42 protein-coding genes are annotated in these 49,472 nt (G+C 65.5%); 32 read left to right on the top strand and 10 right to left on the bottom strand.

Translation table 11 applies throughout. The annotated features are described in order from the left end of the window. Positions 1-153 precede the first annotated feature (153 nt). The 3 genes from gap to DESFRDRAFT_RS16650 all read right to left on the bottom strand — a co-directional run bounded on the left by gap (position 154) and on the right by DESFRDRAFT_RS16650 (position 2,383). A complete protein-coding gene (gene gap / locus DESFRDRAFT_RS16660; protein ID WP_005995873.1) occupies positions 154-1,137 on the bottom strand; it encodes a type I glyceraldehyde-3-phosphate dehydrogenase in 984 nt (327 codons plus the stop codon). Between the two features lie 85 nt (positions 1,138-1,222). Further along, a complete protein-coding gene (locus DESFRDRAFT_RS16655; RefSeq protein WP_005995872.1) occupies positions 1,223-1,756 on the bottom strand; it encodes a metal-dependent hydrolase in 534 nt (177 codons plus the stop codon). A gap of 12 nt (positions 1,757-1,768) precedes the next feature. After that, on the bottom strand, positions 1,769-2,383 hold the full coding sequence (locus DESFRDRAFT_RS16650; RefSeq protein WP_005995870.1) for a hypothetical protein: 615 nt from the start codon (positions 2,381-2,383) through the stop codon (positions 1,769-1,771). 163 nt (positions 2,384-2,546) lie between these two features. On the opposite strand from DESFRDRAFT_RS16650, the gene DESFRDRAFT_RS16645 reads away from it, so the two are divergent. Continuing rightward, a complete protein-coding gene (locus DESFRDRAFT_RS16645) occupies positions 2,547-3,017 on the top strand; it encodes a hypothetical protein (RefSeq protein ID WP_005995869.1) in 471 nt (156 codons plus the stop codon). 139 nt (positions 3,018-3,156) lie between these two features. Here DESFRDRAFT_RS16645 and DESFRDRAFT_RS16640 read toward each other — a convergent pair whose 3' ends face one another. Both DESFRDRAFT_RS16640 and DESFRDRAFT_RS16635 read right to left on the bottom strand, forming a co-directional pair. Beyond that, positions 3,157-7,620, bottom strand: a complete 4,464-nt coding sequence (locus tag DESFRDRAFT_RS16640) for a translocation/assembly module TamB domain-containing protein (RefSeq protein WP_005995868.1) — start codon at positions 7,618-7,620, stop codon at positions 3,157-3,159. Beyond that, positions 7,583-9,406, bottom strand: a complete 1,824-nt coding sequence (locus DESFRDRAFT_RS16635; protein WP_005995867.1) for an autotransporter assembly complex protein TamA — start codon at positions 9,404-9,406, stop codon at positions 7,583-7,585. Before DESFRDRAFT_RS16635 ends, DESFRDRAFT_RS16640 begins: the two co-directional genes overlap by 38 nt. Positions 9,407-9,684: 278 nt before the next feature. Here DESFRDRAFT_RS16635 and DESFRDRAFT_RS16630 point away from each other — a divergent pair, with 278 nt between their 5' ends. Further along, positions 9,685-10,764, top strand: coding sequence for an HD domain-containing phosphohydrolase (locus DESFRDRAFT_RS16630; protein ID WP_005995866.1), 1,080 nt, complete (start codon positions 9,685-9,687; stop codon positions 10,762-10,764). 25 nt (positions 10,765-10,789) lie between these two features. After that, a complete protein-coding gene (locus tag DESFRDRAFT_RS16625; protein ID WP_005995865.1) occupies positions 10,790-11,923 on the top strand; it encodes a hybrid sensor histidine kinase/response regulator in 1,134 nt (377 codons plus the stop codon). 121 nt (positions 11,924-12,044) lie between these two features. On the opposite strand, the gene acs is transcribed toward DESFRDRAFT_RS16625, so the two are convergent. Genes acs through DESFRDRAFT_RS16600 form a run of 5 tightly spaced genes read right to left on the bottom strand, consistent with a single transcriptional unit; the run spans position 12,045 to position 17,783 of the window. Further along, positions 12,045-13,952 carry an acetate--CoA ligase gene (acs, locus tag DESFRDRAFT_RS16620; protein ID WP_005995864.1) on the bottom strand — a complete coding sequence of 636 codons (1,908 nt, stop codon included), beginning with the start codon at positions 13,950-13,952 and terminating at the stop codon, positions 12,045-12,047. Between the two features lie 32 nt (positions 13,953-13,984). Next, positions 13,985-14,863, bottom strand: coding sequence for a LytR/AlgR family response regulator transcription factor (locus DESFRDRAFT_RS16615; protein WP_005995862.1), 879 nt, complete (start codon positions 14,861-14,863; stop codon positions 13,985-13,987). A 9-nt stretch (positions 14,864-14,872) separates the two neighbouring features. Continuing rightward, a complete protein-coding gene (locus DESFRDRAFT_RS16610) occupies positions 14,873-15,520 on the bottom strand; it encodes a hypothetical protein (protein ID WP_005995859.1) in 648 nt (215 codons plus the stop codon). Next, positions 15,517-16,701, bottom strand: a complete 1,185-nt coding sequence (locus DESFRDRAFT_RS16605; protein ID WP_005995857.1) for a type IV pilus twitching motility protein PilT — start codon at positions 16,699-16,701, stop codon at positions 15,517-15,519. The genes DESFRDRAFT_RS16610 and DESFRDRAFT_RS16605 overlap by 4 nt, the downstream gene beginning before the upstream one ends. Positions 16,702-16,706: 5 nt before the next feature. After that, positions 16,707-17,783 carry a type IV pilus twitching motility protein PilT gene (locus tag DESFRDRAFT_RS16600; protein ID WP_005995855.1) on the bottom strand — a complete coding sequence of 359 codons (1,077 nt, stop codon included), beginning with the start codon at positions 17,781-17,783 and terminating at the stop codon, positions 16,707-16,709. Between the two features lie 336 nt (positions 17,784-18,119). Here DESFRDRAFT_RS16600 and DESFRDRAFT_RS16595 point away from each other — a divergent pair, with 336 nt between their 5' ends. The 29 genes from DESFRDRAFT_RS16595 to DESFRDRAFT_RS16460 all read left to right on the top strand — a co-directional run bounded on the left by DESFRDRAFT_RS16595 (position 18,120) and on the right by DESFRDRAFT_RS16460 (position 49,437). After that, positions 18,120-18,305, top strand: coding sequence for a helix-turn-helix domain-containing protein (locus DESFRDRAFT_RS16595; RefSeq protein ID WP_005995853.1), 186 nt, complete (start codon positions 18,120-18,122; stop codon positions 18,303-18,305). A gap of 35 nt (positions 18,306-18,340) precedes the next feature. After that, complete coding sequence (locus DESFRDRAFT_RS16590) at positions 18,341-20,338, top strand: type IV pilus biogenesis protein PilM (RefSeq protein WP_005995851.1); 1,998 nt, start codon at positions 18,341-18,343, stop codon at positions 20,336-20,338. A gap of 3 nt (positions 20,339-20,341) precedes the next feature. Continuing rightward, a complete protein-coding gene (locus DESFRDRAFT_RS16585) occupies positions 20,342-20,875 on the top strand; it encodes a hypothetical protein (protein WP_005995848.1) in 534 nt (177 codons plus the stop codon). 12 nt (positions 20,876-20,887) lie between these two features. Next, complete coding sequence (locus tag DESFRDRAFT_RS16580; protein ID WP_005995846.1) at positions 20,888-21,364, top strand: hypothetical protein; 477 nt, start codon at positions 20,888-20,890, stop codon at positions 21,362-21,364. Positions 21,365-21,403: 39 nt separating this feature from the next. After that, the gene (locus DESFRDRAFT_RS16575; RefSeq protein WP_233489637.1) at positions 21,404-23,308 is read left to right on the top strand and encodes a secretin N-terminal domain-containing protein; all 1,905 of its coding nucleotides are present in this window, start codon (positions 21,404-21,406) and stop codon (positions 23,306-23,308) included. An 11-nt stretch (positions 23,309-23,319) separates the two neighbouring features. Further along, positions 23,320-25,314, top strand: a complete 1,995-nt coding sequence (locus DESFRDRAFT_RS23155; protein WP_005995842.1) for an ExeA family protein — start codon at positions 23,320-23,322, stop codon at positions 25,312-25,314. Between the two features lie 99 nt (positions 25,315-25,413). Beyond that, entirely contained in the window at positions 25,414-27,123 is a 1,710-nt protein-coding gene (locus tag DESFRDRAFT_RS16565) for a GspE/PulE family protein (protein ID WP_005995840.1), read from the top strand. Positions 27,124-27,154: 31 nt separating this feature from the next. Continuing rightward, on the top strand, positions 27,155-28,381 hold the full coding sequence (locus DESFRDRAFT_RS16560) for a type II secretion system F family protein (RefSeq protein WP_005995837.1): 1,227 nt from the start codon (positions 27,155-27,157) through the stop codon (positions 28,379-28,381). A 76-nt stretch (positions 28,382-28,457) separates the two neighbouring features. Then, positions 28,458-29,768: a sigma-54 interaction domain-containing protein gene (locus DESFRDRAFT_RS16555; RefSeq protein ID WP_005995835.1), complete on the top strand. Its 1,311-nt coding sequence runs from the start codon at positions 28,458-28,460 to the stop codon at positions 29,766-29,768. Positions 29,769-29,962: 194 nt separating this feature from the next. Then, positions 29,963-30,358: a type II secretion system protein gene (locus DESFRDRAFT_RS20860; protein ID WP_005995832.1), complete on the top strand. Its 396-nt coding sequence runs from the start codon at positions 29,963-29,965 to the stop codon at positions 30,356-30,358. Between the two features lie 119 nt (positions 30,359-30,477). After that, on the top strand, positions 30,478-30,879 hold the full coding sequence (locus DESFRDRAFT_RS16545; RefSeq protein WP_081458504.1) for a type II secretion system protein: 402 nt from the start codon (positions 30,478-30,480) through the stop codon (positions 30,877-30,879). A 12-nt stretch (positions 30,880-30,891) separates the two neighbouring features. After that, positions 30,892-33,090, top strand: a complete 2,199-nt coding sequence (locus DESFRDRAFT_RS16540) for a tetratricopeptide repeat protein (RefSeq protein ID WP_005995829.1) — start codon at positions 30,892-30,894, stop codon at positions 33,088-33,090. Between the two features lie 79 nt (positions 33,091-33,169). Continuing rightward, positions 33,170-33,700 (top strand): prepilin-type N-terminal cleavage/methylation domain-containing protein, encoded by a 531-nt coding sequence (locus DESFRDRAFT_RS16535; protein WP_043795105.1) that lies wholly within the window; start codon positions 33,170-33,172, stop codon positions 33,698-33,700. Next, complete coding sequence (locus DESFRDRAFT_RS16530) at positions 33,697-34,167, top strand: type II secretion system protein (protein WP_005995825.1); 471 nt, start codon at positions 33,697-33,699, stop codon at positions 34,165-34,167. Before DESFRDRAFT_RS16535 ends, DESFRDRAFT_RS16530 begins: the two co-directional genes overlap by 4 nt. Position 34,168: 1 nt before the next feature. Next, complete coding sequence (locus DESFRDRAFT_RS16525; protein WP_005995823.1) at positions 34,169-34,708, top strand: prepilin-type N-terminal cleavage/methylation domain-containing protein; 540 nt, start codon at positions 34,169-34,171, stop codon at positions 34,706-34,708. Positions 34,709-34,889: 181 nt separating this feature from the next. After that, entirely contained in the window at positions 34,890-36,242 is a 1,353-nt protein-coding gene (locus DESFRDRAFT_RS22310) for a bactofilin family protein (protein WP_144005061.1), read from the top strand. A gap of 154 nt (positions 36,243-36,396) precedes the next feature. Further along, complete coding sequence (locus DESFRDRAFT_RS16520; protein ID WP_005995819.1) at positions 36,397-37,779, top strand: L-type lectin family protein; 1,383 nt, start codon at positions 36,397-36,399, stop codon at positions 37,777-37,779. Positions 37,780-37,958: 179 nt separating this feature from the next. After that, positions 37,959-38,555, top strand: a complete 597-nt coding sequence (locus tag DESFRDRAFT_RS16515) for a lytic transglycosylase domain-containing protein (RefSeq protein ID WP_233489636.1) — start codon at positions 37,959-37,961, stop codon at positions 38,553-38,555. A 119-nt stretch (positions 38,556-38,674) separates the two neighbouring features. Next, positions 38,675-39,019, top strand: a complete 345-nt coding sequence (locus DESFRDRAFT_RS16510; protein ID WP_005995816.1) for a carboxymuconolactone decarboxylase family protein — start codon at positions 38,675-38,677, stop codon at positions 39,017-39,019. Positions 39,020-39,125: 106 nt separating this feature from the next. Further along, positions 39,126-39,608 (top strand): hypothetical protein, encoded by a 483-nt coding sequence (locus DESFRDRAFT_RS16505; RefSeq protein ID WP_005995814.1) that lies wholly within the window; start codon positions 39,126-39,128, stop codon positions 39,606-39,608. Positions 39,609-39,638: 30 nt separating this feature from the next. Then, positions 39,639-40,592: a nucleoside recognition domain-containing protein gene (locus tag DESFRDRAFT_RS16500; RefSeq protein ID WP_005995813.1), complete on the top strand. Its 954-nt coding sequence runs from the start codon at positions 39,639-39,641 to the stop codon at positions 40,590-40,592. A 16-nt stretch (positions 40,593-40,608) separates the two neighbouring features. Beyond that, positions 40,609-41,763, top strand: coding sequence for a lytic murein transglycosylase (locus DESFRDRAFT_RS16495; protein ID WP_005995812.1), 1,155 nt, complete (start codon positions 40,609-40,611; stop codon positions 41,761-41,763). A 71-nt stretch (positions 41,764-41,834) separates the two neighbouring features. Beyond that, complete coding sequence (locus DESFRDRAFT_RS16490; protein ID WP_005995811.1) at positions 41,835-42,662, top strand: polysaccharide deacetylase family protein; 828 nt, start codon at positions 41,835-41,837, stop codon at positions 42,660-42,662. A 263-nt stretch (positions 42,663-42,925) separates the two neighbouring features. After that, complete coding sequence (locus DESFRDRAFT_RS16485; protein WP_005995810.1) at positions 42,926-44,302, top strand: MATE family efflux transporter; 1,377 nt, start codon at positions 42,926-42,928, stop codon at positions 44,300-44,302. Positions 44,303-44,539: 237 nt separating this feature from the next. Beyond that, complete coding sequence (locus tag DESFRDRAFT_RS16480; RefSeq protein ID WP_005995809.1) at positions 44,540-45,229, top strand: ubiquinone/menaquinone biosynthesis methyltransferase; 690 nt, start codon at positions 44,540-44,542, stop codon at positions 45,227-45,229. An 89-nt stretch (positions 45,230-45,318) separates the two neighbouring features. After that, positions 45,319-45,924, top strand: coding sequence for a class I SAM-dependent methyltransferase (locus tag DESFRDRAFT_RS16475; protein WP_005995808.1), 606 nt, complete (start codon positions 45,319-45,321; stop codon positions 45,922-45,924). Between the two features lie 20 nt (positions 45,925-45,944). Next, positions 45,945-47,318, top strand: a complete 1,374-nt coding sequence (locus DESFRDRAFT_RS16470) for a cytochrome ubiquinol oxidase subunit I (RefSeq protein WP_005995807.1) — start codon at positions 45,945-45,947, stop codon at positions 47,316-47,318. A gap of 149 nt (positions 47,319-47,467) precedes the next feature. Further along, positions 47,468-48,484: a cytochrome d ubiquinol oxidase subunit II gene (gene cydB, locus DESFRDRAFT_RS16465; protein WP_005995806.1), complete on the top strand. Its 1,017-nt coding sequence runs from the start codon at positions 47,468-47,470 to the stop codon at positions 48,482-48,484. Positions 48,485-48,486: 2 nt separating this feature from the next. Further along, on the top strand, positions 48,487-49,437 hold the full coding sequence (locus tag DESFRDRAFT_RS16460) for a UbiA family prenyltransferase (RefSeq protein WP_005995803.1): 951 nt from the start codon (positions 48,487-48,489) through the stop codon (positions 49,435-49,437). Positions 49,438-49,472 lie beyond the last annotated feature (35 nt).

Raw genomic sequence — 49,472 nt, 5'->3', positions numbered from 1 at the left:
AGGGGAACCCTTTTTGAAAAAAGGGTTCCCCTCTCGCGCTCTCCCCTCCCAAAAACTTTTTAACGATAACAGACCGTCACCATTAAAATCTTTAGAAAGGGGGTCCGGGGGGAAACCTTTCTACAGAAAGGGTTCCCCCCGGTTCTTCACTTCTTAAAGGCTTGCCACCTTCTTGATCAGGCGCACGAGCTGGTTGGTGAAGCCGGATTCGTTGTCGTACCAGGCCAGGATTTTGGCCATGGTGCCGTCGAGGACCTGGCTGGCCTTGGCGTCGACCACGCCGCCGTGGGTGTCGCCGGTGAAGTCGATGGACACCAGCGGCTCCTCGGTGAATCCCAGGTTCTCGCCGGAGGCGGCCTCGAGCACCTTGAGCAGCCCGGCGGTGTCGGTGGGCTTTTCCAGTTCGCAGGAGAAATCCACCAGGGAGACGTTGGGCGTGGGCACGCGGATGGACATGCCGTCCAGGCGTCCGGCCAGGGCCGGGATGACCTTGGTCACGGCCCGGGCCGCGCCGGTGGTGGTCGGGATCATGGACAGGCCGCAGGCCCGGCCGCGCCGCCAGTCCTTGTGGGAGCCGTCCAGGATGCGCTGGCTCATGGTGTAGGCGTGGATGGTGGTCATCAGGCCGTGCTTGATGCCGAAGGCGTCGTTTACGGCCTTGGCGATGGGGGCCAGGCAGTTGGTGGTGCAGGAGGCGTTGGAGATGATGCGGTGCTCGGGCCGCAGGTCCTGGTCGTTGACGCCCATGACGACGGTGATGTCCTCGTTTTTCCCGGGGGCGCTGATGATGACCTTTTTGGCCCCGGAGGCCATGTGCTTTTCGCAGGATTCCCGGTCCACGAACTTGCCGGTCGTCTCGACGAGGTAGTCGCAGCCGCAATCCCCCCAGCGCCATTCGCCGCCGCCGTGGCGGGTGATGGCGACGGGCTTGTCGTTTATGATCAGGCCTTCCTCGCTCGGGACGACGGTGCCGGCGAAGCGGCCGTGCACGGAGTCGTATTTGAGCAGATGGGCAAGCTGGGCGTTGTCGGCCCGGGCATTGATGGCCTTGATGGTGATGTCGGGATCGCCGGCAACAAGCCGCGTCAGGTATCGTCCGATCCGGCCGAATCCGTTGATGCCGATCGTAACCGCCATATCCGTGTCCTCCTGGGATGGTTCGTGAGGTATCGGTGGGAAGCGCGTGGGCACGGCCCGCAGGCGCGAAAAATTATAGGCCGGGTCACGGTTTTGTGTCAATGAAATGTCGTTCTTTTCCGATGGTTAGGCGGTTTGCCAAAACGGGGCGGACGACGGGCGGCCAGGAGGCGGCAAGGGCCAGCCTGGCCGAGACGGCCAGGGCGGTCAGGGCGATGTCGCACCAGGCCAGGGCGGACAAGGGCGCAACCGTGTAAAAGCGCCAGGCCATCTCGGCCGTGGAGGCGTCGACGGTGGGAAAAGCGCCCAGAAACGGCCAGAAAAGGACCGGAGCCCGCACCACGTCGCAGACGAGGTGCAGGCTCCAGAAGAGGGCCACGACAAGGGGCCACGATGCGGGCAGGCGCGCCCGGCGGCACAGCAGGGCGAAAAGCGTGAGAAAAAGCGCGCCGCCGATCAGGCTGTGGGCGATGCCGTGCCCGGGCAGGCCGAAAAGGAGCTTGAGCGGCTTGTCGATCCAGTCCGGCCCGAAGGCGGCCACGACGCAAAGCGCAAGCGGCGCGCGGCGAAAGACGAACTGGTTGCCGAGCGAACCCAGGGCGGCGTGGCCGAAAACCATGGTTGCGCCTTGCTATTGGGGCAACAGCCAGTTCTGGTCGATGGAAAACAGGGGAAACGCCGGCTGTGGTTCCGGCGCGCCCCGGACCATGGAGTCGTAGCAGGCCTTTTCATTGGCTATGGCCCTGTTGTCCGAGAGCCGGATGACATTGCCCTTGGGGCCGTCATCGACGGCCGCGCCGAAATGCTCGAGCAGCACGTCGACGCCCTTGGTCTTGTTGGAGCCGAACACCCAGCGGTAGCCCTTGTACTTGCCGCTTTTTTTCGAAGGCAGCGGGGTGGGCACGCCGTAGCGGACGGTCATGCCCTTGACCAGCTTGTCGAAGGCGGCCAGGGAGCCGTCGGCGTAGAGCAGGCGCACCCGCATGACGCGGTTGGTGGTGGCGCAGCCGCCGAGGATCACGTAGCCGGCCTCGAATCCCTTGGTCGGCTTGAGGTTGGCCCGGATGAGCCACGGCCGGTTCCAGATGGGGGCCATGCGGGAGATGTCGAGGCGGTCGCGCAGGTTTTCGGCGTCCGCGCCGAGGGTGATGCCGGCAAGCGTGGTGGGGGCCTTCTGGGCGCACACGGGCGCGGCCAGGGACAGGATCACGGTCAGGGCGAGCAGGGCCGGAAGACATCGGGGCATGGGAGGCTCCTTTGGCGTCGTTGTCTGGCTTCTCGGCCCACAATGCCCGGGGTTTCGCGATTGTCAAGGCCACGGGCTTGCCGGACGTCGCGCCATGGCGTAGAAACGCCACAATCCGTCCGGGCGCGTCGCCCGCTTGTCCCATTTCAAGGAGATTATCGACATGACCAGAAAGGCCTTGCTTTTTGTCTTGTTTTTCATGCTGGTGGCGTTTCGCGTTCCGGCCTATTCGGCTTCCTCGGTGTCCGCGGCGGGGGGCAAATCCTTTGCCCAGGCCTGGAACAGCTACAGCAGCGGCGAGAAAAAATCCTTCCTGTTCGGACTGGCCACGGCGGTGCGGATCATGTGCACCGACGCGAGCACCCTCCAGAAGGACGCCAAGCCCCAGGAGATCGAGCAGCACTTCCGCAACTGCTTCAATTCCTACGTCGGCGTGGAGCCCGGCCGCCTCATCGACGCCATGAACTCCCTCTATGCCGACCCCAAAAACGCCATGATCCCCATCGACGGGGCCTACAAGATTTCGCTTATGCGGCTGCGCGGCGACAAGGTGGACGAGGTGATCGTCCAGTCCCGCAAGTACGGCGAGCGGATCCAGCAGGAAATCGACCAGCAGCGCAAGGCCGGCAAATAAAGGCAACGGCGACGCGGGAGGGGACGCTCTTCGAGAGGAGGCGGCCCTCCCGCGCTCTTTCCTCCCTCAATTTCCCGTCTTGCCGGGTGTCGTCCCTTCGCGCCCTTGCCCATGAAAGGGACGGGGCTTTCGTCCCGGGCTAGTAGTCCCACTTCCAGTTGACGCCCACGCCCTGCTTGTTGTCCGCGCCGACCCGGCTGTCCACAGTGATGTTGGGGGTGACCTGCACCTCCACGGACACGGCCCCGGACTGCGCGCCCATGCCCTGTTCCACGCCCACGGTCACGCCCTTGGTGATTTCCTTGCCGGCCTTGAGCACGGTGGAGGCCATGCCGCCGCCCTTGCCGTCCGAGACCAGGGACAGCTGGTCGAGGCCGAGAATGCGTCGGGTGCGGGCCAGGACGCTGGTGGGCGAGCCGCCGGCGTAGAGCGAGGCGGCGGCCTGGGCAAGCTGGGCCGCCTGGACCGGGGACAGCGTCTTGGCGGACTGTCCGAAGAGAATCCGCGAGAGGATCTCGTCATGGGACAGCGTCGGCGTCGAAACCAGCTTGATGGACGGGTTGGTCGCGTCGCCGGTGATGGAGACCCCGGCCGTGACGTCCCCGGAGGTGTTTTCGGCCAGGATGTCGAGGAGGGGGGCCGGGGGCGTGCCGCCGGTGAAGGTGACGTCGCCCTTGCTGATCTCCAGGTTGCTGCCGAAAAGCTCCACCCGGCCCTTGGCCACGTAATACTTGCCGACCACGACCGGCGCGGCGGCCGTGCCCGTGACCTTGACCTTGCCTTCCCAGCGCGATTCCAGTCCCAGTCCCCGCACGTAGACCGCCTGGCCGAGCGAGGCCGTGATGTCCAGGTCGACGCGGCGGGCGGCGGCCGGCGGCTCGTGGCGCTTGGCCTTTTTCTTCGGCGCGTTGGGATCGTTGACGTAGGTGACGGGAATGACCACCACGTCCGGGGGCAGCGAGGTGGGCAGGTTGATGTCGGCCGGGCCGATCTCGACGGCGCCGCTCGCCCGCATCTGTGACAGGGTGCCGGCCACGGCCAGGTCGCCGTTCGCCGTGACCCGGGCCAGATCGAGCCCGGCCACGCGGAGATGGTTGAGTTTCAGCTTCAGGTCCACGGGGCCGTTTTGCGGGTCCTCGATGCCGACCTTGCCGGTGAGCGTGAAGGTGCCGCCGTGGCCGTCCTGGCCCGAAGCCTGCGCGATGGTGACGGTCCCGCCCGAGGCGTTGGCCCGGAAGGTCAGGTTGTGCAGGACGAGGCCGGCATCGGCGTTCTCGAGCTTTTTCGCGGCCAGGGCCATCGATCCCGAAACCGACGGGGCGGCAAGCGTGCCGCCAAGGGCCATGTCGGCGGTCAGGCGGCCGACGATGCGGGTATTGGCCTGGGCGAGAAGTCCCGCCATTTGCGACAGGTCGCTGTCGGCGGTGACCCGGCCGGAAAGCGGGGCGTTTTGCGGCACGTCGAAGGCAAAGGGTTCCAGGCCGAAGCGCACGGGCAGATTGGCCGTGACGGTGACGGCCTCCTTCTTGCCGGTCGGGCCGACGGCGACGCGCGCCTCGGCCTTGCCGCCGGAAACGGACGCCTTGGCGGTCACGGCCAGCGTCGGCAGGCCCGAACCCTTTTCCGAGGCCATGGACAGGTCGTTGACCGCGACCTCGGCCGTGATTTCGGGCCTTGCCGGGGAGCCGGCCAGGGACACTGACGCTTGTCCCGTGCCGCTAAGCCCGGTCACGCCGAAGGAGGCCAGCATGGGCAGGGAAAGATGCGTGACGGAAGCCTTGCCGGAGACGGACCGGGGCGAGAGGTTGGCCGAGGCTTCGATTTTGGCCTTGTCGAAGGTCAGGGCCAAGGCGTCGAGGCGTTTGGTCGCGCCGTCGAGGGTCACCGTGGCCGGAGCGGTGAGGCGGAATTTCTGCTTGTCCAGGCTCCCGTCGAGGCTGGACACGGTGATCCGGCGGCCCTTGCCCGCTGGCGCAAGGCCGATGGTGGTGGCCAGGGTGAGCGGCTTGCCCCCCGGGATGGTCCCCTTGGCGTCGAGCCTGGCGGAAAGCGCGCGGCCGTCGCCATGGGCGGCCAGGGACAGCGTCGCCAGATCGAGGTCGCCGGCGGCCAGCCCCTTGGCGGCGATGTCGGCCTTGCCCCGGGGATTGCCGGTGACGTCGTCGAGATTGGCGGCCACGGTCAGGTTCGCGGCGGCAAGGCCGGGCAGGCGCAGGCCGGCGGCGGTCAGGTCGCACACGACGCCTTGTCCGTTTTTGCCGGCTGTGGCCGTGGCGGAAAGCGTCAGGCTGCCGGCGAGCTTTTGCCCGGCGAAACGGCCGATCCCGGCGAGGCTTCCCGCCTTGCCGGAAAGCTTGCCGCTGACGCGTCCGGTTGCCGTGTCGACGACGGCGTCGCCGGAAAAGGCGGTGTCCGGGGCGGCCAGACGCAGGTTGGAAACGGAAAGCCGCGTGCCGCGCAGGGCGTAGCCGGCTTCGAACCGGGCCGATTCCCCCTCGCGCCGGGCGGAAAGCGACAGTGTGCCGTTTGGCGCGGCGGCCAGATCGTTGCCCGTGGCCGCAAGCTCCAGCCCGGACAGGGCCAGGTCGCCGAAAACGAGGCCTTCGCCCTTGGCCGAAACGGTCAGGCGTGGGGCGGCGGCGGTGCCGGCGACGGCCAGGTCGAGGGACAGCGCGCCGCCGCTTTTTTCGCTAAGGGCCGGTTCGAGCACGGCCAGATTGGCGGCCTTGAGCGCGGCCTTGGCCGAAAGGCCATCGGAGGCGGCGTCATAGTCGCCCGAAGCGGCGAGCGTGACCGCCTTGCCGTGAAGGGTCAGGGATTCGACGCGCGCGCCGGATGCCGCGAACCGGGCCTTGGCGGCGACGTCGGGCGACGCGCCGAGCAGGGCGGCCAGGGCTTTGGCCGCCTCGTCCGCGCCTTCGCGGGCGGCCAGCCCCGTAAGATTTACAGCCAAGTCGGCTTTCCCCTTGCCGGCGGCGTCGGCCGCGATGTCGGCCGTCAGCGCCAGCTTGCCGGTCAGGCGCAATCCGGCCAGGCCGGCCGCGCCGGCGATGTCGGCCACGGAAATGCCGAGCTGTCCGGCGATCTTGTTGCCGGCGTAGCGCAGGTCGCGTGCGGTAACCGCGCCGCCCGCGCCCGTAAGGGCGATCTTTTTCGCGGTGACGGCCCCGTCGGCGGCGACGTCGGCCGCCGCGTTGAGGCGTAAGGCCTCGCCCAACAGCGAGGTCCCCTCGGGCCCGGCCAGTCCGTCCAGATTGCCGGTCACGGTGAGCCCCGCCCCGGGAAAGGGGCCGTCCAGGTCGCCGGCCGGATCGGCCGTGGCGTTGATCGTGGCCGCCCTGAGGGACGTCGGGCCGGCCCTCAAGCCGCCGAGGGTCAGGCGCGCGGTGAGCTTTGGCCGGTTGAGCGGTCCGCTGGCGTCGATGGTGACCGCCGCGTTGCCGGCCAGGGAGGGATCGATGACGGCGGCGTCCGGGAGGTTCACCGTGGCCGTCGCGGTCATCTTCTTGCCGGTTGCGTCCAGGCCGGCCTTGGCCGTGAGGCTGCCGGCGGCCACGTTGGCCGTCAGCTCGTCCAGGAACAGGTCGTCGTTGACGATGCCCACGCGCCCGGCCAGGGAGAGGCCCGGATGGTCGCCGACCAATTTGGCGGCGGCCTCGGGCACAAGCCCAGGCGGCGGCGTGACGGCCAGTCGCACGGAGAAGGCTGCCAGGGCGTTTTTTCGCAGGGGCACGCCGAGGCCCAGGTCGGCGTTTAAAAATTCCTTGCCGCCAAGCGCGGCCGTGAACGTTCCCTTCCAGGCGTCGAGCGGGCCGTCGCCGGTCAGGTTCACGGTCAGCCCCCCGCCGTCCGGTCCGGCCAGGGCGGCGGCGAGCAGCCCGCCGGGCGCGTCGGCCAGGGAGGCCTTGGCCGCGAGCTTCCAGTCGGCATAGTTGAGCGAGCCGGCCAAGTTGACCGAAAGCGGCTTGTCGCCGTCCAGGCGCTGAGCGGCGAGCGCCAACCCCACGGCCCCGGCCCCGGATTCGGCCAGCCTGCCGTCGATGCGAATGACGGCGTCCTGGCCGGCCAGTTCCTTGTCCAGGATGAGCCGGCCCACGGCAAGGCGGTCCACGAGGATGGGCGGCAGCCGGGGGAAGCGCGGCGGCCACTCCATGGCCGGGGGCTCCGGCGCGGGCGGCAGGTCCGGGGCGCGGCGCACCCGCACGGTGCCGGCCGCGATCTCGTTTATGACCACCCGGCCGCGCAGCAACGCCAGCGGCGACCAGGACAGGCGCGCGTCGGCCACCACAAGCCAGGTGCCTTTCTTGTCGGCCAGGGCGAAGCGTCCCACGTTTAAGGAGAAAGGCAGTGTGCCCGAGACGTTTTCGATGCGGGCGTCGAGTCCCGACCCGGCGCGTATGCCCTGCTCGGCCACCCGGGCGGCCAGGTCGAGCCCGAAGGGGGTCAGCAGCAGGCCCCAGCCGACAAGCAGCAAGGCGCAAAGGCCGGCCAGGGCGAACCCCAGCCAGCGCCAGAAGCGGCGGCGCGGTCGGGGATGGCGCGGTGGGGCGGCGTTCGCCCCGGCCTTAGAAGGACTGTCCGATGCTGAAGTAGAATTGGGCAATGTCGTCGATATCCTTGCGCGGGGTCACCGGTGTGGCCACATCCAGGCGCACGGGGCCGACCGGGGTGTACACGCGAACCCCGAGCCCCGCTCCGAGCAGAATCGGCTGGTCGTAGGGGGCCAGGGCGTTTTTGAAGGCGGAGCCGCCGTCGAGGAAGGGCACAATCCCGATCAGTTCGGTGATGCGCCAGCGCAATTCCGCCGAAAAGGTGAAAAGCGATCCGCCGCCGACCGGGGTCTTGCCCCGCAGCGGTCCCACGGTCTGGTAGGGGTAGCCCCGGATGGAGCCGGAGCCGCCGGCGTAAAAGCGCAGGTCCGGGGAGACGTCGTTGCGCGAGGCCCCGATATTGGCGCCGCCGATGACCCGGGTAGCCAGGACCAGTCCCGGTTTTTCGAGCAGTTTGAAGTAGTTGGCCACGGAAAATTCCGGGCGGACGAAGTTCGGGCCATTGCCGACGGCGCCCCAGTAGGGGGCGCAGGCGAGGCTCGCCATAATGCCTTGCTGCGGGTCGAGCAGGTCCTTGCGCGTATCGTAGGAGGCTTCGACGGGCAAAAAGACGAAACCGTAGCGGGTGCCGTCCTCCCAGGGACGCGATTCGTCCTTCTCGATGTAGGAGGCGCGGTAGCCGACCCCGGCCCCGGCGGTGAAGGTGTCGGTGAAGTGGCGGCGCACCATGGCCGTGGCCTGGGCGTTTTTGCCCTTGTAGGCCTTCTTGTTTTCGTCGGCCACCTTGCCCTTGGCCGTAAACAGGTTCTTGGGGGCCAGGAAGTCGGGCTTTTCAAACGTGATTTCGCCGAGCTGCTCGATGGCCGAGCCGGTGGCCGCCAGGGAGAGCTTTTCGCCGCCGCCGAAGAGGTTGCGGTTTTCCCAGCTGAGGTTCGCCCCGGGGCCTTCGTCGGTCTTGTAATTGACGCCGCCCTTTATGGTGCGATGCTTGCGTTCGATCACCTTGACCAGGATGGGGGCCCGGCCCGAGGCGTCGAGCTCCCCGGCCGGCTCCACCTGGACCATGGTGAAAAGGTCGAGGCCGACGAGCGTCTTGCGGTAGCGGGCCACGAGGTCCGCGTCGTAGGGCTGGCCTTCCCGCCAGGGGACCTGGGCGGCGAGGTAGGCCTCCTTGATCGAGGTCAGCCCGGAAAAGCGCAGCGGCCCGAAGGCGGCCCGCGGCCCGGGATCGACGGTCCAGACCACGGTCACGTCGTGGTTGGCGAAATTGGCCGTGACCTGGCGCTTGGCGATCTTGGCGTAGGGCCGGGCCTGCCGGTGCAGGATGTCGGTGATCCTGGCTTCGGCGTCGACCACGGCCTTGGCCAGAAACGGTTCGGGCACGGGCAGCCCGATTGCTTCCGGCGTCGGCAGTTCGGCGTCGCGGCCCGGCTGGTCGGGCGGCACGGCGAGTGTCACCTTGCTTAACGCGAAGCGCGGCCCGGCCTTGATGGCGTAGGTCAAAACCGCCGGCGAAACGCCCTGGTCGAGGTCGACGGTGATCACGGCGGCGAAGTAGCCTTCGGATTGAAAGACCTTGGCAAAGGCGGTCTTGTCCTCGTCGGCCCGGCGCTCGAGGAGCAGGGCCGAATCCGGCGGGCTCTGGACCAGGCTTTCCGCCTTGGAAACCTGTTTGAGCAGCCCGAGGATGCGGGGATCGGCGTCTCCGGTGTAGCGCACCACGTAGGCCAGCCCGCTTGGGGACGCATGGGAAGCGGCGTGGGCGGCCCCCCCGATGCAGGCGCAGGCGGCCATGATGGCGAAAACGGCCCAAAGGGCGGCAAAGATCCTTGAATGCATGCGCTGTCCGATAACGGGTCTCTCTTTCCTTGCAACCGGCCGACAGGAGCAGGCCTAACACGAGCGCAAGCGGCCAAGCAACAGGAGGGACGGCGGATCGAGTCGAAAAGACTCTTTTTTCTTGCCCCGGCGTCGGCCAGGGACGATCCCCCTTCGGAGGACCGTCGAACATGGCCGGCGACTTGACCCTTCGGGAAGCCATGCCCTAGTATGGAATGTGGAAAAGGCTGCTGCGCACTTCGCATTTAGAGAATCCTGACGGCAAAGGCTGGTGGAATGTGGACGGCCCCAAGCGCATTTTGGCTATTGACGACGAACGCATCAACCTTCGGGTGATCGGCGGGCTGTTGCGCAACCTCGGCCATGAACCGGTGCTCACGGAATCCTTCACCGAGGCGCGCCAGCACCTGGATGCGACCATCGATCTGGTGCTGCTCGACGTCATGATGCCCGAAACCGACGGTTTCACCGTGGCCAAAAAAATTCGGGAAATCCCGGAAGTGGCCGACGTCCCCATCATCATGGTCACGGCGCTGACCAGCAAGCAGGACAGGCTCAAGGCCGTCGAGGCCGGGGCCAACGACTTCATCTCCAAGCCCATCGACCTGACCGAACTGCGGGTGCGCATGGGCTCGCTTCTCAAGATGAAGGAATCCCAGGACGAGGTGAAGCGCTACCAGGCCGAACTCGAGGAGATGGTGGCCGTGCGCACCTCGGCCCTCAAGATGGCCCTGGAAAACGTCAAGGAATCCCAGCGCACCATCCTCTCGGCCCACCTGGAGACCATCCACCGCCTGGCCTCCGCCGCCGAATTCAAGGACGAGGAGACCGCCGATCACATCCAACGCATGAGCCGCTACTGCGCCTTGCTCGCCGCCAAGCTGGGCCTGCCCGACGCCGAGGTCGACCTGGTCTTGCAGGCCAGCCCCATGCACGACATCGGCAAAATCGGTATCCCCGACAGCATCCTTTTGAAGCCGGCCAAGCTCACGCCCGAGGAATGGGTGGTGATGCAAAAGCACACCATCTTCGGCGGACGCATCCTGGGCGATTCCAATTTCGAACTCTTGCGCGTGGGCGAGATCATCGCCCTGTCCCATCACGAGAAATGGGACGGCTCGGGCTATCCCAAGGGGCTTTCCGGCGAGGCCATCCCCCTCTACGGCCGCATCTGCGCCGTGGCCGACGTCTTCGACGCCCTGACCAGCAAGCGGCCCTACAAGGAGGCTTTCTCCAACGAGAAATCCCTGGAGATCATGCGGGCCGGCCGGGGAAGCCATTTCGATCCGCGCGTGCTGGATGTCTTTTTGAACGATTTCGACAGCGTCGAAAAAATCCAGCGGGAATTCGAGATGTAAACGGGCCTTTAGGGACCCGAACCCCATGTCCGACACCGACAAGCGACCCTCCGTGCTCATCGTGGACGACGTGCCGGCCAATATCCGGGTGCTGGCCGAGTCCCTGCGCGACGGGCACGACATCCGCGTGGCCGCCCGGGGCGTGGATGCCCTGGACCTCGCCCGGCGCCTTCCCCCGGATATCATCCTCCTCGACGTCGTCATGCCCGACATGGACGGCTACGAAGTCTGCCGCCGCTTGAAGGCCGATCCGGCCACGGCCGGTATTCCGATCATCTTCGTCACCGCCAAGTTCGCGCCCGAGGACGAGGCCTACGGGCTCTCGCTCGGCGCCGTGGACTACATCGCCAAGCCGGCGAGCCCGGCCGTGGTGCGGGCCAGGGTGAAAAACCACCTGGAACTGCGCGCGGCCCGGGAGGAACTCGCCCGGCAAAACGCGGCCCTGACCGAGGCGGCCAAGCTGCGCGAGGATGTGGACCGCATCATGCGTCACGACCTCAAGGCCCCGTTGACAGGCATCATCGGCCTGCCGCCGCTGATCCTGGACGAGGGGAATCTCAGCGACACCCAGGCCATGTTCGTGCGCCTGATCGAGGAAAGCGGCCTCAAGATGCTCTCCATGATCAACCAGTCCCTGGACCTGTTCAAGATGGAGCGCGGGACGTATGCGCTGCGTCCCGAGCCCATGGACGCGGCGGCCGTGGTGCGGCGTCTTTTCGCGGAGGCGGCGGGCGTTGCCGGCGACAAGCACAATGTGCTGACTCTGACCGTGGCCGGCAGCCCGGACGACGGCAAGACGCCGGCCATGCTCACGGCCGAGCGGCTGCTTTTCCACACCATGCTGGCCAATTGCCTGAAAAACGCGCTGGAAGCCTCGCCGGAAAACGGCGTGGTCACGGTCGCTCTGCGCCCGGGCGATCCGGCCGAAATAGCCGTCACCAACCAGGGCGTGGTGCCGGCGGACATGCGGGAACGCTTTTTTGCGAAGTATGCCACGTCGGGCAAAATGGACGGCACCGGACTCGGAACCTACTCCACGCGGCTTATCGCCGAAGCCCACGGCGGCGGCGTGCGCATGGAAACCTCCGACGCTACCGGCACAACCACAGTCACGATATTGTTACCTCAAGGAGAATGTGCGAGAGGGGAAACCCTTTAAAAAGGGTTGTCCCCTCTCGCGCTCTCCCCTTCCTAAATTTTATAATTTGACTGATTGTTGCGGGTAACATCCCGTAACCATTAGAAGTCTTTTGAAAGGGGGTCCGGGGGGAAACTTTTCTTCAGAAAAGTTTCCCCCCGGCTTCCTCCTCCTCCCGCAGCACGCGCCGCAGGATCTTGCCGCTATGCGTGCGGGGCAGGCTTTCGCGCAGCGCGACCGCCCGCACGATGACGATGGGGCCGAGTTCGCGGCGCACGTGGGCGCGCAGGTCCGAGGCGAAGGCGTCGGCGTCGGCGTAGGCCTCCTGCCACTGGGGTGAGGGCACCACGAAGGCCTTGGCCACCTCGCCCTTGATCTTGTCCGGCAGCCCGATCACGGCCGCATCGGCCACGAAGCGGTGGGAGCAAAGCGCCGCCTCCACTTCGGCAGTGCCGATGCGGTGGCCGGCGATGTTGAGCACGTCGTCGGCCCGGCCCTGGATCCAGAAATAGCCGTCCTCGTCGCGCCGGGCCAGATCGCCGGCGAAATAGACGCCCGGGATCTTTTCCCAATAGGCGGCGTAGGCCGCGTCGTCGCCGGCCAGGCCGGTGAGCATGCCGGGCCAGGGTTTGCCAAGGACCAGAAAACCGCTTTGGCCCGGGGGCACGGGCCGGCCGTCTTCGTCCACCACGTCGGCGGCGACGCCGGGCAGGGCCTTGCCCACGGAACCGGGCTTGAGCAGGGAGATCGGCATGGGCGAGAGCATGGCCATGCCCGTTTCGGTCTGCCACCAGGTGTCGAGGACCGGGCAGTTGGAGCGGCCGATGTGCTTGTAGAGCCACATCCAGGCGTCGGGGCCGAGGGGCTCGCCCACGCTGCCGAGAAGGCGCAGTGTCGAGATGTCGCGGTTTTTGGGATACTGCGGCCCGTAGCGCATGAGCATGCGGATGAGCGTCGGGGTGGCGTAAAAGATGGTGGCCCCGTAGCGCTCGATGATGGCCGGCAGGCGGTCGGCCTGGGGATAGAGGGGGTGGCCTTCGTAGAGGATGACCGTGGCCCCGGTCAAAAGCGGCCCGTAGACGCCGTAGGTATGGCCGGTGATCCAGCCCGGGTCGGCGGTGCAGAAATGGATGTCCGTCGGCTTGATGTCGAAAACGGTGCGGAAGGTGTGGTGCGCGCCGACCATGTAGCCGCCGTGGCTGTGCACCACGGACTTGGGCTTGCCGGTGGTGCCGGAGGTGGGCAGCCAGAAAAGCGGCTCCCCGGCCTCCATGATCTCGGTCGCCGCTTCGGGCGATTCCTGGCGCAGCAGGTCGTGGTAATACAGGTCGCGGGGCTCCTGCATGTCGATGTCGCCCCCGGTGCGGCGCACGACCACCACCGTCTCGGCCACGTCCGGCCTGGCGTCGGCGAGGCCCTCGTCCACCACGGCCTTGAGGTTTATAAGCTTGCCGCCGCGGTAGAAGCCGTCGGCCGTGACGAGCACCTTGGCCCCGGCCTCGTTCACGCGTTCGCGCAGGAATTTGGCCGCATAGCCGGCGAAGACGAAGACGTGCACGGCCCCGATTTTGGCCGTGGCCAGCATGGCGACCACGGTTTCGGGGATGGGCGGCATGTACAGGCACACCCGGTCGCCGCGCCCGACGCCGAGCGCCCGGAGCGCCCCGGCCAGCCGGTTGACCTCGCGGTAGAGCTCGAAATAGGTGAATTTGCGGCAGTCTCCGGCCTCGCCCTCCCAGATGAGCGCCAGCTTGTTCTTGGTCCAGATATGGACGTGGCGGTCCAGGGCGTTGTGCACGATGTTGGTGCGGGCCCCGGGAAACCAGCGGTAGACCGGGGGGCGCGAGTCGTCGAGCACGGCGTCCCATTTGCGGTGCCATTCGAGTTCGAGGGCCGCCTGCTCCCAGTAGCCCGGGTGGTCGGCCGCGGCCAGCCGGTAGGCCTCGACCAGTTCGGCCGGCTTGACGTTGGCCTCGATGACCGTGGACGGGGCCGGCCGGAACACGCGCTCTTCCGCAGGCGGCGCGCCTGGGGTCTCGGTCGTCGGCATCGGTATCCTCCTTGGCGGCAAAACGCGTTCCCTTACAAGCCGAGAATCTGCTTGAGCTCGCCGATGCGGCGGCGGCCGATGGGCAGTTCGATGCGCGTCTTGCCGGCGGTGCGCAGCATGAAGTTGCCGCCGGGCAGGGTGGCGATCTCCGTCACTTGGTCCAGGTTGACGAGGTATTTGCGGTGCACCCGGAAAAAGCGGTGGGGCCGCAGCCGTTCCTCGAGGTTTTTGAGGCGGTACGAGGTCAGAAGCTTTTTGGTGGCGGTGTGGACGAAGGAGTAGTCCTCGTAGGCCTCGATGAAAAGAATCTGGGTGTAGGGCATGAGGATGGTGCGGCCGTCGAAGGTGATGGGGAGCTTTTCGATGTCCACCGGCCGCTCGGAGCCCGTGTCCCAGGCCTGACGCAGGGCCGAGAGGAAGCGGTCCTCCTCCTCGCCTTCCAGGGGGAGCTGCACGGTCCGTTCGCCCTCGGGGTCGTCGTCCAGGGCGGCCGGGGCGGCGGCGGGCCGCCACTGGGGCGGCGGGGCCTCGCGAAAGGCCGGCTTGTAGCGGGAAAGCCGCTCCAGGGTCTGGGCGATGCGTTGGGGGGAAAAGGGCCACAGCAGATAGTCCGCCGCGCCGAGTTCGAAGGCCGCGAAGGCCCGGGATTCGTCCGTGGCGATAAAGACCAGCCCGGGCTGGCGCTTGGCAGCTGTCAGCGCCTGGGCCAGCTCGAAGCCGCCCACCTCGCCCGGCAGGTCCACGCCGCAAAAAAGGAGCCCGTAGGGAATGGCCCGCAACAGTTCCGACGCCTCGTAGGCGTCCACGGCCTCGCCGAGCACCCGGATGAAATCCGCTTCCGCCAGCCCCTGGCGCAGGGCGGTGCGGACTTCGGGATCGGGGTGTACGAGCAGGGCCGCGATACGGTCCATTGGGCGTCCTTAAGGAGCGGTAAAAAGGGAGGGCAGGGCGCTTCGGCGCTCCCAGGCGGCGGCCAGCCTGCCCGCGATGTTTTCGGCGACGCGGCCGTCAAGGACCGCATCGGCCCCGGCGGCGAAGGCGGCCGTCGCGTCGCCCTCGGTAAATTCCCCCACCAGGAAAACGGCGAGCCGTTCCCGCTGCCGGCCGGTAAGCGCGCCCACGGCGTCGAGCAGTTCCCGGGCGGCCGGTCCGTCCGTGGCCACGACCATGGCCGGAAGCAATCCGGCCACATCGGCCCGGTTCTGGTCCGGCTCGGGCGCGGCATCGAGCGCATGCCAGGCGGGGGCCGGAAAGGCCGCGTCCAGGGCCTGCCGCCAGGGCGCGTCACCCAGGGCGACGAGGATCAGGCGCGCCCCCGGGGGCACGGGCCGGGGATCGGGCAGGGGCGTCACTTCGGGCGTCTGCCCGGCCGCCGGAGCCGGGGACGGCGCGCCCAAGGCCTTCCCCGCGTCTTCGAAGACCGCTCCGGTCGCGGTGCGGGTAAATGTGCGGCGCATGCCGCAGGCCGGACAGGTGAACGCCGCCCGGCCGCCGACAGGCGGTTTGTCCGGGGCGAGCGTCAGCGCGTGGCCGCCGCAGGGGCAGGTGATGACGGTCCCGCCGGTCATGACGGCTTCTCCGTTTCGGGGGCCTCCGGCGGCGGCGCGTCCAGGGAAAGCCCGGTGATGGAGGAGACGGGAAGGCCCCGTCCGGCCTTTACCGCGTCCAGGGCGCGGGCCAGCGCGGCCCGGTCCGAGGCCCGGGCCATGGCCGTTTCCTCGGTGATGGTCCCGGCGGCGTAAAGGGCCGCCGTGGAGGCGTCGAAGGTGACCATGCCGTAGGGCTCGCCTTGTTCCAGAATGTCGGAAAAACCCAGGCCCTGTTCCTTGGGCGCGCGGATGCGGTCCCGGGTGCGAAGCGTCGCGGCCAGGACCTCCACGGACACGGCCCGTCCGCCGCCGACGCGCGGCAGCAGCCGCTGGGCCGCCACGTAGCGCAGGCTCGCGGCCAGGCGTTGCCGGGCCAGGGTCTGTTCGCTGGGGCCGAAAAAGGCCAGCAGCCGCTCCACCGCGCCGGCGCAGTCGGCCGTGTGCAGGGTGGTGAGGACGAGGTGCCCGGTTTCGGCCGCGCCGAGGGCCGCGTCCACGGTCTCCCGGTCGCGGGCCTCGCCGACGAGGATCACATGGGGGGCCTGGCGCAGGGCGGAGCGGATGCCGTCGGCGAAATCCGGGAAATCCGTGCCCAGCTCCCGCTGGCTGACCACGCCGCGTCCGGGAGCGAAAAGGTTTTCCACCGGGTCTTCCAGGGTGACCACGTGCACGGCCCGGGCGGCCAGGATGGCGGCGGTCAGGGCGGCGAGGGTGGTGGATTTGCCCGAGCCCGTGGCCCCGACCACCAGCACCAGCCCTTCGGCGAGTGCGGCCATGCCCGTGAAAACCGGCGGCAGCCCAAGGGCGGCAAGGGCCGGCGGGGCGTCCGGCAGGCGGCGCAGCACCAGCCCCAGGCAGTCCCCGGCCCGGTAGGCGTTGACCCGGAAGCGCACGCCGGTCGGGTGGCGGTAGGCCGCGTCGCAGCCGCCCCGGGCGCGCAGGTCGGCGACGAGCCGGGCGTCCGTGCCCACAAGCCCCCGCACCAGGGCTTCGGTCTGGGCCGGGGCGAGGGGGCCGGCGAGTCCGGCCAGGCAAAGCGGGGTGAACGCGCCGTCGACGAGGGCTCCGGCCGGGGACCGGGCGGTGAAAATGTAGTCCGAGGCGGCCGGGGCTTGGCCCAGGGCTTCGCCGACAACGGCGTCGAGCAGGCGGCGGGGCATGGCGATCAGGCCTCCCGGCCCGCCGTTTTCGGGGCCACGTCGGCGAATCGCGTCTTGTTGAAGGCGTTTCTCCAGGCGTCGAGGCCGTCGATGCGTCCGGCGGCCAGCAGGTCGAGCATGGCTTCGTCCAGGGTGCGCATGCCCTGCTTCTTGCCCGTCTCCATGACCGAGTAGAGCTGGAACACCTTGTTTTCCCGGATGATGTTGCGCACGGCCGTGTTGGCCAGAAGGATTTCCTGGGCCAGCACCCGGCCCGGGGCGTCGGCGCGCGTGAAGAGCACCTGGGAGATCACGGCCGACAGGGATTCGGACAGGGCCGAGCGGATCTGCGGCTGCCGGTCGCCGGGAAACACGTCGATGATGCGGTCGATGGTCTTGGCGGCGGACACGGTGTGCAGGGTCGAGAGCACCAGATGGCCGGTCTCGGCCGCTTCCAGGGCCAGCTCGATGGTCTCCATGTCGCGCATTTCGCCGACCAGGATGATGTCCGGGTCCTCGCGCAGGGCTCCGCGCAAGGCGGCGGCGAAGCTTTTCGTGTCGCGCCCCACCTCGCGCTGGTTGACGAGCGCCGCCGCCGGGGCGTGCACGAACTCGATGGGGTCCTCGATGGTGATGATGTGGTCGCGCCGGTTCTCGGCGGCGTGGCGCACCATGGCGGCGAGCGTGGTGGATTTGCCCGAGCCCGTGGGCCCGGTGACCAGGACCAGCCCCTTGGGCCGCAAGGCCAGCTCGGCCAGGATATCGGGCAGGCCCAGGTCGGCAAGCGTGGGCACGGTTTCGGGGATGGCCCGAAAGGCGGCGGCCGCGCCGCGTTCCTGACGGAAGTAGTTGGCCCGAAAACGCCCGATGCCGGGCGAGGCGTAGGCGAAATCGAGGTCGCCCGTCTCCTCGTAGGACTTGACCAGCCGTTCCGGGGCGATCTCGTAGAGCAGGGCCTTTAATTCCTCGTTTTCGAGGGTCTTGTATTTGATGCGCTCGAGCCGGCCGTTGATGCGCAGCACCGGCTGGGCTCCGCTGGAAAGATGCAGGTCCGAGGCGCCGGTTTCCTTGAGCATCTGAAAAAACGCGTCGATTTGGGCCATGGGTCCGCCGTGTTGTTGGGGTCTTGCCTCCGCCCCACCCTAGCATCAAGGCCGGTGGTTTTGGAATCGCCGCGTGGACGCCGGCTCCGTTGGGCACGGCTTTTGTAAGATTAGAGGTGGCCCGAACGGCTCCTTTTGAAGAAGTCTCGGGAAATTGAAAGGTTACGATCCAAGCGGCGGAGGGAAGGTCCGCCGGGGAGATTGATGAAATGAAACGGTTGGGTGCGGGAAATAAAAAAGTGGAACGGATGGGACGCGCGTTGGGCGCGCATCCGGTTTTTTTTTGGCCCGAGCCGACCGTAAGTATCGTTAGATAGCGATAAGGAGCGATGCGCCATGCGGGAACACGTGGGAGAAATCAAGGAAACCTACACGGTGCAGGAAGTGGCCAGGCTGCTCAAATGCAGCGACCAGACGGTGCGCAAATTCATCAAGGGCCACACCCTGCACGGGGTCAAGGTCGGGCGGGGCTGGCGCATCAGCCATGACGAAGTGTCGCGGCTGACGCGTCTGCAGGATTAGGCCGCGATACCGCACTCCCAACACGGACAACGATGATGGCCAAGAAAAAAGCAACCACGCCGAACCAGCGGCTGCTGGAGATGATCCGCCGGCCGGGCGGGAAAACGGCGGCGAGTGCCCCCCCGGAGCGCAAATCCGTCCGGGGCCCGCGCCGTTTTCCCTTCGGCAAGGCCGTTTCGGTCGGCGTGGACATCGCGCCGACGCGGCTGACCTGCATCAAGGTCCGTGGCCATGATGCCGGGTTCGAGGTGCTTGGGGCCGTGGTCGTTCCCGTGCCGGCCGGCGTCGCGCCGGGCAAGGCGGGCTTTGCGGAGCTGCTTCGCCGCGCGCTGACCGAGTTGTGCGGCCCCGGGCCGCTCCCGCGCGTCTGGGCCGGGGACCAGAGTTCCCGGGCCAACATCCAATTCGTGACCATCCCCAAGGTGTCCTCCGGGCAGGTGGACAACGCGGTGTTCTGGACGGCCAAAAAGGAAATGGCCTTTGACGAGGCCGCGGTGATCTTCGACTTCGAGCGTCGGGGCGAGACGACCGAAAAAGGCATGGCGCGTCTTGGGGCTCTGGCCTACACCGCCCAGCGCGAGGCCGCCGAGGCGCTTCGGTCGGATTTCGTCAAGGCCGGGTTTCCCCTGGCCGGGCTCACCCTCGAATCCTTTGCCCACCAGAATTTTTTTCGCCGCCGTGTCCTGTCGGGGGCCGAGGGGGCCACGGCCAATCTGCATATCGGCCAGAACTGGTCGCGCCTGGAAATTTTCAACAACGGCAATTTGATGTTCGTGCGGGTCATCAAGACGTCCATGTCCGGCATGGAGCAGGCCGTGCAGGAGGCCCTGGAGGCGAATCTGTCCGCCACGCCGCCGCCCGTGTCGGAGCAGGGCATGGCCTTGGCCCCCGGCGCGGCCGAGGAGACGCTCCTGGACCTGGATGACGGGGGGAGCGCCGGTCAGGGACTGGTGCTCGAACTCGAGCCAGAACCGGAAAACGCCTCCGGCGGCCGCACCGCCGACGAGGCGGATCGGCCGCGTGTGACCAAGAAACAGGCCCGGGAGCTTTTCTGGAGCATCGTTTACGGCTGCGAGGACCTGGACGCCTGCCATCCCGGCATGGGGCTCAATCCCGAAGACGTCATGGGCATGCTCGAGCCCGTGGCCTCGCGCCTGGTGCGCCAGGTGGAGATGACCCTCAAGCATTACCGCGAATCCCTCGGCTATGACGCGGTGACGCAGTTGACGGTGTCGGGCCTTTTGGGCGGCAGCAAGGCGTTCGTGCGCTATATCGGGGAACAGACCGGACTTCGCTGCTCCCCTCTCGATCTGCTGGGCGCGCGTGTCCCCAGGGTGCCGCTTGTAAACGACTGGATGCTGCCCGCAACGGCCTGGACCCAGGCCCTGGGGCTGGCCTTCGCCGATGTGGACGTCACGCCGAGCGTGTTTTTCACCTACAAGGAAAAGGCGTCCGCCCGGATTTCCCACCAGCTCGAACAGTGGACGCTGATCATCCTGGCCGTGGTGCTGGCGGCCATGGCCTTTTTTTCCTTCGACGCCGCTTCCACCCGCCGCGCGCTCACCCGGGAACGGGACGGGCTGCGCGCGGAGCTGGCTTCTCTCGGCGGCGAGGTGGATGTGGTCTCCCTGTCGCGGATGGCGGACGATCTTCGCGTCAAGCGGGAGAAGCTGCACGCCTTTGCCGCCCGCAACCGCGCGGTGGGGCTCTGGGAACGGGCCCTGGCCCTGGCTCCGGACGGGGTTGGCGTCGGCACGCTGACCACCGAGCTCGGCGCGCCGCGCGAGTCGGGCAAGAAAAACGGCAAAAGGGCCAAGGGCGCGGCGGCGGCGGCGACGGGACGGCTGGTCATCGACGGCATGATTACCGGCGACGCCCGCCTGTTCGACTCGATGTTGGCCAGTTATGTGGTGGCCCTCGAAGGCGAGCCCCTTTTCGAAAACGTCACGGTGAAAAAAAGCGAAGTGGAACCCCTTGCCGACGGCGCTTCGGGCCTGCGCTACGTCATCGGCATTGAGCTTCCCGGGGACTAGGCCATGAATCTTGCGGAGATCAAACGCCGTCTGCCTCCCCGCACCGTGGGTTTTCTGGTCGCGGGCGCGGTCATCGCGGCGGGGTTCATGGCGGTTTTCATCGTGCCGGATTACCACGCCGCCGGGGAACTGAGGCGCGACATCGAGCACCTGCGCTCGTCGCTGGCCCTGCGCCGCCAGTTCGCGCCGGCCATCGAACTACTCAAGCAGGCCCGGGAGCATTTGCGCCAGGTCGGCCCGGTGGGCGGCAAGGGCTCGTTGCCTCTTTCCGATGTGGGCCGGCTCAACACGATTTTCGGCGACATGGTCACGCCGCTCGGGCTTCGGCTGACGCGCGTTTCCCCGGACCCTTCCTCGGTGACGCGAAAGGGGCTGCTCGCGGTGCGGCTCGGATTGTCCGGGCCGGCGGAGGCGTTTCGGGAGTTCATGCTGACCCTTGGCCGCTATGGGCCCCTGGTCACGGTGGAGTCGGTCTCCACCGTGGCCGGCGAGCAGGGGCGCGAATACGCCATGAAATGCTGGCTGGCGATCAAGTAGGCGGGGTGGGCGATGAGCAAACGCGAGAAAATCCTGTTGGCGGCGGTCTGCGTTACGGCCGTGCTCGGGCTTTGGATCACCCTTGACCGGCCCTCGCGCCAGACCGCGCCCAAGCCCGCCTCCGGCGACGCCGCCCAGGCCGCGAACATGCTGCGCGCCATCAAGGATTCGGATCTGAGCCCGGCCACGATCTCGCTGGTCTCGGCCATCGGGAGAAAATGGCCGGCAACGGCTTTTTACGACAAGCCGCTGTCCGGGCGGGGACCCGTACAACATGCGGTCCTGCCCCGCTATTCGGGATACGTGGAGCTTGGCAGCGGCAAATTGGCCGTCTTGGACGGCATGGAATACCAGGCCGGCGACGCCCTGGAAGGCGGCGGCTACAAGGTCGTTTCCATCGCCCCGGACCAGGTGGTGCTGGAAAGTCTGGCCAACGGGCAGCAGGTGACGATTCCCTACGAGGGACAGGATGCCCGGCAGGGGCGTTAAGCCATGGCGCTTCACGCCGGGCGGGATGGGAGAATGCGTATGCGAGGTCGCGTCATGAATGCGGAGAAGTGGGGCAGGGCCGTGCTGGCCGCGCTTTTGACGGTGTCCCTGGCCGCTCCGGGATGCGTGAAGAAGCCGCACAAGGATGCCTTTATCGAGCATTGGGATGCGCGGGCCGTCCAGTCGGAGGGGTACTCCCCGTCGAGCCATCCGCGGCGGATCGAATTCAAGAAGGCGGCCATCGACACCAAGAAGGACAAGGCCCCGGAGAAGCCGGCGCGGCCGTTGCCCACCCAGAAGATGACGCTGCGCATGTACGACACGGACCTGGTGGCCGTGGTGCGGGCCATGGCCCGGGCGGCCAACCAGAACGTGGTGCTTTCCTCGTCGATTCCGGGCGCCACCGGCGCCGGCGAGGGCCAGCAGGGCAAGGGGATGCGCATCAACGTCAACGTGGCCGACGCCCCCTGGGACGAGACCTTCAAAAGCATCCTGGCCTCCAACGGCCTGACCTATTCGGTGGAAGGCGACATCATCCGCGTGATGACCGTGGCCGACATGGAGCAGCAGCAAAAGCTCAAGGAAGCGACGAACAAGGTGGCGGCCGAAGCGGCCAGGGCCAGGGAGCTCGAACCCGACGTCACGGCCCGGGTCGAGATCAATTACGCCGAGCTTTCCAAGATGTACGCCACGCTTTCGGCCATGTGCGGGGCGTCCGGCGCGACCATGCCCGGGCAGCAGGCCAAGCCGCAGACCCCCGTCGGCCAGACCGTCCGCAACATCACGCCGGACCGCTCCGCCAACGACACCATCAAGCTGCAAGGCCAGGGCGGACATCGGCCAGGCCAGCTCAACTGTTCCATCGTGCCGGACCAGCACAGCAATTCCATCATCATCCAGGCCCCGGAGGCCGATGCGAAAAAACTGGTGGCGCTCATCGAAGAGCTCGACAAGCCGCGTCCCCAGGTCAAGCTCAAGGCCTTTATCGTGCAGACCGACCGGAACACGGCCCAGGCCCTCGGCGTGCAGTGGGGCGGGGTGCTCAAGGGCTCCAACTTCCGGATGTCTCCGGCCCAACAGGCCACCACCTCGACCTCCATGACGGCGGGCAATAACGGCATGACATCGGCCAACGCCGCGTCCTCCGGTTCGACTCTCACCGGTTCCGGCAGCGTTTCCAACGCCAATACCGGCAGCTCGAGCCTCAGCAACGTGACGAGCCCGATCTTCCCCGGCGGCTCGTCCGGCAACGGTTTTGGCCTCAACTATCCGGCCCTGACCAATTCCCTGACCACGGCCTCGGGCCTTGGGGCCGCCGGCGCCGGGGTCAACTTCCTGTTCGGCAAGATCGGCGAAAACGTGCTGGAAGCCCAGCTCACCGCCCTGGCCGAGGATAATAAGGTGAAAATCCTGGCCAGCCCCACCATCACCACCATGGAGAACCAGACGGCCTTCGTGGAAAACGGCATGGACGTGCCCTACACCTCCACCTCCCAGAACGGCACCAACGTCCAGTTCGCCAACGCCACCCTGCGGCTTGAAATCCTCCCCCACGTGGTGGACGGCACCAACCTGCGCATGAAGATCACGGTCAAGGACGACCAGGTGGACACCTCGCGCACCGTGGACGGCAACCCCTACATCTACAAGCGCGAAACCCAGTCGAACCTGGTGGTCGAGGACCGCGAGACCATCGTCATCTCCGGGCTGGTCCGCGATACGGTGTCCGACGGCAATTCCGGCGTACCCTTCCTGCGGGACATCCCGGGGCTCGGCTGGGCCTTTAAATCCAAAAATTCGAGCGTCGAGCGCGAACAGATGCTTATTTTCATAACGCCCATCATTCTCAAGGAAAAACCCATCGCGCCGGTGCCGCCCGTGGCCGATCGCGTCGACCCGAAAGCCCTTTCGCCCGTCGCCGCGGCCGAAGCCGCCAGACCTTAAAGGAGTGCGCCATGAGCTATTATCAGGCCCTGGGCCTCGCTTGCGAGCCCTTCTCCAACTCTCCGGACCCGGATCTGCTCTACCGGGCCCCGTCCCATCTGGAATGCCTGCAGCACATGGAAATCGCCGTGCGGCTGCGGCGCGGACTCAACGTGGTGCTCGGCGAGGTGGGCACGGGCAAGACCACGCTCGGCCGGGAACTGACCCGGCTGCTCGACGGCGACGACGACATCGAGGTCCATTTTATCGACGACCCCTACCACGCCACGCCCGAGGATTTTCTGTTGTCCCTGGCCCGGCTGTTCGGCCTGGACACGGCGTCGCTCGGGCGCGACGCGGGGCTTTTGCGCGAGGCGCTCAAGGCCGAACTGCTTAGGCGCGGCCAGGACGGCCGGCGCATCGTGGCCCTGATCGTGGACGAGGGGCAAAAGATCACTCCGCCGTGCCTGGAACTTTTGCGCGAACTGCTCAATTTCGAGACCAACACGCACAAGCTCCTGCAGATCGTCATCTTCGCCCAAGACGAGTTCGAGGACGTGCTGGCCGCCCGGCCCAACCTCGAGGACCGGGTCAATTTCCGCTACCGGCTTTTGCCGCTTAACAGGCCCCAGACCCGGCGCATGATCGAAACCCGTCTGGCCCTGTGTTCCCCGGACGGACAGGCCCCGGCCGTTTTCACGGCCCTGGCCTGCCGCCGCATCCATCGCCTGACCGGCGGCTATCCGCGCAAGATCGTGCGCCTTTGCCACCTGTCCATGCTGCTTGCGGTCGGCTTTGGCCGACGTCGCATCGGCTGGGGACTGGTCGGCCGGGCGGCCCGGGAGTCGCGGGGGGGCGCTTCGGCGTGGCTGCGCCGGGGAAGCCTTGCCGCCGGCTGCGCCCTGGCCGGGCTGATCGTCGTGGGCATGGCGAGCGGCCGGCCGCCGTTCGTGCGCCACGGCGCGGATATCCTGACCCGGGCGGTCGCGACCCTGACCGCCCCTTCGACGACCGCTTCTTCCGGGGAGCGGACGCCGGCCCCGAATGCCGCGCCCGTGGCCGCGCCGGCCGTCGCCGGGGCGGATGCGCCGCTTCTGGCCGCCCACGGCGGCGTGACGCCAACGCCGGCGGGGGAGGCCGCGGGTCCGGCTCCGACCCCGGCCGAAGCCGTTTCGCCGGCCACAGGCGACACCCCGGCTTCGGCCGCGTCGCAAACGGCCACGGTCGAGGTCCCGGCCGCCGCGCCGCCGGCTCCGACCAACCCGGCCGCGCCGGCCCCAAAGGCGGGCCAGGGACGGGATCTGGCCGCCGCCTTGGATCTGGCCGCCGCCGCCTTGCCGCCGAGCGCCTCGGAAAACGTCATCGTGGTCGCCCCGGACGACGCCCTGCCGGCGGCGTCCGCCGTGGCCGCCTCCTCGCCCGAATTGCCGCCGGCCATGCCCGTTCCCGGAAACGCGGCCGCGCCCGACCGGATCGGGGCCTGCGTCATGCGCCCGGGCTGGAGCGTGAGCAAACTGGCGGCGCGGCTCTACGGCAACGGCGGCAGGAAGGTGCTGGCCCAACTGTCGGTCGCCAATCCGGGCAAGCACTTCAACACGATACGGGTCGGCGAAACCCTGGTCTTTCCGCCCATAGAAGCCGCCGCTCCTCCGGCGGGATCGTACCTGGTCAAGGTGGCCAGCGTCGACGGGCTACAGAAGGGATACACTTTTATTTCCCGCCACATAGACAAGACGGAACTCTCGCTTTTCTGCACCCGGCTGCCGGACGCGAGCCTGCGCTACGATGTGGTGCTGCCCGTTTTGTATCCCAATCAGGAGGCGGCGGAGGCGGCCCTGGCGGGCCTCCCCCGGGAGCTTGCGGCCAAGGCGGTGCTCCTTGGCGGCTATCCGGCCGGCACGACCTATTTCACGGAACTCGGCGCGGCCTCCCGGCCCGCTCCGGCAGTGACCCGGGCTGTGGCGGCCAAGGCCGTCGTCCGGCAGGTGGCCGAACGGCAGCCGTCGCCGCTTCCCGGTCAGCCGTAGCCCTGGACGAAAGGCTGCAGCCGTGACAGGGAAAGGACCGGCCGCGCATAGGATGTGAACATGCCGGCGCCCCCGCGACGGCCGGACCAAGGAAGATCCATGGAGCCCAGAAAACGCCTGCGTCTTGGCGAGATGCTCGTCTCCGCCGGACTCGTGACCGAAGACCAGTTGCGTCAGGCCCTTGCCGCCGGCAAGCGGGCCGGGTTGCGGCTGGGGCAGCAGCTCGTGCGCGAGGGGACGGTCAAGGAATCCGACATCGTCGACCTCGTAAGCCGCCAGATGGGGCTTTCCAAGTACACGCCGGAGCGCTTTCCCGTGGACGCCAGCCTGGCCGCCGTCATCCCGGCCGAAATGGCCCTGCGCGCGCGGCTCGTGCCGCTGCAAAAGACCGGCAACCTCATCCGGGTGGCCATGCCCGACCCTCTCGACGTCAGTTCCATAGAAGACATCGAGATCTACAAGAACTGCGAGGTGGAGCCCATCATCTGCACCGAGCGGGAGCTCGGCCACCTGACCAGCGCCATTTACGGCATGGGACTCGGGATCGAAGGCGTGCTCGACAGCATCGAGAGCATGAGCGACGACGAGGCGCAGCCGGTCGCGCGCGGGACCGAGGACGTGCAGGTCAGCTCCCTGGAGGACATGGCCGGCGAGGCCCCGGTGGTGCGCTTCGTCAATTCGCTTCTGTCCCAGGCCGTGCGCGAGGGCGCAAGCGACGTGCACATAAGCCCCGAGCGCGACCAGGTGCAGATACGCATGCGCATCGACGGCAAGCTCAAGGCCGTGCCTTCGCCGCCAAAGCCCATGATCCTGCCCATCGTCTCGCGCATCAAGATCCTCGGCAACCTCGACATCGCCGTCAGCCGCGTGCCCCAGGACGGCCGCTTCACGGTCGCCATCGACAAACGCGAAATCAACATCCGCGTCTCGACCCTGCCGACCATCCACGGCGAGAACCTGGTTCTTCGCCTCTTGGACATGAGCGCCGGCGGGCTGCTCCTCACCGACCTGGGCCTTTCCTCGGACGACCTGGCCAAGATCCGGCTGGTGGTGGAAAAGCCCTACGGCATGTTTCTGGCCACCGGGCCGACGGGTTCGGGCAAGTCCACCACGCTTTTCGCGCTGCTTCGCGAGATCAACCGGCCCGACATCAACGTCGTCACCCTTGAGGACCCGGTCGAGTACCGCCTGGACGGCGTGCGCCAGGTGCAGCTCAACCGCCGGGCCGGCATGACCTTCGCCAGCGCCCTGCGCTCCACCTTGCGCCAGGACCCGGATGTGGTGCTGGTGGGCGAAATTCGCGACGCCGAAACCGCCGCCATCGCCACCCAGGCGGCGCTCACCGGCCACAAGGTGCTTTCCACCGTGCACACCAACGACGCGGCCGGCGCGGTCATGCGGCTTATGGACATGGGCATCGAGCCGTTTCTGGTGTCCTCGGTGCTGGTCGTTTCCATCGCCCAGCGCCTGGTGCGCCGGGTCTGCCCCAACTGCGCCGAGCCCTACACGCCAAAGCCCGAGGTGTTGCGGTTCTGGAATCTGGAGAACACGCAGGGCGCGGTTTTCATGCGCGGCCGGGGCTGTTACATGTGCGGGGATTCGGGCTTCAAGGGACGCGTCGGACTCTACGAGATCCTGGTCCTCGACGAGGACATCCAGGAGATGGTGGCACGGCGCGCCACGTCGCGGGAGATCACCCGGTTCGCCGCCGACTCGGGACGGCTGAAACTGCTGCAGGACGATGCGCGACTGAAAATTCTGGAAGGCAAGACCACGTTCGAGGAGGCTTCCTCGGCGGTCATGCTCTGATGCTCCCGCCCCCTGACAAGGACGTCGCGCCGTGCCGCAATATTCCTACGAGGCCATAAACGAGGCCGGCAACACCATCCGGGGCGTGCTCGAGGCCGACAGCCCCGACGGCGCGAAAAACCGCCTGTCCGCCATGGGCTATATCCCGGTGTCGGTCCAGCGCGGGCTTGGCGGCACGGGACGCGGGACGCTGAGCTCCCTCGAAGTGGCGCTGTCCCGGGTCAAGCCGCAAGAGCTGATCCTTTTCACCAAGCAGTTCAAGACGATGCTCGCGGCCGGCCTGTCCATGCTCGAGATTCTCAAGGTGCTGGAGCAGCAGACGGAAAACCCGCGACTGCGGCGCATCTGCGGCCGCATGGCCGACGACGTCAAGAAGGGCGCCTCCATTTCCGAGGCCCTGGCCGAGCACAAAGGCGTTTTTTCGCCGCTCTACGTCAGCATGGTGCGGGCCGGCGAGACGGCCGGCGCATTGCCGGAGGTGCTCGACCGGCTCATCTACATCATTTCCCACGAGCACCAGGTCCGCGCGGACATCCGTTCGGCGCTCCAGTATCCCCTCACGGTGGTGATCGCGCTTGTCGGCGCCTTTTTTTTCCTGCTCACCTTCGTGGTGCCGGTTTTCGCCAAGATTTTCGCTAGCGCCCACGTGGAGCTGCCGTTGCCCACGCGCATAGCCCTGTACCTCAATGTCTTTATCACCCATTATTGGTACGCTCTTTTGGGCGGGGTGCTCGCCGTCATTGCCTCCCTGTATTTCTGGTTCAAGACCGAAGGCGGCAAGGTGGCGCGTGACGCCTTTTTCCTGCATATCCCGATCATCGGCAAACTGTTCCAGAAAGCGGCCATGTCGCGTTTCGCTTCCATTTTCGCTATCCTGCAATCGAGCGGCGTGCCGGTCCTGACCACCATTGACATCCTGGTCGAAACCATCGGCAACGCCGCGATTTCCAAGGAGTTCAGGCGGGTTCAGGATATGATCCGCACCGGGCAGGGGCTTTCCGCGCCGCTTTCCCGGGCCAAGTATTTCACGCCCATGGTGGTGACCATGGTGTCGGTCGGCGAGGAGTCGGGCAATCTCGACGATATGCTTTCGGCCATAAGCGAACACTACGACGCCGAGGTGGCCTATGCGGTCAAACGCCTGTCCGACGCCTTGGGACCGGTCTTGATCGTGGGGCTGGCCGGCGTGGTGGGATTTTTCGCCTTGGCCATTTTCCTGCCCATGTGGGATCTGTCCCAGGTGGCGTTGCGGCATTGAGCCCACAGGACAACGCGGCGCGTTCGGGCGCTGAAAACGGCGGGGAGCGATTCACGACGTAATTGCGGGCAAGGGCATGCGACGACGTTTCGATCCGGGACTGGCGGTGCTGGTCCCCGTCATTCTGGGTGGCGTTGCGGCCCTTTCCGTTCTGTGCGCCGGCTGGCTGCCCGTGCTTTTCCCGCGCCTCGTGCCGGCGGGGAGCCCGGTCGTGGCGGCGCTGCTCTCGGGCATAGCCGTGGCCGGGGTTTCCGCCGTGTTTGTGCTTGTGGCGCTACGGCCCATACGGCGGCTTCTTGCCACCGCGCCGCCGGTTTTGCCCCGGCCTCCGGAAGCTTCGGAGCGCGCCTTGGGGGAATTCGACCGGCTGGGGATCGTGGCCGACCAGATGGCCGAGACCCTCGGCAAGCTGGATGCCCGGGCGTTGTTTCCGGACATGGTGGGGGAAAGCCGGGTGATGCGCGGCGTTTTCGCCCAGATTCTCAAAGTGGCCGCCACGGACGCCACGGTGCTCCTTTTGGGGGAATCGGGCACGGGCAAGGAACTGGCCGCCCGGGGCGTGCACGACAAGAGTCCCAGGGCGGGCGAGCCGTTCGTCGCGGTCAACTGCGCCGCCATCCCGCCGGGGCTGTTGGAAAGCGAGCTGTTCGGCCATGAAAAGGGCGCTTTCACCGGGGCCGTCGCCCGCCAGATCGGCAGGTTCGAGCAGGCCGGCGGGGGCACGCTTTTTCTGGACGAGATCGGCGACATGCCGCTTGAGACCCAGTCCAAGATACTGCGGGCGCTGGAAACGCGCCAGATCGAGCGGCTCGGCGGCGGGCGCGGCGTGCCCATGCGCGCCAGGATCGTGGCCGCCACCCATCGCGATTTGGCCGTCCTGATCCGCCAAGGCGCGTTTCGTGAAGACCTCTTCCACCGGCTCAACGTCTTTCCGCTGTCCCTGCCGCCGCTTCGGGAGCGCCGGGAGGACATCCCGATTCTGGCCGAGCGCTTTCTGGATGCCTTGCGCCCTGGGGCCGCGCTTTCGGTCGAGGCCTTGCAGCGGCTTTTGGCCTACGACTGGCCGGGCAACGTGCGGGAGCTTCGAAACACCATGGAACGGGCGGCGGTGCTGTGCGGCGGTGCGGTGGTTTCCCCGGCCCACCTGCCGGGGCTGGTGGCCGAGGGACCGGATGCCGCTTGTGAAGCGGGGGCGGGAACCGACTTGGACGGGCGGCTGGCGGCGTATGAGAAGTCGCTTATCGAGGCGGCGCTGGCCCGCACGGGGGGGGTGCAGGCCCGGGCGGCGGGGCTGCTGGGGATCAAAGAGCGCAGCTTGTGGCACCGGGTGAAAAAGCTCGGCATCCAGCCTGGCGTGTTCAAGGATTACGGCGGGAAAACGGGCTGAGCTCCAAATTCTGATGGATAAAGCAGCAACTTTTGGAGTATTGTGCGGTTTCTATAATAAAGGGCGTTCAGCGATTGTTGACGTAAACTTCGGGAAACCGGCGCGTTAACGAGATGTGCAATGCTTGGCATGGTGCATGCTTGGAAAAAAGGACGCCCTCGGGCGCAAACACCGCTTATCGGAGGAGGATGGAAATGCTGAAGGTCGTCGATCGTCGCAAAAGAGGGCAGCAGGGCTTCACCCTGATCGAAATCATCGCCGTCCTGGTCATCCTGGGCGTCCTGGCCGTGGTGGCCGTGCCCAAATATTTCGACCTGCAGGACGAAGCCCGCAGAAGTGCCGCCAGAGGCCTGATTGCAGCAGCGCAATCGCAGCTGTCCATGGGCTACGCCGCCATGAAGCTCAACAGCGCTCTCAGCCTGGATCCCACGAACGAATGCACGAAGGTCGCCGTCAGTGGTGGTGGAAATGTGTTTTGTCCTGGGAACACTTCTGTTGATGATTGGAAGAAGAACATCCTGATTCGGGCCAATATCAACGGCATGCCCGATGCTGATACCCAGACGGGCTATTGGAACAGCCCCGAGTAGGGCGGTTGAACGATCCGGTTGGATATACGGGAACGGGTGCAGCCGATGCGACGCAGTGGTCGCGGCGGTTGCATACGTTCCCGGCCAAACCGGATTTTCGCATCGGTCGGTTTTCCTGGATGCGGCGGAATCCCGGCGTATCGTCCCGCCCCAAGGCGGCGCAAGCGGGCTTCACGTTGATCGAGATCGTTTGCGTGCTGGTGGTGCTTGGCATCCTTGCCGTCGCCGCCGTCACCTATTACGATTCCCTGCTTGACGAGGCGAAGCGGCGCGGGGCGCAAAACCTTGTCGCCGCCGCCCAGACGCAGCTCAGCCTGGAATTCGCCCGCCGGGCCACTGCCGGTCTTGCCCTGGATGCGGATGCCCAAAATATCTGCGAGTGGGTCGTCATCGACAGCCCGGATGTCGCCGCTTCCATAAACTGCGCCGGGAACATCAGCGGCGATGTCTCCATCAGCGCCAACATCCAAGGGCAAAACGTGACCGGAGCCTGGAACAGTCCCGTATCGGGCGGGACATGATCCCGCCGCCCAATGGGACGCATGGTGCTGGCGTTGCCCGAGTGCGCCATCTCCATTCCGCACATCACGACACGACCTTTTCCTGACGCCATGATGCAGCATGCTTTCTCCTGGGGCCGACTTTCCAAACCCTGGCCCCTCCTGATCCTTTTTAGCGGCTTGGCCGTCCTTTGGGGCTGCTGGCCTATCGTGGCCCTGGACTTCGACCTTTGGTACCACCTGACCGGTGGGGCCTGGATCGTCCAGCACATGCGTTTGCCGGACGCGCCCTTTTTCTCCTATGCCCCGGCGGGCAAGGGCTGGGTGGACTATTACTGGCTTTTCCAGGTGCTGGTGCACGGGCTGTATCAGGTGGGCGGCTATGTCGCCTTGTCGCTTTTGCGCGCGGCGTTGTACCTGGCCACGGTCTGGGGAATTTACGCCTATTTTCGCGCCGCGCGCGAAGACGACGGGGCCGGCGCGGGCGTCGTGGCGCTTCTTTTCACCTGCGCCTATGCGCTGGCCTTGCAGCCGCGAGACGCGCTGTTGCGGCCCCATGCCTTCACCTACCTTTACATCGTCTTTCTGCATTACGTGCTCAATTACCGCCAGCGCCTGGCCTGGGCGCTGCCGGTCCTGACCGTTGTCTGGGCCAACCTGCACGGGGTGGAGTTTCCCGTGGTCATGCTCGTTTTGGGCGCGTATCTGGCCGAATATTTCCTGGCCAAGCTCATGCGCCGGGAGCACGCCGCCGCCCGGTACAAGGCGGTGCGCTGGCCGGCCATCGTTTCGCTCTACGCCATCTGCGTCACGCCGGCCGGCTTTTCGCTTTTGGCCAAGGCCTTCGGCGGGCCGCCGTTTCATGAACGCGTGGTCATGGAGCTGGCCGCCCAGCCGCTGGACCGGTTCCTGGCGCTTTTTTTCTATCCCGACGAGCGGCTTATGGCCGGAGTGACCAACGCGTTGGTCCTCGCGGCCGCTTTGGGCGGCGTGTGGCTGGCCGTCAACCGGCGGCTGCGGCTCAGCCGGGTGGTGCTTTTCGCCGGCGGCATCATCCTTTTGCCGATGATGCGCCGCTTCACCTACGAGTACCTGCTGCTCACCCTGCCGGTTCTGGGCGATGCGGCGGTGCTGGCCGCCTCGCGGTTCACCCGGCCGATCAAGGCGCGCACGGCGGCGCTCGCCTCCCTTGCGGCCGTGGGGCTCACGCTTTGGACCTCGGTCGCCTTTTGGGGCTACCGGCCGCATTATCCGGTGGATACGGCCCGTCTGCCTGTCGGGGTCTGCAATTTTCTCATGCAAGAGGGACCCGGGGGGCGCATTTTCAACGTGCCCAATTCCGGCGGCTATCTGCAGTGGCGGCTTTACCCCAAGTACAAGATCTACATGGACATGCAGACCATGCTCTTCCCGGGGCTCGATCTTTTCACGAGCGTGACCGCTTTTGGCAACGAGCGGGTCATGCGCGGCGTGCTGCGCGACTATGCGCCGGGATTTCTGCTGGCCGACGTGCAGGACAAGGATTCCGCCAAACTGATCAAGAAGGCCGGCGGCCATTTCGAGCCGGTTTTTTTCGACGATATGCTGACGCTTTATGTCGACGCGGACAGGTTTCCCGACCTTGTCGCCCGGTTTGGGCTCAAGGCGCTCGTCCCGGCGACCTGCATCACGGCCGATTACGAGGCCATGGACGCCAAGGAGCGGGATGCGGCCATGGCCGAGTGCCGGCGGCTGCTGGCGATTTATCCGGACGGGCTGGCGGTCAATACGGTGGCGGCCAAGATCCTGATTGCCGGGGGCCGCTACCCCGAGGCGGCGGAAATCGCGGCGCGTCTCATGAAGCTCTATCCGGCCCGCTACATGGGCTATGCCCTGGACGGGCTGGTCGCCTTCAAGGAAGGGCGTTACGAGGCGTCGCTTTCGCGCAACAAGGAGGCGCTTGCCCGGGCCTTACCGTCCGAGCGCGAGATGGTGGTGCGGAACATCTACGCCACCTATGCGCGGCTCAAGGAGTTCGGCAAGGCGTACGAGACGCTGCTTTCCGTGGTCAATCCCATGGCCCCCGGCACGAAGTTCACGGACCTCTACGACTTGGGCATGTCGGCTGTCGCTTGCGGCAAGTCGCGGGAAGGCGCGCAGCTTTTGGCCATGGCCAAGGTGAAGGCCGGCCCGGAGGATGCGGAAAAGGTCAAGGAGATCGAGTCGCTGGAGGAAATGTTGCGGCGCGGATGACAGCGGTCGGCACGGGAGGTTTGCCGCTTCACGGACGCCGTGCTTTGGGATAGATCTGCTATAAGGCTGGAACAGAGGCATGGATAGGGCGCAGAGGAAAAGAAAAGGCGTTTTCGGGCGGTGCGCTGCGGCGCGGCGAGGGTTTACCCTCATGGAAGTCGTCGTCGTCCTGATCGTGCTGGGTATCCTCGCCGTTATCGCCATAAACCGCCTCGAACCGCGAAATCCGCATGCCATGGCCGAGGCTGACGCCTTGCGCTCGGTGTTGCGCTATGCCCAGTCGCGGGCCATGTCCGACGTCTATACCTGGGGCGTCCGCTTCACGTCGTCGAGCTACGCGCTGGTCACCGGCAACAGTTCGCAAACGCCGGTGCTGCTCGGCCAGGATACGGCGACGCACACTTTGCCGGACGGGGTCGCCTGCTCGTGGGCGCTCAGCGGCGGAGGCGATACCATCTGGTTCAACTGGCGCGGCGAGCCGGTGACAGGCATCATTTCCACCCTTGGCGGCACCGCCGCCAAGGCCGGCGGTCCGCAGACGGTCACGCTCACGGAATCGGGCTTGGGCGTCACGGTCACGGTCACGCCCTATACGGGGTTTGTGCCATGAACAAGCCGTCCGCTGCCGCCTCCTCGCTGGGCTTTACGCTCCTGGAAATCATCATGACGCTCGTGCTCTTCGGGATTGTCGCGATGATTGCCGCTTCCTATTTTTCCTCGGGCATCACGCGCACGGATATTCCCGTCAAGCAGTTGCAGACAGACGCCAGCTTGCAGCTTGTGCTGGAGAACATGATATCGGATAAGGAAAAGGGGAATTATAGTAACTTGAGCGCATTTAATACCGCGCTTGGGACGGTCGGCCAGGTGCAGACCATGCACGGAAGCGGGTCGAGTTACGTCATTACGAACAAGAATTTCGTTTGTCCTGACTCCAATACATTCGTCACCAATTCCAGCGCCGATCAGTTTCTGCTCGTGACCATCAAGCCGGACGCCAGTTCCAGTGTCAGCCTGAGTTATATTTTTGGGAGCAACAAGGCGACTGTGAATTGCAATATTCCGGGGGGCAATTGAGATGCGCGGCGAACGACGTGTCGCTAAAAGTCGTTGCGGCGGCTTTACGTTGCTCGAAGTCGTGTTCGTCCTGGTGCTGCTTGGCGTCATGGCGCTTTTGACTTCACGCATGTTCACCAATTTCGTCTCGGGCTACACCATGGCGCGCAATTCGACCGCCGCCGTGCAGAAAGCCCAGAATGCCCTGCAGCGGATGACGATCGATTTTACCTATCTTACGCCAGCGTCTTCGTCAGGGGGAACGAATTCCATTTCCTACAACACATCGCTTGACAATGATGCGATTGTTATATCGCAGTCTGATGATAAGATTATGTATTCCCTGAATGGAACAGGGTATGTGCTGACGGATGGCGTCGCCGCCGATTCGCTGCGGTTCACCTATTATACCAACTATGCCGCTCCCGCAGCCACGACCTTCGACAGCAGCGGCACTTCGCTGATCGGCATCTCCTTTACCATGGTCGGGGACGATCCAAGCCAGGGGTTTTCGCAGGCGTATTCCACCCGGGTGGCTCTGAACAAGATTAAAGACGAGTGAGCATGTCATGAAGCGACTTCGCCGCGCCGTATCCAATGTGTTTGGGGAAGGTCCCAGGTCGTCATCCGGTTCCACGCTGTTGTGGATGATCGGGGCGCTTGTGGTGCTTGGCGCTGTCGCGGCCGGCGTGTCACTCATGAGCCCGTCGGCGTCGCGGGGAAAGCTGGAGCAGGAAGCCGGCATGCGGGCGTATTACAATGCCAATGCCGGGTTGCAGTTCATTCAATCGATGCAAAAAGCCAGTGAAAATAGTTTATACGCTAATCAATTTGTCGCAAATATGATGGAGGGTGCTTCAGCTGTAACGTATTCAATCTCGCCAAATGATGGCTTTACATATTCAGTTGTAAACAATACTATATCACAAAATGAATATGATATTGAGTATATTGTGGGTAGTGTAGATGCTGAGGGAAATAATGCAAAATATAATTATAAAATAGATCCAGTCTTGGGAGTAAAGTACACTTATACTGGATCATCTGGTGGTGGTCCAAGTGGAAGCGGGTTGTCAAAGAATTTATTGGGTGCAAAGGGGGCAATTTCATTTGGTGGAGATTTGAATGGGAATATCGCAGCGTCAACAATAGATATGAATGAAGGATCAAACTTAACTGGTTCTATTGTGTCTACGTCATCAACACAAATGCTTACAGTTACTAAAAATGTTGTTGGAACAGTGGATAATCCAATAGAAATATGCTCAAATTCTGATATAGAGTTAGCGACATCCGGGAACGTTCTATATGGCGATGTCTATTCACAGGGGGGGGTGGTTATAGGGCGTCCTGTTGTAGGCACGGTTAGAGCTGTAGGGGCGGTTACATTTAACAGCAACGCATCGGTTACTGGGGATGTTTATACACAGGGAACGATTGATACTACCAACGGTCATATTTATGGGACAGCGCATGTGAACTCGTATGGGGATATTTCTGGCTCTGGAGATTATGAAAATGTTGTAATTGAAACTGTGGCTGCTCCAAAGTCTTGTACTACAGAATTGGTTTTTCCCGGCCATGAAACTCCTTCAACTTCTACTGATTTTGATGCAACAAACAATGAGTTATGTGTTAATAAGCAATGTACGTTTACAGGAAAAGATTTAAATGATCATTCTTATTCATATAGAAATTTTACGATTCCTTGGGGATATAATGTTTGTTTTGATTTATCCAGCGGTTATGTGAATATATTTGTGTCTGGTGATATGACGGTTACGCCGCAAAACGTGTATATTAAAACCACGAGCTCACAGAAGTGTTTTAAAAATACAACAAAACTACCACAATCTTTGAATCTTTCTTATAAAGAGTATGCTAGTAAATTGTTTGCTGATGTAACAGGTAAGTTTTCGATACAGGGTGGTGTTTGGTTTGGGACAGTTTATGGTGGTACTGGCGTTAAATTGGGCAGTGGAACATGGATGACAGGTGCATTATATTGTTCGGATGGAGATATTACAGGTTTATGGGGAGGGAGGCCGGATATACATATGGATTATGTTGAGTCAACGTACTTTTCGAAACGATGAGGTGTTTTGATAAATAGACTTATAAATCGTATATTATTATTTATATGATGCTATTTTAAAATGACAGAGGAGGTGCTGGAGGGTATATTATTTTAAAGCGGTATCCCCTTTGGCCCTGCGCCGCTTTTTTAGTCTTTTGCGGCGAGTGGTTGCCATGGATTGTGACGGTGGGTCTGTATCGAATACCGAAACGATCATTCCGGTTGTTCCCCAATCCGGCTCCACCCTCCTTTTCTCCGTCGGCGCGCTCGTTGTTCTCTCCGGCCTGGCCGCGGGCCTCATCCTCACCTCTCCCCATGCCGTGCTCACGACACAGGCCGGCGCAAACGAAATGCGCGCCTATTACCTTGCCCTGTCCGGCCTCAACTTCTGGGCAGACGGCCGCAGCGGCACCTTTTCCATAGGCGACGACGCCATCACCCTCACCCAGTCCGGCCCGGACGCCGTCGGCGCGGTGACCGTGACCAGCATCGGCACCGTGGACCCCGGTTCGCCGCGCGAAACCAACGTGCGCGTCGCCATGCGCCGCCAAACCGCCGCCACCATCACCTTCGCCAACGATATCGACGCGTTCAAGGCCCCGACCCTCGGCGAAACCACCAATGTGGCGGAGGCCATCCTCGTCTTTGGCACCGATGCCTCCAAGGCGTCCAATAGTCTTTCCTATGCGGAATGGGTTTCGCTGTGGGCCCAATACGCCAGCCGCTACGTTGACGGCTGGGTGCGCCTTGGCGGCGGAACGTCCGACTCGAGCGCGGCCGTGTGGTACACCGGCAGCAAGGCCGCCTGCGACGCGGGGAAATGCGCCTTCGGCAGCGGCCTGCGCGTCTCCTTCGGCTTCACTTTCGACGACTACGACAATTCCTCCGACTCCAAGGAGCGGGGAGACGGCTTCACCTTCGCCATAGTGACGGCCGAAAACGATCCCGAGGCCGCCGCCGGCGGCCCGACGTTCGGCAGAATGGGCGAATATTTGGGCTATGCCGGCCCGGGAATCAGCGGGCAGGGCATAAAAGCCCCGAAAATGGCTATCGAAGTGGACACCTACCCGAACAGGGGCGGCGGAAACCCGGCGTCGTCCAATTCCCGGCGCGACAAATCCAACGCCAATCACGTGGCCATCGTCTATTGGGGCGGGACGGAAACGAACTGCGACGACAATACCCACGGCGCGGGGGATTCCCCCCGGAATCCGGACAAGACCAGCTCCGGCTACCAGGAACGGGTCGTACCGCGCGGTGGGGCGAACTGGCTCGAAGACGCCGAGGAACACGCCATGCGCGTGGAAATCCACCGCGCGACCGAAAGCGGGGAGGGCGTCTACACCGTGCTGGCCTGGATCGACCCGACAGGCACGGGAAAAAGCGACGTGACAGCCGACTACACGGCGGAGCCCGCCCTCGTATCGAGCACCGTGCGCCTGGCCGCCGCCGACCACGCCAGACTCGACGCCATACGCTTCGGCTGGACCGAGGCCACGGGCGCGGAGACCCAGACCGTGGCCATACACGACTTCGCCCTGGCCTTTCGCCACTAAGCGCGACCTGACGGGTAATCCCCCGTGTTTCATGATGCTCCTCGGCAAGCCCTTTCCACATGTACGATCTATGGGTGTCGTGCCTAACCCCATAAGAAAGTTTCGGAAGGGGAGAGCGCGAGAGGGGAAACCCTTTTCAAAGGGTTTCCCCTCTCGCTCCTTCCCAACCCCGAAGCGGCTTGCAAAATTCGCCACGGCCACGCACACTGGCCGCCATGTTCGCGCCGCGCCGCCTCCTTCCGGCCCTCGTGCTGGCCGCCCTTGCCGTCGCGCCACAGGCAAGGGCCGACACCATCTACGAATACCGCGACGCCAAGGGCTCCATCCACCTCAGCAACAAAAAGCTCAACGACCGCTACAGGCCCTTCGACTACATGCGCCTGCCCGCCGGCACGGACGAACGCAAGGTCATTCCCTTCATCCGCTACTACTGCCGCCGCAGCGGCATGGACCCGCGCCTCGTGACCGCCATGGTGGAAGTGGAGTCCGGCTTCGAGACCCGGGCCGTCTCCCCGAAAGGCGCGGCCGGGCTCATGCAGATCATGCCCGACACCGGCAGGGATCTGGGCCTCGACGACGCCTTCGACGGCGCAAGCAACCTGGAGGCAGGCATACGCTACATGCGCCGGCTGCTCGACGCCTACGGCGACGTGCGCCTGGCCCTGGCCGCCTACAACGCCGGACCCGGCCGCGTCCCAAAAGGCGGTCCCATCCCCGATATCCCCGAAACCCGGGATTACGTGGCCAAGGTCATGGCCCGGGTCGGACCCCGCTGAAGCCCCGCCCTTGACCCGCGCGCGGTTTTGCGCCAGCACGGACCAATCCGGAAGCGGAGGGGTCCGCGTTTCCGGCAACCGCCGCCGGATGGCGGCAAGACTTTAAGGAGTACTACGGCATGTCCACCGATTGGAAGGGATTGCTTGGCGACGCCATGCAGGATCTCGGCGAGTTGGCCAAAGGCAATCCCAAAATCATGAGCGCCATACGCACCTTTGACGAGGCGGCCGCCGCCCATGGCGCTCTCGACGCCAAGACCCGCGAACTCATCGCCCTGGCCGTGGCCGCGACCACGCGCTGCGAAACCTGCATCGCCGTGCACAGCAAGGCCGCCGTGGACGCCGGGGCCAGCCGCGAGGAACTCCTCGAAACCCTGGCCGTGGCCATAGGCCTCAACGCCGGAGCGGCCTTCGTCTACTCGTCCCACATCCTGAGCGCCTTCGACACCCTGTCCAAGAAGTAGGGACCAAACGCGGCGGGCGGGGCCGGCAACCCTCCCGCCGCCATGGACAAAATGGCCGGAACATGCTTTCTTCGCGCCGCACGGATCGCATCTCCCGGAGGCTTCCATGGCGCGCACGGCCTTGACGGCGTTTCTGGTCCTTTCGACCTTGCTCCTTGGCGGCTGCGGCCTTTTTTCCGGGACCCGCCCGGCCGGGAAACCGACCGCTCCGGCGGCCATGCCCCTGACCGAAGACAATGTGGCCATGGTGCGCGCCGCGGTGACCAAAGCCAAGGCCGCCGCGCCGAAACCCGAGGACCCGGACGCCTACAGGCGCTATGCCCGGCAGGTCTACGTGGGCTCCTGGACCGGGAACTGGTCCGCCCAGGCCACGACCGACGCCGCCCTGGCCGCCGCCAGGACCGGAAGCGACCCGGCCCGGGAATACCTTACCATCATGGTCTACGACATACAGCTCACCTCCGCCATGGAGGGCGTCGCCCTCTCGCCCGAGGACTGGCGCGCCGTGTATGTGGGCGCGGGCGTGATGACCGACGCCGCCTTCACGCGCTATGCCGCCTTAAGCCGCAACAACAAGGTGATGCCTTAAAAAACGAAGGCCCTTTTGGCCGACCGCTCCATGCAATTTCGCCTCGACCAACTCCCCGCACAGGCCGCGAAAGTGGCCAAGGACGCCGCCCGGATCTGCCTCGACCTGTTCAAGGTCATGGTGCCGATCCTGATCGGCGTGAAGATTCTCAAGGAACTCGGCCTGATCACGCTTTTGGCCAAGCCCCTGGCCCCGGTCATGGGGCTGGTCGGTCTGCCGCCGGAGTGCGGCCTGTCCTGGGCCACGGCCATAGCCAACAACCTTTACGCCGCTCTGGCCGTGCACGCCGCCCTGGTCCCGACCATGGAGCCGCTCACCGTCGCCCAGGCCACGGTCATCGCCACCATGATGCTCCTGGCCCACAACATTTTCGTCGAGGGGGCCATCGCCAAGAAATGCGGCGTGGGGTTCACCGGCCAGGCGGTGCTGCGACTGGCGGCGGCGCTGGCCTGCGGCGCGTTGCTTCACGGCATTTTTTCGGGGTTGGACCTTTTTACGGAGCCGGCGCCGCTGCTGTTCACCCCCTCGGCCGCGGACGCGAGCCTGGCCGCCTGGGCCTTCGGCGAAGTGAAGAACCTGGCCATGATCTATTGCGTCATCGCCAGTCTGGTCGGGCTCATGCGCGTGTTGGGGGCCCTTGGCGTGACGCGTCTTTTCGAAACGGCGCTCATGCCCTTTTTGCGGCTTATGGGCATCGGCCGGGCGGCCGCCACCATCACCGTCATCGGGCTGGTCATGGGCCTGGCCTACGGTTCGGGGCTGATCCTGCTCGACGTGCGGCAGGGCAAGGTGGAACGCCGGGACGTGTTTTCGGCCATAAGTCTCATGAGCCTGTCCCACGCGCTTATCGAGGACACGCTCTTAATGTGCTTGATCGGCGCGAGCCTGTGGGGCACATTCGTCGGAAGGCTGGTCTTTTCCCTGGTCGTGGTGGCGGTCCTGTCCCGGATCGCCCCGGCCTTTGCCAGGGCGCGGACGGCCTGAGAGCGTCGGGGGCGCGATGGATACGGCCTGGATGGCGCGGTTGCGGACGCGCTGGTACGGATACGCCATGTCGGCGGCGCTGGTCGCGGTCTTTCTGGGGGCCGCTCTAGCCGCGTTGGCCGCCTCCACGGTGGACCCGGCCTTCGAACCGGTGGTGCGCCGGCTCGTGGCCGACGGCTTTTCCGAATCCAGGCTGCGCCGGCTGTATTCCCGGGCCGAGATGGCCTTTTCCCAAAACGCCATGGCCGACAAGCTCACGTCCCTGTACATGCGCAAGTACGGGCTGCGGATCGTTGCCGACACCCAGAACAGGCTTTCGGCCTTGGGCTGGTATCCCGGCCCGGTGGACGGGCGGTTGGACCGCATGACCAAATGGGCCATCAAGTCCTACCAGACGGCGGTGGGGCTGCCGCCGAACCCGGCGGCCAGCGAATCGTTGCTGGAGGAGCTGGCCAGGAATCCGGTGCGCGCTCCGGAGAACATCGCCTACCCGGACTTCAGCGCCCGGGAGGTCCACGATATCGTGCTCACGCCCCAGCGCCTGGGCGAGGCCCGGGAGTTTTACGCCCGCAATCGCGAGGCGCTCTCCCGGGTGCGGCAACGCTACGGCGTGCCCGAGGAATACCTGGTGGCGCTGCTGGCGGTGGAAACCCGGGTGGGGCTCTACCTCGGCGACCGGGTGGCCGTGGTCAACCTGTCGAGCCTTGTCGCCGCCGAGGATCTGAAACGCATCGAGTCGGCCTTCGCCTACGAGAAGCCTTCCCCCGACCGGCGGGCCTGGTTGGAGAAAAAAGCCCTTCAAAAGGGCGAGTGGGCCTACGGCGAGCTCAAGGCCTTGCTGCGCTACGCCGACGCCCAGAACATGGACCCGCTGTCCATCCCCGGCTCCATTTACGGGGCCATCGGCATCTGCCAGTTCATGCCCTCCAACGCGCTCAAATACGCCGTGGACGGCGACGGCGACGGCAAGGCCGACCTGTTCGACGTCGCCGACGCGTTGATGAGCCTGGGCAACATTTTGCGGGCCATGGGCTGGAAGACGGGCATGTCCGACGAGGCCATGCGCAAGGTTTTTTACGCCTACAACCACAGCCGGGTGTACGTGAACACGATCATGGACGCGGCCGCGCGGTTGCGTGAAGACGCCGCCTCCGGTAGGCTCACGCCTTGACAGGATGTCCGGGAGCCGGCGCCGGGAATATGTCCAGGTTGAAGTCGGCGGTTGTTCCAGGGAGGGTGCCCATGCGCGCCGAAAGGCTTGTCGCCGCCGGGTCGGCGGTCTTGTGCCTGCTGCTGCTCCTCGGGGCGGTCCCGGTTCGGGCCGCGACCATCCTCGTCTACCACAGTTTCGGCGGTCGCTCGTCCATGTCCATTTCCCTGGCGGCGTTTGCGGCCCAGCTCGACTACCTGGAACGCACCGGCCACAAGGTCATTTCCCTGGACGAACTGGTCCGCTGCATCGACGAAAAGCGCAACCCGCCGGAAGGGGCGGTGGTCATCGCCATCGACGACGGCTGGTCTTCGGTCATGGACGCCTATGCGGAGCTCAAGCGCCGCGACCTGCCCTTCACGCTCTTTTTGCCCATGGCCTACGTGGGCAACCCGGGCAGCCCCAAAACGCTGTCCCAGGCCGATATCGACGAACTCAAGACCTACCCCAAGGTCACCTTCGCCAACCATTCCTACAGCCATTCCCCCCGCCTGACCCGGGATGCGGCTTTCGCCCGCGAGGACATCCGCAAAAGCGTGGAGCGTTTCCGGAAGGTGATCGGCCACGACACCAAGTATTTCGCCTACCCCTACGGCTCGACCAACGCGGCCTATACCAAGATGCTCGAGGAAGCGGGGTTTGCCTACCGCTTCGTGACCGGCTATCAGCCGGTCAGCGCCCAGACTGAGGCCACGGCCATCCCGCGCGTCGCCGCCCATCATCTGTCCCTGCCGCTGCTCGCCGCCGTGCTGCGCGACCACGAGGCCATGATGGCCCGGGTGAAGGCCGCGCCCGGTTCCTCCGGCCCCATGCTCTCGGCCAGGCCGCCGGCGGAAAAGATTCCGCGAAACATCGAATAGCGCCTGGGCCCGGGACGTCTCCGGCCGTGTGCTGGGGCGCATGTCGTCACAGGGCCGCCGCCGGCGCTTTTTCCCTGCGGCGCGCGCGATCCCGGGGCCTTGCCGCTTTGCCGCCTTGCCGGTGCGTCGGTTTCCGGCCGCGACCGCCTTTTGCATTGACGCGTTGCCGCATCTTTGCCATTCTACTCGGCTTCGCGGACGGCTGCTTCCCTTCGCCGTCCAAACCGGGGCGCACCATCGCGTCGCCCCACGAGGTCGTCATCATGAAACGCTGGCATGGGCCTGGCGGCTATGCCCATGTGCTGCGGGTCGGATTGCCGCTTTTGGCAGGCATGGCTTCCCTTACCGCCATGCATCTGACCGACAGGCTCTTTCTGAGCTGGTACAGCCAGGACGCCCTGGCCGCAGTCATGCCCTCGGGATCGGCTTTTTTCCTGTGCACATCCTTTTTTCTCGGCACGGTGGGCTACGCCGGCGTGCTCATCGCCCAGAACGTGGGCGCGGGCAGGCCCAAGGACATCGGCGCGGTGCTGTGGCAGGGCGTGTATTTCGCTCTGGCCTCCTGCCTGACCCTGGCCGCCCTGTCCTTCGCCTCGGAGGCCGTCTTTGACGCCATGGGCCATGCGCCCGAGGTGCGGCGGCTGGAAGTAATCTATTTCCGGGTGCTCATGCTCGGCGCCGGGCTCATGGTGCTCGAGGCCTCCCTGGCCGCCTTTTTCAGCGGCCGGGGCCTCACCCGGGCGGTGATGCTGGTCAATTTCGGCGGTGCGCTGCTTAATATCCCGCTGAACTACATGCTCATTTTCGGCCGTCTGGGCTTTCCGGCCCTGGGCGTGACCGGTTCGGCCCTGGCCACGGTGGCCGCCTGGGGGGCGATGGCCGCCATCTACGGCGTCCTGATTTTCACGCGGAAAAACGACCGGCTCTTCCACGTGCGCCGCGCCGTTCGCCCGGATCCGGCGATTTTTCGCAAGCTCGTGGTCCTGGGAACGCCGGGCGGGACCCAGTTTTTCCTCGACATGTTCGCGGTGACGGTCTTCATCGCCCTGGCCGGCCGGCTTGGCACCACCGAGCTTGCCGCCACGAGTCTGGTCGTGTCCGCCAACACGCCGGCCTTTTTGCCGCTGCTCGGCCTGTCCTCGGGGCTGGCCGTGGTGGTGGGGCAATCCATGGGCGCGGGACGGCCGGATCTGGCCAGGCGCGCCGCCGGCAGCGCCTTGCGCCTGATGGCCGCCTATATGGCGGTCATGATCGTCGTCTTTCTGGGCTTGCCGGAGCAGTTGGCGGCGTTTTTCCGGCCGCATGGGGATGATGCCGGTTTTGTCCGCGTCGTGGCCTTGTGCCGGCCGCTTTTTGCCTGGTGCGCGGCCATCGGCTGCTGCGACATCGTGATCCACATGGGGTTCGGCGTGCTGCGCGGCGCGGGCGACACCCGCTTTCTCATGCTGTCCGCGGCCGCCGTTTCCGTCTTGGCCCTGATCCTGCCGGCCTGGCTGGCCGTGACCTACGTCCATGTCGGCATCGTGGCCCTGTGGAGCGTGTTTTTCCTCTACGTGCTCACGCTGGCCGTGGTGCTGACCTTGCGTTACAAAAGCGGGGCTTGGCAGAAGATACGCCTTGTCGCCCCGGCTCACGCGTAGCGGAGGGCGGACGGCGGAAAGAGAAAGCGAGAGAGGCAACCCTTTAAAAAGGGTTGCCCCCTCTCGTGCTCTCCCTTTCCTCAATTTCATACGAGGTTAGGCTCGACGTATGCCGAGAGGCTCTCTTTCCATGGGTGGTGTTTGAGAAAGTGGAAGGGGAGTTGCCGGGAAGAAACTTTCGTAGGACAAGGTTGCCCCTGGCAGATATATACAGGACCTGCATTCGCGGAGGGACGCATGCGCGACACCAAGGTGCGGCGGATGTTCGAGGACATCGCCTTTTCCTACGACTTTCAGAATTCCGCCCTGTCGGCGGGGGTGGACATCCACTGGCGCAGGCGTCTGGTGGACGCCATCGAGCCGGGCTACGGCCTGGTCCTCGACGCGGCCACGGGCACGGGAGAGGTGGCGCTCGCCATCCGCCGCCGCCGTCCCGGGTTGCGCGTGCTGGGGCTCGATTTTTCCCCGGCCATGCTGGCCGTGGCCCGGGAGAAGATCCGGCGGCGCGGTGTTTCGGGGTATTCCCTCGGCGTGGCCGACTGCCGGGAGCTGCCCCTTGGCGAGAATGCCGTCGCCGCCGTGACCATGGCCTTCGGCATCAGGAACATCACCGAGCGCGTGGCGGTCATGCGCGAATTTAACCGCGTGCTGGTCCCTGGCGGGCGCATGCACATCATGGAATTCGGCATGCCGCGCCATGGCCTCGGCAAGGCGCTCTACCGCTTTTATTTCGACCGCATCCTGCCGCCGTTCGGCAACTTCCTCTCGCGTACGGACTATGCCTACAGCTACCTTGTCGAGTCCGTGGACGCCTTCCCGAAAGACGGGGACTTTCTGGCCCAAATGGCCGAGGCGGGCTTTGCCGCGTGCTCGGTCACGGACCTGACCTTTGGCCTGGCCCGGATTTTCACCGGACGCAAGTTGTAGCCGTAACAGATTTTTTTCTTGACATCGCCCCCGGCTGTCTGATGCAACATGGCATGATGACGCCTGTCCGGCGGTAAGGAGAGGGGAGTATGGAGGTCAACTGGCCGGAGCGGTTTTACTGCCGCAGCTTCGTGCGCAAGATCGCCCAATGGCGCGAAGTCAATTATTTCCGGGCCACGCGGGCCATCCCCGCCGGGGCGAAGGTGCTCGAAATCGGCTGCGGCGACGGCGGCGGGGCGGGGATTTTCTCCCGTCTGTTCAAACCCGGCCTCTACCACGGCCTCGACGTGGACCCGGCCATGGTCAAGGTGGCCGCCGGCCGACGCGCGAAAAGCGATCTGGGGCGCTTCGCCCTTTTCGTTCACGGCGACGCCGAGCGCCTGCCCTACCGCGACGGGGCCTTCGATGCGGTGGTCAACTTCGGCATCATCCACCACCTGCCTGACTGGCGGCGCGGCCTGGCCGAGGTCGGCCGGGTGTTGCGGCCGGGCGGGACGTTTTATTTCGAGGAGATCTATCCGCCGCTCTATGCCAATCCGCTTTTTCGCATTATGCTGGCCCATCCCCGGGTGGACCGCTTCCACGGCCCCGAATTCCGGGCGGTCATGGACGCGCAGGGCCTGTCCCTGCAGCCGGGCTACCATGAATCGTCGCTCTATATCCTCGGCGTCGCCGTCAAAAATCCGCGCCCTTGACCGCAGGCACAGGAGCCGCCATGGACTTTCTGACTGATCCCGTTTTCCTCTCTCGGCTGCAATTCGCCCTGACCACCGCCTTCCACATCACCTTTCCCACGCTCACCATCGGCCTCGGCGTCTATCTGGTCGTGGTCGAGTGGCTGTGGCTGCGCACCGGGGATCTGGTCTACTTTCGCCAGTTCCGCTTCTGGTCGCGGCTTTTCGCGGTCAATTTCGCCGTGGGCGTGGTTTCGGGCATCCCGCTGGAATTCCAGTTCGGCACCAACTGGGGACCGTTTTCCGCCACGGTGGGCAACTTCTTCGGCCAGGTGCTCGGCTTCGAGGGCACCATGGCCTTCATGCTCGAGTCCGCCTTTCTTTACATCATGCTCTTCGGCTGGAAGCGGGTGGGGCCGAAAATGCATTTCACCGCCACCATCCTGGTGGCCTTCGGCGCTTCGCTCTCCGCCTTCTGGATCCTGGTCGCCAACTCCTGGATGCAGACGCCTTCCGGCGGGCACGTCGCAAACGGCATTTTCGTGGTGGACGACTACCTCGCCGCCATCTTCTCGCCCGATCTGCCCCTGGCCTTCACCCATATGTACTTGGCCTGCCTGGAGGTGAGCCTGTTCGTCATCGGCGCGGTCTCGGGCATCAACATCCTGCTGGGGCGGCACACGAAATTCTACCTCAAGTCCTTTAAGATCGCCGCCGTCGCCGCCTTGGTCGTCACGCCGCTGCAGGCCCTTGTCGGCGACGCCAACGGCCAGGAGATCGGTCGGCTCCAGCCGGCCAAGGTGGCGGCCATCGAAGCCCATTGGAACACCAACAAGCCCGGCACCGGCGCGCCCTGGAACATGCTCGCCTGGCCGGACCCGGAACACGAGCGCAATTATTTCCAGATCGAGATTCCCTACGGCCTGAGCCTGCTCATCACCCATTCGCCGACCGGCATCGTGCCCGGGCTCAAGGATTTCCCCAAGGAGGACCGGCCGCCCATCGTGCTGCCGTTTTATTCCTTCCGGCTCATGGTCGGCATCGGCTTCATGATGGTGGGCGTCATGCTCTGGACGTTTTGGGAATGGAAGAACGGCCGGCTCACCCCGGAGGCCGCCCCGGGGCGCAAATGGCTGTATCTGGCCTGGGCGGCCATGGCCGGCGGAGCCTACGTGTCCGTGGTCATGGGCTGGATCACCCGCGAGGTGGGACGCCAGCCCTGGCTGGCCTACGGGCTGATCCGCCGGGCCGAGGGCCATTCGGACCTGACCGCCGGTGAGGTCTGGGTGTCGCTGGCCGGCTTTATCGTCGCCTATACGATCCTTTTCTCCCTGTTCGTGTTTTTCATGGGCAAGCTGCTCAAAAAAGGCCCGAATATGGACGAGTTGCCCCCCGCCGGCCACGCGAGAGGGTAGGGGGAGCCTCCGGCGGCCAGGAGAGGCGCCGCCTCTCCTGGACCTCTCCGCCGGGGGGCGGGCGCGCCCCCCGGACCCCCCGAATGGGGTGGGGCCGGCTGGACGCAACGTCGGAGTAAAGGCGCTAAGGCAAGAAAAAGAGGCTGCTGATGGACGGACATATGGGCATCGCCGAGGTGTGGTACTGGATACTGGCCCTGCTGTTGTGGCTCTACGTCTTCACCGACGGGTTCGACCTCGGGGTGGGCTTTTTGTGCTTGCACACGGACGACGAATCCTGGCGGGACGCCATGACCGAAACCATCGACGGCGTGTGGCACGCCAACCAGACCTGGCTGGTGATGCTCGGCGGTGTGCTCTTCGGCGCGTTCCCGCTGGTCTACGGCACGGTGCTGGCCGCGCTCTATCTGCCGGCCGGGCTGCTTCTTTTCGCGCTCATGGCCCGGGGCATCGGGCTCGAATACCGGGCCGAGGCCGGACGCAAACGCGGTTGGTCCGTGCTGTTCGGCATCGGCAGCGTGGCCGTGGTGCTGGCCCACGGCTTTTTGCTCGGCGGCATCTTGCAGGGCATGCACTTCGACGGGCTGCGCTACACCGGCGGCGCCTTCGACTGGTTTTCGCCCTTTACCGTCCTGGTCGCCCTGACCCTGCTTTTTCTTTACGCCATGTTCGGCGCGGCCTGGCTGGTGCTCAAGACCGAGGGCGCGCTCCAGGCGAAAGCGAGGCAGTGGGGCGCGCGCTACGGCGCCGCGGCCGTGGTGATGCTGGTCGTGGTCATCGGCTACGTCGCCCTGCACGGGAACATGGGCTATCTGGTCGGCCGGCCGGCCGGGCAGGGGGGGCTTTCCCCCATGTTCATCGGCATGGCCCTCGCGGCGGTCCTTTGCGCGGCGCTGTATTTCCAGGCTCTGGGCAAGGGGCGGGACGGCCAGCCCCTGGGCTGGTGCGCCGCCATGCTGGCGTTTGTCTTCGCCGCGTTTGGCGGCAGCCTCTTCCCGGTCATCGTGCCCCCGGGCCTGACCGCCGGGCAAGCCGCCTCGCCGGCGGGGATGTTGCGCGTCATGCTGGCCGTGGTTGGCGGGCTCATGCCGGTGATCTTTTTCTACAACGCCTACCAGTACCGGGTATTTCGCGGTAAGGCCGCGCCGGAAAAAGAGATCGAGTAGTTTTGTCCAAAAATTCCCCTTCGGTTTCCTGCGCCCCGACAGGGCGTTTCGCCCTGACCGTCTACTTGGCCCTTTCGCGCACGCCCCATGGGCTGCTCGATCTGGCCGGGCCGTTTTGCGCCGCCTTGCTCTGCCGGGGCGGTTTCCCGCCGGCCTCCGTCGTGGTCCTTGGCTGCGTCACGGTCTTTGCCGGCTATACCGCCGTCTACGCCTTAAACGACATCGTGGACTACCGCTCGGACAAGCGGCAGGTGGAGGGCAGCGGCGCGGATGAGCGCGCCGGTTATCTGGACGCGGCCTTTATCCGCCATCCCCTGGCCCACGGCTGCCTGTCCTTGCCGGCGGCCGTCGTCTGGTTTCTTTTCTGGGCCGTGGTCGCCTTTGCCGGAGCCTGGGCGCTTAGCCCCGTGTGCGCCTGGCTGCTGGTGGCCGGCTGCCTGCTCGAGACGGCCTACTGCCTGCTTTTGACCGTCACCCATTTGCGCGCGGTTATAAACGGCGTGGTCAAATCGCTCGGACCGCTGGCCGCCGCCTTCGCCGTCAATCCCGACCCGCCGGCCTGGTTCCTGGTCGGGCTTTTCGCCTGGGTCTTCACCTGGGAGATCGGCGGGCAGAACATCCCGGCCGACTGGCACGACGCCACCCGCGACGCGGCCACCGGCGCGCGCACCGTGCCGGTGGTGCTCGGCTACAAGCGGGCCAGCCGGCTGGCCGTGGCCACGCTGGCCGCGGGCGTCGTCATCGCCGTGCCGCTTTTCGCCGGATCCCCCCTGGCCGTTTCCACCCCCTTAAGCCTCGTCGCCCTGCTCGGCGGAGCCTGGCTCGTGCTGCCGCCGGCCCTGCGCCTGGCCAAGAGTCTCGATGACGCCGAGGCCTCGGCGCTCTTCAACCGCGCCAGCTTCTACCCGGCCCTGTGCCTAGCCGTTTTGCTCATCCATTTAATTTTGCGTTAAGAGAGAAGAGCGAGGAAGAAAGTGCGAGAGGGGGA

It is taken from the genome of Solidesulfovibrio fructosivorans JJ], from assembly GCF_000179555.1.
Taxonomy (GTDB): domain Bacteria; phylum Desulfobacterota; class Desulfovibrionia; order Desulfovibrionales; family Desulfovibrionaceae; genus Solidesulfovibrio; species Solidesulfovibrio fructosivorans.
Note: the sequence above shows the minus strand (reverse complement) of the source record. Positions and strands in the feature narration are given on the sequence as shown.

Excerpts from the sequence above, each read along its gene's own strand:
- DESFRDRAFT_RS16490 (WP_005995811.1), top strand. The coding sequence starts at position 41,835 with ATGCGCGCCGAAAGGCTTGTCGCCGCCGGGTCGGCGGTCTTGTGCCTG.
- DESFRDRAFT_RS16580 (WP_005995846.1), top strand. The coding sequence starts at position 20,888 with ATGAGCAAACGCGAGAAAATCCTGTTGGCGGCGGTCTGCGTTACGGCC.
- DESFRDRAFT_RS16545 (WP_081458504.1), top strand. The coding sequence starts at position 30,478 with ATGCGGCGGAATCCCGGCGTATCGTCCCGCCCCAAGGCGGCGCAAGCG.
- DESFRDRAFT_RS16475 (WP_005995808.1), top strand. The coding sequence starts at position 45,319 with ATGGAGGTCAACTGGCCGGAGCGGTTTTACTGCCGCAGCTTCGTGCGC.
- gap (WP_005995873.1), bottom strand. The coding sequence starts at position 1,137 with ATGGCGGTTACGATCGGCATCAACGGATTCGGCCGGATCGGACGATAC.
- DESFRDRAFT_RS16555 (WP_005995835.1), top strand. The coding sequence starts at position 28,458 with ATGCGACGACGTTTCGATCCGGGACTGGCGGTGCTGGTCCCCGTCATT.
- DESFRDRAFT_RS16480 (WP_005995809.1), top strand. The coding sequence starts at position 44,540 with ATGCGCGACACCAAGGTGCGGCGGATGTTCGAGGACATCGCCTTTTCC.
- DESFRDRAFT_RS16500 (WP_005995813.1), top strand. The coding sequence starts at position 39,639 with ATGCAATTTCGCCTCGACCAACTCCCCGCACAGGCCGCGAAAGTGGCC.
- DESFRDRAFT_RS16470 (WP_005995807.1), top strand. The coding sequence starts at position 45,945 with ATGGACTTTCTGACTGATCCCGTTTTCCTCTCTCGGCTGCAATTCGCC.
- DESFRDRAFT_RS16510 (WP_005995816.1), top strand. The coding sequence starts at position 38,675 with ATGTCCACCGATTGGAAGGGATTGCTTGGCGACGCCATGCAGGATCTC.
- cydB (WP_005995806.1), top strand. The coding sequence starts at position 47,468 with ATGGACGGACATATGGGCATCGCCGAGGTGTGGTACTGGATACTGGCC.
- DESFRDRAFT_RS16505 (WP_005995814.1), top strand. The coding sequence starts at position 39,126 with ATGGCGCGCACGGCCTTGACGGCGTTTCTGGTCCTTTCGACCTTGCTC.
- DESFRDRAFT_RS16595 (WP_005995853.1), top strand. The coding sequence starts at position 18,120 with ATGCGGGAACACGTGGGAGAAATCAAGGAAACCTACACGGTGCAGGAA.
- DESFRDRAFT_RS16635 (WP_005995867.1), bottom strand. The coding sequence starts at position 9,406 with ATGCATTCAAGGATCTTTGCCGCCCTTTGGGCCGTTTTCGCCATCATG.
- DESFRDRAFT_RS22310 (WP_144005061.1), top strand. The coding sequence starts at position 34,890 with ATGCGGGCGTATTACAATGCCAATGCCGGGTTGCAGTTCATTCAATCG.
- DESFRDRAFT_RS20860 (WP_005995832.1), top strand. The coding sequence starts at position 29,963 with ATGCTGAAGGTCGTCGATCGTCGCAAAAGAGGGCAGCAGGGCTTCACC.
- DESFRDRAFT_RS16615 (WP_005995862.1), bottom strand. The coding sequence starts at position 14,863 with ATGGACCGTATCGCGGCCCTGCTCGTACACCCCGATCCCGAAGTCCGC.
- DESFRDRAFT_RS16600 (WP_005995855.1), bottom strand. The coding sequence starts at position 17,783 with ATGGCCCAAATCGACGCGTTTTTTCAGATGCTCAAGGAAACCGGCGCC.
- DESFRDRAFT_RS16530 (WP_005995825.1), top strand. The coding sequence starts at position 33,697 with ATGAACAAGCCGTCCGCTGCCGCCTCCTCGCTGGGCTTTACGCTCCTG.
- DESFRDRAFT_RS16585 (WP_005995848.1), top strand. The coding sequence starts at position 20,342 with ATGAATCTTGCGGAGATCAAACGCCGTCTGCCTCCCCGCACCGTGGGT.
- DESFRDRAFT_RS16645 (WP_005995869.1), top strand. The coding sequence starts at position 2,547 with ATGACCAGAAAGGCCTTGCTTTTTGTCTTGTTTTTCATGCTGGTGGCG.
- DESFRDRAFT_RS16565 (WP_005995840.1), top strand. The coding sequence starts at position 25,414 with ATGGAGCCCAGAAAACGCCTGCGTCTTGGCGAGATGCTCGTCTCCGCC.
- DESFRDRAFT_RS16535 (WP_043795105.1), top strand. The coding sequence starts at position 33,170 with ATGGATAGGGCGCAGAGGAAAAGAAAAGGCGTTTTCGGGCGGTGCGCT.
- DESFRDRAFT_RS16590 (WP_005995851.1), top strand. The coding sequence starts at position 18,341 with ATGGCCAAGAAAAAAGCAACCACGCCGAACCAGCGGCTGCTGGAGATG.
- DESFRDRAFT_RS16520 (WP_005995819.1), top strand. The coding sequence starts at position 36,397 with ATGGATTGTGACGGTGGGTCTGTATCGAATACCGAAACGATCATTCCG.
- DESFRDRAFT_RS16655 (WP_005995872.1), bottom strand. The coding sequence starts at position 1,756 with ATGGTTTTCGGCCACGCCGCCCTGGGTTCGCTCGGCAACCAGTTCGTC.
- DESFRDRAFT_RS16650 (WP_005995870.1), bottom strand. The coding sequence starts at position 2,383 with ATGCCCCGATGTCTTCCGGCCCTGCTCGCCCTGACCGTGATCCTGTCC.
- DESFRDRAFT_RS16525 (WP_005995823.1), top strand. The coding sequence starts at position 34,169 with ATGCGCGGCGAACGACGTGTCGCTAAAAGTCGTTGCGGCGGCTTTACG.
- DESFRDRAFT_RS23155 (WP_005995842.1), top strand. The coding sequence starts at position 23,320 with ATGAGCTATTATCAGGCCCTGGGCCTCGCTTGCGAGCCCTTCTCCAAC.
- DESFRDRAFT_RS16625 (WP_005995865.1), top strand. The coding sequence starts at position 10,790 with ATGTCCGACACCGACAAGCGACCCTCCGTGCTCATCGTGGACGACGTG.
- DESFRDRAFT_RS16540 (WP_005995829.1), top strand. The coding sequence starts at position 30,892 with ATGGGACGCATGGTGCTGGCGTTGCCCGAGTGCGCCATCTCCATTCCG.
- DESFRDRAFT_RS16495 (WP_005995812.1), top strand. The coding sequence starts at position 40,609 with ATGGATACGGCCTGGATGGCGCGGTTGCGGACGCGCTGGTACGGATAC.
- acs (WP_005995864.1), bottom strand. The coding sequence starts at position 13,952 with ATGCCGACGACCGAGACCCCAGGCGCGCCGCCTGCGGAAGAGCGCGTG.
- DESFRDRAFT_RS16605 (WP_005995857.1), bottom strand. The coding sequence starts at position 16,701 with ATGCCCCGCCGCCTGCTCGACGCCGTTGTCGGCGAAGCCCTGGGCCAA.
- DESFRDRAFT_RS16575 (WP_233489637.1), top strand. The coding sequence starts at position 21,404 with ATGCGAGGTCGCGTCATGAATGCGGAGAAGTGGGGCAGGGCCGTGCTG.
- DESFRDRAFT_RS16610 (WP_005995859.1), bottom strand. The coding sequence starts at position 15,520 with ATGACCGGCGGGACCGTCATCACCTGCCCCTGCGGCGGCCACGCGCTG.
- DESFRDRAFT_RS16485 (WP_005995810.1), top strand. The coding sequence starts at position 42,926 with ATGAAACGCTGGCATGGGCCTGGCGGCTATGCCCATGTGCTGCGGGTC.